The 57,671-nt window shown below is 36.7% G+C and carries 59 protein-coding genes (1 of these 59 running past the window's edge); 35 read left to right on the forward strand and 24 right to left on the reverse strand.

Annotated elements, in window-relative coordinates:
- The first annotated feature begins 331 nt into the window (after positions 1–331).
- From CLV96_RS17620 to CLV96_RS17660, 9 genes are all read left to right on the forward strand, one after another.
- Positions 332–3,295 (forward strand): type I restriction endonuclease subunit R, encoded by a 2,964-nt coding sequence (locus tag CLV96_RS17620; protein WP_004784635.1) that lies wholly within the window; start codon positions 332–334, stop codon positions 3,293–3,295.
- Positions 3,288–4,445, forward strand: coding sequence for an ImmA/IrrE family metallo-endopeptidase (locus CLV96_RS17625; protein WP_004784554.1), 1,158 nt, complete (start codon positions 3,288–3,290; stop codon positions 4,443–4,445). Before CLV96_RS17620 ends, CLV96_RS17625 begins: the two co-directional genes overlap by 8 nt.
- Positions 4,442–4,936 carry a DUF4411 family protein gene (locus CLV96_RS17630; protein ID WP_004786609.1) on the forward strand — a complete coding sequence of 165 codons (495 nt, stop codon included), beginning with the start codon at positions 4,442–4,444 and terminating at the stop codon, positions 4,934–4,936. Before CLV96_RS17625 ends, CLV96_RS17630 begins: the two co-directional genes overlap by 4 nt.
- Complete coding sequence (locus CLV96_RS17635; protein ID WP_004786404.1) at positions 4,933–6,135, forward strand: restriction endonuclease subunit S; 1,203 nt, start codon at positions 4,933–4,935, stop codon at positions 6,133–6,135. Before CLV96_RS17630 ends, CLV96_RS17635 begins: the two co-directional genes overlap by 4 nt.
- A gap of 107 nt (positions 6,136–6,242) precedes the next feature.
- Complete coding sequence (locus CLV96_RS17640) at positions 6,243–6,623, forward strand: GxxExxY protein (RefSeq protein ID WP_004785401.1); 381 nt, start codon at positions 6,243–6,245, stop codon at positions 6,621–6,623.
- Between the two features lie 95 nt (positions 6,624–6,718).
- Positions 6,719–8,332: a type I restriction-modification system subunit M gene (locus CLV96_RS17645; RefSeq protein ID WP_004786367.1), complete on the forward strand. Its 1,614-nt coding sequence runs from the start codon at positions 6,719–6,721 to the stop codon at positions 8,330–8,332.
- A 90-nt stretch (positions 8,333–8,422) separates the two neighbouring features.
- Entirely contained in the window at positions 8,423–8,722 is a 300-nt protein-coding gene (locus tag CLV96_RS17650) for a hypothetical protein (RefSeq protein ID WP_004785608.1), read from the forward strand.
- Positions 8,723–9,487, forward strand: a complete 765-nt coding sequence (locus CLV96_RS17655) for an ATPase (protein WP_004785073.1) — start codon at positions 8,723–8,725, stop codon at positions 9,485–9,487.
- A gap of 242 nt (positions 9,488–9,729) precedes the next feature.
- Positions 9,730–11,145 carry a DEAD/DEAH box helicase gene (locus CLV96_RS17660; protein ID WP_004786654.1) on the forward strand — a complete coding sequence of 472 codons (1,416 nt, stop codon included), beginning with the start codon at positions 9,730–9,732 and terminating at the stop codon, positions 11,143–11,145.
- A 269-nt stretch (positions 11,146–11,414) separates the two neighbouring features.
- Here the strand turns inward: CLV96_RS17660 and CLV96_RS17665 are convergent, their stop codons facing one another.
- A complete protein-coding gene (locus tag CLV96_RS17665) occupies positions 11,415–11,861 on the reverse strand; it encodes a DoxX family protein (protein WP_004787521.1) in 447 nt (148 codons plus the stop codon).
- 91 nt (positions 11,862–11,952) lie between these two features.
- On the opposite strand from CLV96_RS17665, the gene CLV96_RS17670 reads away from it, so the two are divergent.
- Positions 11,953–12,399: a MarR family winged helix-turn-helix transcriptional regulator gene (locus CLV96_RS17670; protein WP_004786733.1), complete on the forward strand. Its 447-nt coding sequence runs from the start codon at positions 11,953–11,955 to the stop codon at positions 12,397–12,399.
- Between the two features lie 106 nt (positions 12,400–12,505).
- A complete protein-coding gene (locus CLV96_RS17675; protein ID WP_081581538.1) occupies positions 12,506–12,679 on the forward strand; it encodes a (4Fe-4S)-binding protein in 174 nt (57 codons plus the stop codon).
- A gap of 408 nt (positions 12,680–13,087) precedes the next feature.
- Here the strand turns inward: CLV96_RS17675 and CLV96_RS17680 are convergent, their stop codons facing one another.
- The 4 genes from CLV96_RS17680 to CLV96_RS17695 all read right to left on the reverse strand — a co-directional run bounded on the left by CLV96_RS17680 (position 13,088) and on the right by CLV96_RS17695 (position 19,680).
- A complete protein-coding gene (locus CLV96_RS17680) occupies positions 13,088–15,631 on the reverse strand; it encodes an ATP-binding protein (RefSeq protein ID WP_004787118.1) in 2,544 nt (847 codons plus the stop codon).
- Positions 15,632–16,126: 495 nt separating this feature from the next.
- Positions 16,127–16,591: an AgmX/PglI C-terminal domain-containing protein gene (locus CLV96_RS17685; RefSeq protein WP_004787406.1), complete on the reverse strand. Its 465-nt coding sequence runs from the start codon at positions 16,589–16,591 to the stop codon at positions 16,127–16,129.
- On the reverse strand, positions 16,592–18,262 hold the full coding sequence (locus CLV96_RS17690) for an FG-GAP repeat protein (protein ID WP_004785672.1): 1,671 nt from the start codon (positions 18,260–18,262) through the stop codon (positions 16,592–16,594).
- Between the two features lie 119 nt (positions 18,263–18,381).
- Positions 18,382–19,680, reverse strand: coding sequence for a hypothetical protein (locus CLV96_RS17695; RefSeq protein WP_243836543.1), 1,299 nt, complete (start codon positions 19,678–19,680; stop codon positions 18,382–18,384).
- Positions 19,681–20,425: 745 nt separating this feature from the next.
- On the opposite strand from CLV96_RS17695, the gene CLV96_RS17700 reads away from it, so the two are divergent.
- Positions 20,426–21,037, forward strand: a complete 612-nt coding sequence (locus CLV96_RS17700) for a hypothetical protein (RefSeq protein WP_004786776.1) — start codon at positions 20,426–20,428, stop codon at positions 21,035–21,037.
- 125 nt (positions 21,038–21,162) lie between these two features.
- Here CLV96_RS17700 and CLV96_RS17705 read toward each other — a convergent pair whose 3' ends face one another.
- The 4 genes from CLV96_RS17705 to CLV96_RS17720 all read right to left on the reverse strand — a co-directional run bounded on the left by CLV96_RS17705 (position 21,163) and on the right by CLV96_RS17720 (position 24,989).
- Positions 21,163–21,561: a nuclear transport factor 2 family protein gene (locus CLV96_RS17705; RefSeq protein WP_004787055.1), complete on the reverse strand. Its 399-nt coding sequence runs from the start codon at positions 21,559–21,561 to the stop codon at positions 21,163–21,165.
- 587 nt (positions 21,562–22,148) lie between these two features.
- The gene (locus tag CLV96_RS17710) at positions 22,149–22,874 is read right to left on the reverse strand and encodes an SIP domain-containing protein (RefSeq protein WP_004786506.1); all 726 of its coding nucleotides are present in this window, start codon (positions 22,872–22,874) and stop codon (positions 22,149–22,151) included.
- A gap of 146 nt (positions 22,875–23,020) precedes the next feature.
- The gene (locus CLV96_RS17715; protein WP_020776644.1) at positions 23,021–24,061 is read right to left on the reverse strand and encodes an SH3 domain-containing protein; all 1,041 of its coding nucleotides are present in this window, start codon (positions 24,059–24,061) and stop codon (positions 23,021–23,023) included.
- Positions 24,062–24,314: 253 nt separating this feature from the next.
- Positions 24,315–24,989 carry a TMEM175 family protein gene (locus tag CLV96_RS17720; protein WP_004785717.1) on the reverse strand — a complete coding sequence of 225 codons (675 nt, stop codon included), beginning with the start codon at positions 24,987–24,989 and terminating at the stop codon, positions 24,315–24,317.
- A gap of 153 nt (positions 24,990–25,142) precedes the next feature.
- On the opposite strand from CLV96_RS17720, the gene CLV96_RS17725 reads away from it, so the two are divergent.
- Together CLV96_RS17725 and CLV96_RS17730 are read left to right on the forward strand one after the other, a co-directional pair.
- Complete coding sequence (locus CLV96_RS17725; protein WP_004786754.1) at positions 25,143–25,955, forward strand: hypothetical protein; 813 nt, start codon at positions 25,143–25,145, stop codon at positions 25,953–25,955.
- A gap of 44 nt (positions 25,956–25,999) precedes the next feature.
- Positions 26,000–27,298 (forward strand): glycoside hydrolase family 1 protein, encoded by a 1,299-nt coding sequence (locus CLV96_RS17730; protein WP_004787733.1) that lies wholly within the window; start codon positions 26,000–26,002, stop codon positions 27,296–27,298.
- A gap of 110 nt (positions 27,299–27,408) precedes the next feature.
- Here the strand turns inward: CLV96_RS17730 and CLV96_RS17735 are convergent, their stop codons facing one another.
- Positions 27,409–27,795, reverse strand: coding sequence for a hypothetical protein (locus CLV96_RS17735; protein ID WP_004785633.1), 387 nt, complete (start codon positions 27,793–27,795; stop codon positions 27,409–27,411).
- Between the two features lie 258 nt (positions 27,796–28,053).
- Here CLV96_RS17735 and CLV96_RS17740 point away from each other — a divergent pair, with 258 nt between their 5' ends.
- The 4 genes from CLV96_RS17740 (at position 28,054) to lsa20 (ending at position 31,908) form a co-directional block, all read left to right on the forward strand.
- Positions 28,054–28,722: a DUF2461 domain-containing protein gene (locus CLV96_RS17740; RefSeq protein ID WP_004784558.1), complete on the forward strand. Its 669-nt coding sequence runs from the start codon at positions 28,054–28,056 to the stop codon at positions 28,720–28,722.
- Between the two features lie 150 nt (positions 28,723–28,872).
- Positions 28,873–29,763 carry a thioredoxin domain-containing protein gene (locus tag CLV96_RS17745; protein WP_004786312.1) on the forward strand — a complete coding sequence of 297 codons (891 nt, stop codon included), beginning with the start codon at positions 28,873–28,875 and terminating at the stop codon, positions 29,761–29,763.
- Between the two features lie 62 nt (positions 29,764–29,825).
- On the forward strand, positions 29,826–31,295 hold the full coding sequence (locus tag CLV96_RS17750; RefSeq protein ID WP_040917114.1) for an NADase-type glycan-binding domain-containing protein: 1,470 nt from the start codon (positions 29,826–29,828) through the stop codon (positions 31,293–31,295).
- Position 31,296: 1 nt separating this feature from the next.
- Entirely contained in the window at positions 31,297–31,908 is a 612-nt protein-coding gene (gene lsa20 / locus CLV96_RS17755) for an LIC11469 family lipoprotein adhesin Lsa20 (protein ID WP_004786701.1), read from the forward strand.
- 191 nt (positions 31,909–32,099) lie between these two features.
- Here lsa20 and CLV96_RS17760 read toward each other — a convergent pair whose 3' ends face one another.
- A complete protein-coding gene (locus tag CLV96_RS17760; RefSeq protein ID WP_004785174.1) occupies positions 32,100–33,053 on the reverse strand; it encodes a hypothetical protein in 954 nt (317 codons plus the stop codon).
- A gap of 367 nt (positions 33,054–33,420) precedes the next feature.
- Here CLV96_RS17760 and CLV96_RS17765 point away from each other — a divergent pair, with 367 nt between their 5' ends.
- Both CLV96_RS17765 and CLV96_RS17770 read left to right on the forward strand, forming a co-directional pair.
- On the forward strand, positions 33,421–33,690 hold the full coding sequence (locus tag CLV96_RS17765) for a hypothetical protein (protein WP_004787014.1): 270 nt from the start codon (positions 33,421–33,423) through the stop codon (positions 33,688–33,690).
- Positions 33,691–33,712: 22 nt separating this feature from the next.
- Positions 33,713–34,045, forward strand: a complete 333-nt coding sequence (locus CLV96_RS17770; RefSeq protein ID WP_004786434.1) for a hypothetical protein — start codon at positions 33,713–33,715, stop codon at positions 34,043–34,045.
- A gap of 152 nt (positions 34,046–34,197) precedes the next feature.
- Here the strand turns inward: CLV96_RS17770 and CLV96_RS17775 are convergent, their stop codons facing one another.
- From CLV96_RS17775 to CLV96_RS17790, 4 genes are all read right to left on the reverse strand, one after another.
- A complete protein-coding gene (locus CLV96_RS17775; RefSeq protein ID WP_004785417.1) occupies positions 34,198–35,397 on the reverse strand; it encodes an EAL domain-containing response regulator in 1,200 nt (399 codons plus the stop codon).
- Positions 35,398–35,425: 28 nt separating this feature from the next.
- Positions 35,426–37,936, reverse strand: a complete 2,511-nt coding sequence (locus tag CLV96_RS17780; protein ID WP_004784514.1) for a PAS domain-containing sensor histidine kinase — start codon at positions 37,934–37,936, stop codon at positions 35,426–35,428.
- Positions 37,937–38,192: 256 nt separating this feature from the next.
- A complete protein-coding gene (locus CLV96_RS17785; RefSeq protein WP_004787113.1) occupies positions 38,193–39,458 on the reverse strand; it encodes a methyl-accepting chemotaxis protein in 1,266 nt (421 codons plus the stop codon).
- A 9-nt stretch (positions 39,459–39,467) separates the two neighbouring features.
- On the reverse strand, positions 39,468–39,860 hold the full coding sequence (locus CLV96_RS17790; protein WP_004786438.1) for an STAS/SEC14 domain-containing protein: 393 nt from the start codon (positions 39,858–39,860) through the stop codon (positions 39,468–39,470).
- Positions 39,861–40,132: 272 nt separating this feature from the next.
- On the opposite strand from CLV96_RS17790, the gene CLV96_RS17795 reads away from it, so the two are divergent.
- From CLV96_RS17795 to CLV96_RS17840, 10 genes are all read left to right on the forward strand, one after another.
- Entirely contained in the window at positions 40,133–40,372 is a 240-nt protein-coding gene (locus tag CLV96_RS17795) for a hypothetical protein (RefSeq protein WP_004785475.1), read from the forward strand.
- 7 nt (positions 40,373–40,379) lie between these two features.
- Positions 40,380–40,685, forward strand: a complete 306-nt coding sequence (locus tag CLV96_RS19880; RefSeq protein WP_004784499.1) for a hypothetical protein — start codon at positions 40,380–40,382, stop codon at positions 40,683–40,685.
- A gap of 167 nt (positions 40,686–40,852) precedes the next feature.
- On the forward strand, positions 40,853–42,310 hold the full coding sequence (locus CLV96_RS17805; protein ID WP_004787530.1) for an NAD(P)/FAD-dependent oxidoreductase: 1,458 nt from the start codon (positions 40,853–40,855) through the stop codon (positions 42,308–42,310).
- A 12-nt stretch (positions 42,311–42,322) separates the two neighbouring features.
- Positions 42,323–42,517: a hypothetical protein gene (locus CLV96_RS17810; protein WP_004786707.1), complete on the forward strand. Its 195-nt coding sequence runs from the start codon at positions 42,323–42,325 to the stop codon at positions 42,515–42,517.
- A 119-nt stretch (positions 42,518–42,636) separates the two neighbouring features.
- Positions 42,637–43,266: a DUF2306 domain-containing protein gene (locus CLV96_RS17815; RefSeq protein ID WP_004786766.1), complete on the forward strand. Its 630-nt coding sequence runs from the start codon at positions 42,637–42,639 to the stop codon at positions 43,264–43,266.
- Between the two features lie 111 nt (positions 43,267–43,377).
- Positions 43,378–43,845 (forward strand): MarR family winged helix-turn-helix transcriptional regulator, encoded by a 468-nt coding sequence (locus tag CLV96_RS17820; RefSeq protein WP_004785641.1) that lies wholly within the window; start codon positions 43,378–43,380, stop codon positions 43,843–43,845.
- A gap of 72 nt (positions 43,846–43,917) precedes the next feature.
- The gene (locus CLV96_RS17825; RefSeq protein WP_004787524.1) at positions 43,918–45,093 is read left to right on the forward strand and encodes a thiolase family protein; all 1,176 of its coding nucleotides are present in this window, start codon (positions 43,918–43,920) and stop codon (positions 45,091–45,093) included.
- Between the two features lie 227 nt (positions 45,094–45,320).
- Positions 45,321–46,520 carry a hypothetical protein gene (locus CLV96_RS17830; protein WP_004786680.1) on the forward strand — a complete coding sequence of 400 codons (1,200 nt, stop codon included), beginning with the start codon at positions 45,321–45,323 and terminating at the stop codon, positions 46,518–46,520.
- A gap of 122 nt (positions 46,521–46,642) precedes the next feature.
- Positions 46,643–47,263 carry a glycosyltransferase family protein gene (locus tag CLV96_RS17835; RefSeq protein WP_004786460.1) on the forward strand — a complete coding sequence of 207 codons (621 nt, stop codon included), beginning with the start codon at positions 46,643–46,645 and terminating at the stop codon, positions 47,261–47,263.
- A 203-nt stretch (positions 47,264–47,466) separates the two neighbouring features.
- Positions 47,467–47,826: a hypothetical protein gene (locus tag CLV96_RS17840; protein WP_004785389.1), complete on the forward strand. Its 360-nt coding sequence runs from the start codon at positions 47,467–47,469 to the stop codon at positions 47,824–47,826.
- A gap of 177 nt (positions 47,827–48,003) precedes the next feature.
- On the opposite strand, the gene rnk is transcribed toward CLV96_RS17840, so the two are convergent.
- Positions 48,004–48,420: a nucleoside diphosphate kinase regulator gene (rnk, locus tag CLV96_RS17845; RefSeq protein ID WP_004785559.1), complete on the reverse strand. Its 417-nt coding sequence runs from the start codon at positions 48,418–48,420 to the stop codon at positions 48,004–48,006.
- Positions 48,421–48,569: 149 nt separating this feature from the next.
- Between rnk and CLV96_RS17850 the strand changes: the two genes are divergently transcribed.
- Positions 48,570–49,007, forward strand: coding sequence for a MarR family winged helix-turn-helix transcriptional regulator (locus tag CLV96_RS17850; RefSeq protein WP_004784398.1), 438 nt, complete (start codon positions 48,570–48,572; stop codon positions 49,005–49,007).
- Positions 49,008–49,100: 93 nt separating this feature from the next.
- Complete coding sequence (locus CLV96_RS17855) at positions 49,101–49,487, forward strand: hypothetical protein (RefSeq protein ID WP_004787317.1); 387 nt, start codon at positions 49,101–49,103, stop codon at positions 49,485–49,487.
- A gap of 67 nt (positions 49,488–49,554) precedes the next feature.
- Here CLV96_RS17855 and CLV96_RS17860 read toward each other — a convergent pair whose 3' ends face one another.
- Positions 49,555–50,142, reverse strand: coding sequence for a DNA-3-methyladenine glycosylase I (locus CLV96_RS17860; RefSeq protein ID WP_004786942.1), 588 nt, complete (start codon positions 50,140–50,142; stop codon positions 49,555–49,557).
- A 269-nt stretch (positions 50,143–50,411) separates the two neighbouring features.
- A complete protein-coding gene (locus CLV96_RS17865; protein WP_004784783.1) occupies positions 50,412–51,386 on the reverse strand; it encodes an alpha/beta fold hydrolase in 975 nt (324 codons plus the stop codon).
- Positions 51,387–51,642: 256 nt separating this feature from the next.
- Between CLV96_RS17865 and CLV96_RS17870 the strand changes: the two genes are divergently transcribed.
- Positions 51,643–52,629 (forward strand): M14 family zinc carboxypeptidase, encoded by a 987-nt coding sequence (locus tag CLV96_RS17870; protein ID WP_004785891.1) that lies wholly within the window; start codon positions 51,643–51,645, stop codon positions 52,627–52,629.
- Between the two features lie 19 nt (positions 52,630–52,648).
- Here CLV96_RS17870 and CLV96_RS17875 read toward each other — a convergent pair whose 3' ends face one another.
- Complete coding sequence (locus CLV96_RS17875) at positions 52,649–53,155, reverse strand: YdeI/OmpD-associated family protein (RefSeq protein ID WP_004786381.1); 507 nt, start codon at positions 53,153–53,155, stop codon at positions 52,649–52,651.
- 180 nt (positions 53,156–53,335) lie between these two features.
- Between CLV96_RS17875 and CLV96_RS17880 the strand changes: the two genes are divergently transcribed.
- Together CLV96_RS17880 and CLV96_RS17885 are read left to right on the forward strand one after the other, a co-directional pair.
- Positions 53,336–53,599, forward strand: coding sequence for a hypothetical protein (locus tag CLV96_RS17880; RefSeq protein ID WP_004787109.1), 264 nt, complete (start codon positions 53,336–53,338; stop codon positions 53,597–53,599).
- Between the two features lies 1 nt (position 53,600).
- On the forward strand, positions 53,601–54,542 hold the full coding sequence (locus CLV96_RS17885) for a sensor histidine kinase (RefSeq protein WP_004784641.1): 942 nt from the start codon (positions 53,601–53,603) through the stop codon (positions 54,540–54,542).
- 22 nt (positions 54,543–54,564) lie between these two features.
- Here CLV96_RS17885 and CLV96_RS17890 read toward each other — a convergent pair whose 3' ends face one another.
- The 5 genes from CLV96_RS17890 to CLV96_RS17910 all read right to left on the reverse strand — a co-directional run.
- Positions 54,565–55,752, reverse strand: coding sequence for a hypothetical protein (locus tag CLV96_RS17890; protein WP_004785408.1), 1,188 nt, complete (start codon positions 55,750–55,752; stop codon positions 54,565–54,567).
- A gap of 197 nt (positions 55,753–55,949) precedes the next feature.
- On the reverse strand, positions 55,950–56,501 hold the full coding sequence (locus tag CLV96_RS17895; RefSeq protein ID WP_004785826.1) for an HAD family hydrolase: 552 nt from the start codon (positions 56,499–56,501) through the stop codon (positions 55,950–55,952).
- A 42-nt stretch (positions 56,502–56,543) separates the two neighbouring features.
- Complete coding sequence (locus CLV96_RS17900) at positions 56,544–57,197, reverse strand: molybdenum cofactor guanylyltransferase (protein ID WP_338092320.1); 654 nt, start codon at positions 57,195–57,197, stop codon at positions 56,544–56,546.
- On the reverse strand, positions 57,145–57,576 hold the full coding sequence (locus tag CLV96_RS17905; protein ID WP_004787209.1) for a molybdenum cofactor biosynthesis protein MoaE: 432 nt from the start codon (positions 57,574–57,576) through the stop codon (positions 57,145–57,147). The genes CLV96_RS17900 and CLV96_RS17905 overlap by 53 nt, the downstream gene beginning before the upstream one ends.
- A gap of 11 nt (positions 57,577–57,587) precedes the next feature.
- On the reverse strand, positions 57,588–57,671 hold the 3' end of the coding sequence (locus tag CLV96_RS17910; protein WP_004786085.1) for a MoaD/ThiS family protein. Its footprint extends 159 nt past the window's final position; the window shows 84 of its 243 coding nt (coding positions 160–243); its start codon lies off the right edge, out of view — the gene reads right to left on this strand; it ends in the stop codon at positions 57,588–57,590.

Here is a 57,671-nt window from a genome sequence, read left to right on the forward strand (position 1 = left end):
CGGAAAGATAGGACCTTTGTCGTATATAGTTGAAACAGAGTAAAAGAAAAGAGAAGCCTTACGTCGAAAGATGTGAGGCTTTTTTTATGTTTGGAGGAGGAGATATGTTCGAATTCTTCAGATTTGTCCTACCTGTATCATAAAATTAATGAACATTGAATGATAGGTTCTAGTTAATTTCTGGGTATTAAAACACTTTGTCTTGTAGGTTAAATGTATGTTTTATTATCATATGGTTTTTAATTTCAATTCTATTGACTTTTCAGTAAACTAAGGTAAGGTTAGACGGGAAAATTCGAAATTTTGAATATTTCCTGTTCGGGCAAATTAAATGGTCAACGAGTTAAATATCGAAACGAATCTAGTTAATAAACTTGAAGACCTAAAATATAAGTATCGAAAAGAAATTCGAAATCGGGAGGATCTTGAGAGAAACTTCCGAGAGCATTTTGAAGCGCTGAATAAAGTCAATTTGACAGACTCAGAATTTGCTCGGCTAAGGGATGAAATTGTAAATGCAGATATTTACCAATCTGCTAAATTGATCAGAAGTCGAAATACCTTTGAGAGAGAGGATGGAACACCTCTTCATTACACCCTTGTAAATTTGAATGATTGGTGTAAAAATAATTTTGAAGTAATCAATCAGTTTCGAATCAATACGCAGAAGAGTTTTCATCGATATGATGTGATCCTACTTTTAAACGGGATCCCAATTGTTCAAATAGAACTTAAAACATTAGAAATTAGCCCGAGAAAAGCCATGCAGCAGATCGTTGATTATAAAAACGATCCCGGGAATGGATATACGAATTCACTTCTGTGTTTTATTCAACTATTCATTGTTAGTAATCAAACCAACACATATTACTTTGCAAACAATCAGAACCAACATTTTAGCTTTGATGCAGATGAACGTTTTTTGCCAATATATCAGTTTGCGACGGAGGATAATAAAAAAGTAACTCATCTAGATGAATTTGCTGGGAAATTTCTGCCTAAGTGTACGCTTGCGCAACTGATCAGTCGGTATATGGTGCTTGTGGCAAGTGAACAGAAGTTAATGGTCATGCGTCCTTATCAAATTTATGCGGTTAAAGCAATTGTAGATTGCATCGAACAGAATCGAGGCAACGGATACATTTGGCATACAACCGGGAGTGGGAAAACACTTACATCTTTCAAAGCCTCTACATTGTTAAAGGACAATCCAAATATTGAAAAATGTTTGTTTGTCGTCGACCGGAAAGATTTAGATCGGCAGACGAGAGAAGAATTTAATAAATTTCAGGAAGGATGCGTAGAAGAGAATACAAATACGGAGGCACTTGTCAGGCGACTTCTTTCCACTGACTATGCGGATAAAGTCATTGTGACCACGATTCAAAAATTAGGTCTCGCACTGGATGGAACCCAAAAGAATCAATATAAAGAACGATTAGAATCTTTACGGGAAAAACGGATTGTCTTTATTTTTGACGAATGCCACCGCTCTCAGTTTGGCGAAAATCACAATGCGATTAAAAACTTTTTCCCAAAGGCGCAGCTCTTCGGTTTTACTGGCACTCCTATTTTTAGCGAAAACTCGAGTTATACTCGGGTGGAGGGAGAGCAAGCATCTTATATTACAACAGAAGATGTGTTTCAAAAAAGACTTCATGCCTATACCATCACTCATGCCATTGATGATCGAAATGTTTTACGTTTTCACGTAGATTACTTCAAGGAAGAATTGAAGGGACCAAAAGGGGCAAAAGTTAGTGATTTGGTTTCTCAGAGAGCGGTGGCCGAAGCGATCTTAGAAAAGCATGATATCGCCACTCATAATCGAAAGTTTAATGCGATCTTTGCTACTGCGTCCATCAATGAAGCGATTGCCTATTATGGAATTTTTAAAGAATTACAGGAAGAGAAGGTTAAAACGGATGAAAACTATCGTCCGCTTCTCATTTCTTGTGTTTTTTCTCCCCCTGCCGAAGGGAATCGGGATGTACAACAAATTCAGGAAGATTTGCCTCAGGAAAAAGAGGATAATAAGGAAGCACCCGAAGAAAAGAAGACAGCCTTACTTGCGATCATCGCTGATTATAACAAACAATACAATGCGAACCATAAGTTGAGTGAGTTTGATTTATACTATCAGGATGTGCAAAAAAGGATTAAGGACCAAAAGTATTCTAACGCTGATTATCCGAGAATAAATAAAATTGATATCGTGATTGTCGTGGATATGCTTTTAACGGGTTTTGATTCTCAATATTTGAATACATTGTATGTTGATAAAAACTTGAGATATCATGGTTTGATCCAAGCCTTTTCTCGTACCAATCGAGTGTTAAATGATACGAAACCGTATGGAAATGTATTGGATTTTAGAAACCAAAAGAATGCGGTAGATGATGCCATTGCGCTTTTTTCTGGGGAAGAGGCAAATCGTGCCAAAGAAATTTGGCTTGTGGATCCAGCTCCCGTCGTGATTACGAAGTATGAGGAAGCAGTTTCCAAACTGGGTGAGTTTATGAAATCACAAGGTTTGGAATTTGCACCGGAACAAGTCAATAATTTGCACGGAGATGAGGCAAGAAGTCAGTTTATCAATCTCTTTAAAGAAGTGCAAAGGATCAAAACACAACTCGATCAATACACCGATATTTCCCATGAGCAAACGGAAGCTATAGGAAAAGTGATATCGGAAGACGAACTAAGAAGCTTTCGAGGTGCTTACTTAGATACGGCACACAGGTTTAAGGTAGAAAATGCACCTAACGGAATGGAAACGATTGTCCACCAATTGGATTTTGAATTTGTTCTCTTTGCCTCTGCTGTGATCGACTATGATTACATCATGGGGCTCATCTCTAAATACACGCAAAAAACATCCAAACAAAAGATGAGCCGAGATCAACTTGTCGGGCTACTTTCTTCTAGTTCCAATATGATGGATGAGAAAGATGAAATCATTGCCTATATCGGAACATTGAAAGTGGGTGAACCTCTGAGTGAGGCTGAGATTAAGAGTGGATACATACAGTTCAAAGCAAACAAGTTTCAAAATGAATTGAAAGGCGTTGCTAAGAAACACGAACTCGCGCAAGAAGCCTTACAAAACTTTGTGAATTCGATTATGGACCGGTTGATTTTTGATGCGGATGATTTGAGTGAACTGATGGCGCCCTTCGATTTGAGTTGGAAGGAGAGAACCAAAAAGGAGCTCGCTCTCATGGAAGACCTGGTTCCCTTGCTCAGGAAACTCGCCCAAGGAAGAGAGATCTCGGGACTTGCTGTGTATGAGTAGAAATTCCGTTTCCATCAATCCAAATCTCATCATCTGGGCAAGAGAACGGGCACGCCTGAGTGCCGAGACTTTGTCCAAACGATTCCCAAAAATTAAGGAATGGGAGGGAGGTCGATTGCAACCGACACTTCGCCAATTGGAGGATTTTGCCACGGCGGTTCACGTTCCGATTGGTTATTTGTTTTTGCCAGAGCCAGTGCAAGAAGCACTTCCCGTTTCTGATTTTCGAACCATTGCCGATAGAGAACTTTCTAGGCCTAGTCCCAATCTACTCGATACATTGTATCTTTGCCAGGAGAGGCAAACTTGGTATCGGGAGTATATGCAACTGCACCGACTGGAATCTCTAAGCTTTGTTGGTAGTGCAAACCTTTCCGACTTTCCTATCACCATAGCAAGAAGAATCGAAACTCAACTAGGATTTACCATTGCCCAAAGGCGATCCTTTTCCAATTGGACGGAGGCTCTACGTTCTTTCGTTCAAAAGGTGGAGGAGGCAGGCGTTCTTGTGATGGCAAGTTCTATCGTCGGTAGCAATACGCATAGGCATTTGGATGTAGAAGAATTTAGAGGCTTTGCCCTTTCTGACACTTTCGCACCGCTTATCTTTATTAATACAAGCGACAGTAAGGCGGCGCAGATGTTTACACTCTTCCATGAGCTTGCCCATTTGTATTTAGGGGAAAGTGGAATTTCAAATGCCAGTGTGGGGCAGTTTTCCGAAAAGGAAATCGAAAGGTGGTGTAATGCGGTAGCCGCAGAGTTTTTGATGCCGATGGAGGAAACCCTTGCCGAATACAACGCGAATGTTCCCATCCAAGATGAGATCCAGAGGCTTGCCAAAATATTTAAGGTGAGTAGCCTTGTTGCCCTTCGTAGGCTATATGATGCCAAAAAAATCAACCAACGCGATTTTTGGAAATTTTTCCAAGAGGAAGTAGATCGGATCTCTGAAATCCAAATTTCTGGAAGTGGTGGGGGTGATTTCTATCGTACGTTAGGCGTGCGTGTGGGCAACCGATTTGCTAAAGCTGTGGTAACTAGCACACTCGAAGGCCAAACCCTCTTTCGGGATGCCTTTCGTATGTTAGGTTTCAAGAAAAATGAAACCTTTTATAAAGAGGCGAGGCAGTTGGGGCTCATCGCATGACTTACCTTTTGGATGCCAATATTTTTATCGAAGCCAAGAATCGATACTATGGGTTAGATTTTTGTCCCGCCTTTTGGAATTGGATTTTAGAAAAGAACCAAACAGGGCTTGTTCAAAGCATTGATAAAGTTGCTGATGAAATCGCTCCTGGGGATGATTCCTTGAGTGAATGGGCGAAGGAGAGGGCTCGACATATCTTTCGTAATACAGATACTTCGGTTCTTTCTCAGTTAGGACGAGTGAGCCTATGGGCAACGAGTCAGAACTATGAACCAGGTGCTATCAGCACATTTTATGAAAGTGCAGATTATTATCTAATTGGTCATGCAATGGCACAAAGCAGTGCGATTGTGACCCACGAAGTTCCCTCTACATCTACAAAGAGAATCAAGATCCCAAATGTATGTGCAGGTCTTGGAATTTCGTTCTTGAATCCGTTTGAAATGCTTCGCAGAGAAAGGGCAAACTTTGTGTTAGGTGGCACGGTATGAAACAAAAAGAAAAAGCTTCCCTAACACAAATGGTTCCAGACTTGCGATTCCCTGAGTTTTCCGATGCGGGAGATTGGGTAGAAAGAAAATTTGAGAATCTTTTCACCATTGGAGGCGGGCGGGATTATAAACATTTAAAGCCGGGTAGTGTGCCAATGTATGGATCTGGTGGTTATATGCTTTCAGTCAATGAATATTTACATGAAGGTGAAAGCGTTTGCATTGGACGAAAAGGTACGATTGATAAACCTTTTTTTCTTTCAGGTCGGTTTTGGACAGTGGATACACTTTTTTATACACATTCGTTTCGCGAATCGTTGCCTAAATTTATTCTATTTATCTTCCAGAAGATAAAATGGACTGATCATAATGAAACAGGCGGTATACCCAGTCTTTCCAAAACGACAATTGGAAAGATTAGTGTCCCCATCCCCTCCCTTCCCGAACAACAAAAGATTGCTGATTGCCTTTCTTCCTTAGATGAAGTCCTCTCTCTAGAGTCGCAGAAATTGCAGTCGCTTCAGTCGTATAAGAAGGGTTTGTTGCAAAACTTATTCCCTGCGGAAGGGGAGACGGTTCCCAAGTTGCGGTTTCCTGAGTTTGAAGGTGCGGGGGATTGGGAGGAGAGGAAGTTGGGGGATGTTTGTGAATTTTTTTCGGGAGGGACTCCCTCTAAAGAAAACCCAAAATTTTGGAATGGGACTATTCCTTGGATTAGTGCATCATCGATGCATGATACTTTTATCGAAACATCTGATCAAATGATATCAAATTTTGCGGTAAGTGCAGGAGCAAGAATCGTTCCTAAAAATTCAATTTTGATATTGATACGAGGAAGTATGCTATATAAAAGAGTCCCAATTTGCATTAACAATGTAGAGGTTGCGTTTAACCAAGATGTTAAAGCTCTAACTCCAATTTTGAGTATAAGTTTATTATTTATGTTATATCAATTGATTTCGAAAGAAATATCCCTTCTTTCGTTAGTTGGTTCTACAGGCATTGGGGCAGGAAAAATTGATACTGAAGATTTAAAAGCATTTACAGTTTATCTTCCCTCCCTTTCCGAACAACAAAATATTGCGGATTGTCTTTCTTCGGTAGATGCATTGATCCAAGAGCAGTCGGAGAGGATTGAGAGGTTAAAGTCGCATAAGAAGGGTTTGTTGCAAGGGTTGTTCCCGGTGATGGGGGAGTGACCACGGAAAGGAAAGATTTGGAACCACGGAAAGCACAGAATGGCACGGAAGTAAGAGAGAGGACGATTGTATTTTCCGTGATGTTCAGTGGTTAGGAGATTGTGTAAATGGAAGGTGAACTGATTTATGAAGAGGAAAGTTTTAAAATCAGAGGTGCTTTTTTCCAAGTTTATAAAGAGATGGGTTCAGGATTTCTTGAATCCGTATATCAGGAATGTTTGGAAATGGAATTGAAAAAAATCCAAATTCCTTTTCAAAGTCAACCAGAGCTTCAATTGCAGTATAAGGGCGAAAAGTTATTACGAAAGTTTGTGCCTGATCTCATAGCATTCGATAAGATAATTATAGAAATTAAGGCAGTTAAAAATTTGGCTCCGGAACATCGAGCCAAACTAATCAATTATTTGAAAGCTAGCAACCTTAAACTAGGCTTTCTTGTGAATTTTGGTCATTATCCTCAGGTAGAAATCGAGAGGGTAGTCACTTAATATGAAAACTACGAGTTTTGCCCATAGAAGCCGACAGATCTTTTCCGTGTGCTTCTGTGTCTTCCGTGGTTTTACTTTTTTTAAATAGGAAAATTATGACAGAACCACAACAAAACCAACTCGGTAAAACTCTCTGGAACATTGCAGACCAATTGCGTGGTTCCATGAACGCGGATGATTTCCGGGACTATATGCTTTCGTTTTTATTTTTACGTTATCTCTCGGATAACTATGAAGCGGCGGCAAAAAAAGAACTCGGAAAAGATTATCCGAAACTCGCAGATGCAGACAACCGCACTCCTTTGAATGTTTGGTATGAGGCCAATCCCAAAGATACAGTAGAATTTGAAAAACAGATGCGACGTAAACTCCATTATGTGGTGGAGCCGCAATTTCTATGGAGCCATATCGGGGAACTGGCTCGCACCCAAGACAAGGACCTATTAAAAACATTACAGAAGGGATTCAAATACATCGAAGAAGAATCCTTTGCCAGTACCTTCCAAGGTCTCTTTTCAGAAATCAATTTGAGCTCAGAAAAACTAGGCAAAAACTATGAAGAAAGGAATAAAAAACTCTGTGCCATTATTTCCAAAATTGCCGAAGGGATCAGACAGTTTTCCTCCGACTTAGATATCTTAGGTGATGCCTACGAATACTTGATTGGTCAGTTTGCCGCAGGATCGGGAAAAAAAGCAGGGGAGTTTTATACCCCCCAACAAATTTCAACGATCCTTTCTGCCATTGTAACACTCGATAGCCAAGACCCAAGCACGGGAAAAAAGAAAAAACTTGAAAAGGTTTTGGACTTTGCGTGTGGTTCAGGTTCCTTACTCCTCAACGTAAGAAATCAAATTTTGAAAGAAGGCGGAAGTATCGGAAAGATCTTCGGACAAGAAAAAAACATCACAACCTTTAACTTAGCCCGAATGAATATGCTCCTCCACGGGGTAAAAGATACCGAGTTTGAAATCCACCACGGAGATTCTTTGTTAAACGAGTGGGAACTCTTAAATAACCCGAACCCAGCAAAGAAAATGCATTTTGATGCCATCGTGGCAAATCCTCCTTTTAGTTTGCGTTGGGAACCTTCCGAAGCTTTGGGAGAAGATTTTCGTTTTAAAAGTTATGGTCTTGCGCCAAAATCAGCGGCAGATTTTTCTTTTTTACTCCATGGTTTTCATTTCCTAAGTGACGAAGGCACTATGGCCATCATCCTCCCGCATGGAGTTTTGTTTCGCGGAGGAGCCGAAGAAAGAATCCGAACCAAACTCATCCAAGACTCTCATATTGATACTGTTATTGGTCTACCATCTAACTTATTTTATTCGACAGGGATTCCTGTTTGTATTCTGGTTTTAAAAAAGTGTAAAAAATTTGATGATATACTTTTTATCAATGCGAGTGAATATTTTGAAAAAGGCAAACGACAAAACCAACTTTCGTTAGAACATATTGAAAAGATTATCTCCACCTACCAATTCCGAAAGGAAGAAGATAAGTATTCGCGTCGTGTGGGACTCAAAGAAATTGAAAAGAACGATTATAATTTAAATATTTCTCGTTATATCAGTACCGCGAAAGCAGACGAGGTCGTTGACTTGGAACAAGTGAATGCGGAGTTAGTTTCTTTGGAGAAGAAGATTTTGGAAGCGAAGAAGAAACACAATGGGTTTTTGAAGGAGTTGGGGCTAGCGGAGTTGCCGTGAAGGGGGAAGACATAGATTTCATCTTCGTAGAGCACAAGAATTTGCTCTCCTTTAGTTGACAACAACTCCAATTCTCAATACACTAGAGTCATGAATCGAGAGGACGAAAAAACCTTAAACAACCTCATCAAAGGTGGACTTTTGGGAGCAGGGATAACGGCACTTCTCAAAAGACAGGCAGACGGTGAAGATATAGCTGTTGGGGCTCTTCTTGGTGCTGCAATTTTGGCTTCATTGAAGGCTTCGGAAAGAGCGAAGGAAACCAAGATTCCAGTATTAATACAGGAAGGAGATTCTCTTTATTGGAAGCATCACGATGGTCACAAAGAATTCTTCAAAAATTTGCCAAACCACTCAGAAAGTTTACCTAAGAAGTTTAAACTTACTTAGATGAGTAAAAAACGCATTCGTATTTTTGCTGGTCCTAACGGCTCTGGAAAATCTACATTTATTAATGAATTTGAAAGTTCTGATCCGAGATATAAGCTCGGCGTTTATGTAAACGCAGATGAGATCGAAAAGAATCTAAAAAATGATCATTTTTTAGACATCAATCATTATAAGATACAATTTGCAACGGATGAAATTCAAAACTTCTTTCGCCTTTCCCAGTTTTCTCCCAAGAAAAGTGAAATTTTGGATCTTTGGAAATACTTTTCAGTCACGGATAGCAAGTTATGCATTGATGGAAACTTAGAAATAAATTCTTACATAGCAGCGGACTTAGCAGAATTTCTGAGACAAAAATTGCTCGAAGCAAACATCTCCTTTTCATTTGAAACAGTAATGAGTGATAAGCGGAAGCTTGATTTTTTGAAAAAAGCAAAAGAAGCAGATTATGTAATTTATCTTTATTTTTTTTGCACTGTCGATCCTGAAATCAATAAGAACAGAGTTGAAATCAGAGTGAAAGAAAATGGGCATAACGTTCCACCGGAAAAGATAGAAGAACGCTATTATCGTAGTCTAGATAATTTGAAAGAGGCAATTCGATTGTCGAATCGAGCATATCTTTTTGATACTTCAAGTGATACTTTTGAAACGTTATTATTTGCAGGAGTTACAAATGGTGTAGAAGTTGAAAAATTTACTCCAAACAAAGTTCCTTCTTGGTTTATCAATTATGTAGTAGAAAAAAAATCTCCCCCGCGTTAGGGATCTGCAGGGCTTGGTCCGAAGGACGGAAGCGATAGCGCACCCCGAATGAGCCCGACCCTTACACATTCCATTTTCAAAACTCCAACCAAATCGGGAACGCCCATGATATCAAAATTCATTCAGAGAACTTGAGATGATCCAAACCCATGTTCTCATTTCGAACATCCAAAAGAGAAATTTTTGACCTATCCAAATAGGGTGCTTTTCTTAATTTAGGAGGATAGACACGAAGGCATATTTTGCAAAAACACATTGAAACGTTTTCCGATCTGAAATTAGATCGATCCATCCAAAAAGCAGTCGTTGAGACTGGTTATACTAAACCTACACCCATCCAAATCCAAGCCATTCCCTTACTTCTAGACAATCACGATCTGTTAGGTTGTGCTCAAACAGGAACAGGTAAAACCGCTGCTTTTGCTTTGCCTATGATCCACAATTTAATTTCCACGAGGGCAAAACCAAATCCAAAACAACCACGATCTCTTGTGTTAGTTCCCACTCGTGAGCTTGCCATTCAGGTCCACGAAAGTTTTGTTTTATATGGAAAATATACTCAGATTCGAACGGCTGTCATTTTTGGTGGTGTGGGACAAAATCCCCAAGCAAAAGCCATTGCAAGCGGATTGGATGTGCTCATTGCCACGCCTGGTCGCCTGGTCGATTTGATGAACCAAAATTTGGTGTCTTTGAAAAATCTCGAAATATTTGTGTTAGATGAAGCAGATAGGATGTTGGATATGGGTTTTATCCATGACATTCGAAAAATCATTTCGTACTTGCCGAAGCGCAGACAGAATTTGTTTTTTTCTGCAACGATGCCATCTGAAATAGAAAAATTGGCAAACTCAATTTTGGTAGAGCCAATTCGTATCGATATAACACCTGTTTCGTCGACAGTAGAACTCATTTCACAATCTGTGATGTACACAGAACTTGCAGATAAAAAAAATCTTCTCCTTCATTTGTTTAAAGATAAAAATTTTAAAAAAACAATTATCTTTACCAAAACAAAACATGGAGCCAATAAAATTTCGGAACTCTTAAACAAAAGTGGAATCAAAACTGATGTAATTCACGGCAATAAAAGTCAATCAGCTAGACAAAAAGCCTTAGAAGATTTTCGTTCGGGAAAAAACAGAGCCCTTGTCGCAACCGATTTGGCTGCCCGAGGAATAGACATCGATGACATCACCCATGTAATTAATTATGAAATTCCTTATGTTCCCGAAACCTATGTACATCGAATTGGTCGTACGGCACGTGCAGGGAAAAATGGAATTGCCATTGCGATCGCAGAGGCAGACGAAAGGTCACTCATCAAAGACATTGAAAAAGTAATTGGAATTTCGATCCCAGTGGATCGGGACCATCCTTACCATGCAGCGCGGGTTGAATCGCATACAGGCAAAGCTCCCAAAATCCATGGATCTGGAGGTGGGGGCAATCGAGGGCAAAGACGTTCCTCGCGATCGGGAGATCTTTCTTCTGGCCGAAACGGAAACTCAAAGCAGAACTCCAAACAAAACTCAAATCGGAGTCAACGGCAATCGGAAAAAAGAAAGCCAAGTGATTCAGGCAATCGACCTGAGCCTAAAAAATCATCCCCTAGTGCGAAAAAAACGCCAAAAGCAAAAATCTCACGATTTAGATAGTGAGACATTCTATACTGGTAGTTACGCACGTTAGGTTTGGAATCTGCTTACGAAGTATCGATTGGATTCAAGTATAATTTGAAATCAAATCATTTCAAATAGTTTACGAATTGGTTCAAATACAAATAATGATGAATCCAAAGAAGAGCCACGTTTATTTTTAGTAGATGAAATTTAACTAAATAATATTCGATGGGTTTGTTATTGGAAGAGGGCCGGCTTCATTGATATCAGGCTCGGAACCCTCTTTCAAAAATATTTTTAACTTTTTATTTTGATATGAAAGAGTCCAATGAGTACTTACCACCACCATTCAGAATCAGAGTTAATGATATAGAAAGGAATAAAATGAAAAATTCAATCCCTTCGCCTTTCTGGTTACCAAACCAATTCATAAAGAAACCGTTTTCCCAATGAACAAGAAACATCGCAAACATTAGAATGGTTCCCGTATAAAGCGCAAAAAATCGAGTTCCTATACCGAACACTAAACCAATACCTCCGAAAAATTCACCCAGTATCACCAAGAGAGCTATGATCCAAGGAAGACCCATCGTCTTAGTGAAAAAATCCATCGTTCCCGAAAAACCATAACCACCAAAGATCCCAAGTAACTTCTGAGCCCCATGCATCCAAATAACGCTGCCTAAAGCAATTCTCAAAACTAGACTTGACCAACTCCCGTCCGTGCTTAAAATTCTTAAAATTGTTTCCATAGAAACCTCCATTTAGTTGACATGTCAACCAACTAGACATAGCTCCTCATTTATAGTTGACCTGTCAACTATTTTATAGGTTCATTTCATTATGGATGAAAAAAAAGAAAAGTCTGACGGTATCGAAATTTGGAGAAACTTTTTGGTTTTTCATAATGAAATCATCACACAAATCGAAAGTTCACTAAAGAATGCAGGTTGCATCTCACTTGCGTGGTATGACATACTGATTGTTCTCGAGAGATCGAAAGAAAAAAGCTTAACCATGAAAGATCTTATAAAGGAGACGGTGCTTACAAAAAGTGGAGTTTCAAAAATAGTAGATAGAATTGAAGAAGGTAAATTGCTTTCCAGAAAAAAATCTCCATTGGATGCGCGATCAGTTTCCATTCAGATTACGGACCAAGGAAGTGTTGAAGTCAGGCGAGCATGGACTATTTATAAACTAAATATCGAAAAATTCTTTTTAAGCCAACTTAACGCTTCGGAAAAGAATTTAATGGCGAGTATTTTTTCAAAGTTACGATCAAACTTATGAAAATTAAGGTGCCTTTTTTAAGTAAAAGGATTATGATCTAAGAGTTTAAACAATAGATTGTCGATCTGAAAAAAATATCCGGCGAAATTCAATTCGGAGAATAAAAATGGATAATGAAATAATTAAGAAATATTCAAATGAAGACATAACAGTTGTTTGGAAACCAAATGTTTGCATTCATTCCACCATCTGTTTTAAAGGATTGCCAGGAGTGTTCGATCGAAAAAGAAAACCACTGCCTTCTTTCGAAGGCAATTCATTCAGAAAAAAAACTCAATGATTATGTAAACACCTTGCCAATAAATATATTTTACCACTTAGGAATGTCCTTCGCCTATTGATAAGATCCAGGCTCCATATCCAGATGTGACTCCCTTTCCTCGAGACAGAATGCCCAATACCATAGGTAACCAAGCAACTGTACGGCGACGATATTTATCCTCGCATTTGGGATCGCCGTTACGGCTGACCGAGCGTCCTCGTTGAGGAAGAGCCCCACCATTAATTCGTTAATCAACAGTACTCCAATCCAATTGGGAACGCCCAGTGCCTTTGAGTTCCGGCAGACGAACCGGTGATAGATCGCAGGTATAAGTTCAGTAATGGATCATTCAAGCGATATGAATCGCATAATCCTTGTCATATTGCATTTTGCTTAAAGCCGACATAGCTTTTTAAGTAAAAGCATTTAAAGGCCTGTTTTTCTTTCAATCAGCCATTCATATAATGCTTGTTCTATTTCTCTTTTTTGGAACGGTTTCGGCAAAAACGAAGACATTCCGGCACGAATGCATTTGTCTTGATCATCCTGGAAGGCGTCAGCAGTAACTGCAATGATGATTGGTTTGGGAAAAATCCTTTCGTCTTTCAAAATCTCTTCGGAGGCCCCGATACCATCCAGATTGGGCATATTGATGTCCATAAAAATCAGATGGAATTCGTTTGTTTGGGCCTTTGTTACTGCTTCCCAGCCGTCTTTCGCCACATCATGACGAACTTTTAATTTTTTCAAAAAACTGGAAAGTAGAAACAGGTTGGTAGGATCATCTTCCGCAATCAGCACATTTGTGTTAGATGGTAATTTAGAAAGATCCACCGAATCTTCGGATCGTATGACTCTGGACATTTGGTTGGGAAGAAGTCTGAGTTCAATTTCAAAACAAGAACCGGTGGGAAAATTCTTTTTTACTTTCAATTCTCCGCCCATCACATCCATTATTTTTTTAGAGATGGCAAGACCGAGTCCAGTTCCACCGTATTTACGGGATATGCTTGAATCCAACTGTGTGAATCGTTGAAACAAAGAGCCTATTTTGTCTTCCGGGATTCCTATCCCCGTATCCCTTATCGAAACTATGTATTGAATCCAGTTTCCTACTTCTTCCTTTTTAGAAGAGAGAAGGATTTTGATTTCTCCAGATTCTGTAAATTTGACCGCATTGGAGATTAGATTAAATAACACTTGTTTGATTCTGTTTTCGTCGCCATGAGCTAAAAATATAAAATCAGGATCAAAGTGGACTTCAAATCGAACTTGTTTCTGTTCCGCTTGGTGCTTAAAAATCCCTTCCGCAAGTTCGAGTAGAATTTTCCAGGAAAAATCGGATTCTAATAATTCTATTTTCCCCGCTTCCAGTTTGGAATAATCCAAAATGTCGTTCAATATGGTCAAAAGAGATTGTCCGCTGTCCTGAATCATCTTTAGATATTGTGCTTGATCCTTTGAAACATTTGTCATTTTTAAAAGTTCCGTGATTCCCAAAATTCCGTTCATGGGAGTTCTGATTTCGTGACTCATTGTTGCTAAAAATTGAGACTTTGCCTTGTTCGCGGTTTCTGCTAGTTGTTTGGCGGTCTCGTATTCTTCCGTGCGGAGTTTTACCTGCAATTCCAATTCATATTTTTGGTATTCTTTTAGATTCAAGAGTTCTGTATGGGTTCTGTTTTTTTCTTCCAAAGTTTCACCGAGTTTTTGAACTAATTTTTCTTCCTCCTGCAATGCCTTTGTTATTTTTTTTGATAATAGAACCGCTTGGATGAAGATAAATAATAATACCCCCAAATGGGAGAGATAACCTGTATGAATCAATCCGTAATTGAATAAAATATCGTTCAGTAGGGTAACCGCAGAGATGGAATAGGCAATGAGCATAAGTCCCGCGCCATCTCTTTTTCTAAAAAAAGCTCTGATGAACAACGGTACATACAGTATGATTGCAATCATTGCAAAACCAAAGAGATACAATGCGTAATGTGTGAAAGTGGAAACCGGCAAAAACAAAGTTAGTAAAAAACTAAAGAAAACAAATTTGAGTATTTTTGTAATTATTTTGGGGATGTCCTTCGGAAATAATAGATCGTAGAGTGTTACCATAGAAACTCCGATCATATAAATCACTCCGAACAGCAGCCGGATATAAGAATCAAAATCCAGATTGGGAAATAGATAATAAAACGTATGAGTTTCAAAATTCAATTGTCGAATTCCCATAATCATACAGAAAAAACCGAACATCAGATATTCTTTGGAACGGAATCTTGAAAGATAAATTATCAGGTGGTAAAAGCCGATGAAGATGATTGCAGAAGAACTCGCAATGTCCCGTATAACAAGATTAATGTGTTGCCTTTCTATTGATTTCCATTCTCCAAAATATAGAGGTTCCCAAAATCCGTGATTTTCATGATTGAAGTTGGATACCCAAACGACGATTGTCACTTCATCGGAAAGATTCCCCAGATAGGCCGTGCCTGGTTTCAGGTCAGGTTTCATTGTTTCAAAACTGTCGCCTGTTTGTCCCACTTTTACCACAGAACGGGCGTTAACGAAAATTTCGAATGCGGACATGATTTCCGTCCAAAATAATCCGTAGGTTATTTCCCGTTTTGGAAGTTTGAGTTTGAGTCTATAGGTTCCCTTTCCGAAAATCGGTAGGTTTTTTCCGTTTATTTTGTAGAATTTCCAAAAAGAGGGAACTGGAAAATAACCCTGGCATTTTTTATTCCAGACGGACTCATCCGATTCGGGAGGAATCAATTCATCCCAACAAAATTCCCAATCTCCTTTCAAATTTATCACAGTTAGATTAGGTTCCCATGAGGAAAGATCCATTGATCCGGAATTTATATCGGGGAGGGGAGATGTTGCGACTTTACAAAAAGAAAAAAATATAAAAACTACAAGTAGCGGTGAAAAATAAATTTTTTTAAAAAAAGAAAGCGAATTTACCATAAAACTACCCATAGGCGAGAAAGTAATAGTGCGTTTGACTCAAATGAGAAAATTTGCTTGTACTGAAGCATCATATCTCTTATATAGAGTGCAATCTATTTATTTTATACTCTAAAAAGCAGATGAAATGGACAAAACGCTAACCGTAAATTGAGATTAAATTTGTTTCTTTCAAAAGCAAAACCAGTTTGCTTAAAGTCTATACAGCAAAAGCTCGTTACCATCTCCCGACTGTCTCGTATTCCTATTCGAATCGCTGTGCTCCGTTATCCATGTCTTCGCTTCCGATGAAAACAATCTTAACTCAAAGAAAAAAACATTCTAAAATTAACTCTTCCTAAAAGACTTCTGGCGGATCGGTTGATTATTTGAGGTAAAAATATCTGTCGATCAGATTGTATTTCTTTTTCAATGCCTTCTCTTTCTTTGAGAATTGAAAAAATGGAAGACATTTGAAGTCATTGCATTTAGCCACCTAGTAGGAGACCATATTTTCTATTTAGACAGAGTTTCTTCTTTTTTAAAATGAAAGGTATATTCAACATACGTGTTATTTGATCTTTCTGTTGGTGGTGGAAATTCCCAGGAACCAATTTCATTCTGAATGCATTCGGTTAGAATGTTTGAGGAGAAATCAGAATGAATGAGTTCTACTTTGGTTGGATCTCCGTCTGGTTCTATCTGCCAATCAAACTGAATTTTTCCTTCTTCTCGTTGAGGTTTTGATTTTAAATAGTCATTATAACAATTTTGAATCTTTTTTTTGTGTTTGGCGATGGTTAGATTCACTTCTCGTTTGTGATAAGGGGTGAGACCTCGTGCGTCTACTTGGTTTGATGTTCGAGAACGGGAATCATTATGTGAGATGGGACGGAGGAAAAGGAGATATACTACGATCCATAGAAGAGTTGTTACCATAACGAGAAGGATTTCTTTTTGGAATGGAATGGTTTTTTTCATTTATTTTCTAATAAAAACATAGGCGGCACCGGAAGATACAGCAGAGTTATCCGAACTGGCTGTAGGTCCATTCGTGATTGTATTTTCATTGCTATCTTCTTGGTTTGCTCCCGCAACAATCGTATCCCCAGAAAGTCCAATTGCAATTCCGAGTCGGTCATCTGGATCAGCATTTGGTGCTTTGAGATATGCATTCAAGGCCCAATTGGATCCTGTCCTACCATAAACAAAAATGGCACCAGACCGAGGTGAAGCGTTATCGATGCTGATCGTTGGTCCATTTGTCACTGTCCTCTGGCTACTATCTTCATAAAGGACACCGACAGCAATCGTATCCCCCTCGATGGCGAGTGAGGTGCCAAAATATTCGTCTGCTTTTGCGTTTGGTGCTTTGAGATAAGCTTCATGGGTCCAGGTAGATCCCGTCCTCTTGAAAACATATGCTGCACCTACATTGGTTGCGGAGTTATCGGAACTCGCAGTTTGCCCGTTTGTGATCGTGATCTGATTGCTAGCCTCGGCAAAAGCGGCGACAACAATTGTATCTTTATTAATGGCAACATCCTCGCCAAATTGATCGCCAGCATCTGCATTGGGAGCTTTGAGGTAGGCTTGTTCTACCCAAGTGGAACCAGTTCTTTGGTATACGTATGCGGCGCCAGCACTAGTCGCACCATTATTGCTACTTGCAGTTCCACCGTTGGTAATGGTTGTTTGGTTACTATCTTCTAGATTGGCACCTGCTACTATGGTGTCGCCTGAAATGGCTAATCCTTTTCCGAAAAAATCTTGGGTTTCTACATTGGAAGGTTTGATATAAGCCTCTTGGGACCAGGTGGAACCCGACCTATGGAATACATAGATGGCCCCAGAATCTGTAAACGAGTTGTTTCCACTTGCTGTAGGACCATTGGTAATGGATGTTTGGTTGCTATCCTCCAAATACGATCCCACGACAATGGTATCACCAGAGATCGCTACAGGAAATCCAAATTGATCACCTGCTTCTATGTTAGACGGTTTGATATAAGCTTCTTGGGCCCAAGTGGAACCAGTCCGTTTGAATACATAAACTGCCCCAGCATTTGATGCAGAATTGTCCCCACTTGCAGTAGGACCATTGGTAATGGTCGTTTGATTGCTATCTTCCAAATTGGCACCAACGACAATCGTGTCTCCATCAATAGCGACGCTGATACCAAATTGGTCACTTGCTTCGGCATTGGGTGCTTTGATATATGCTTGTTGGCTCCAAGTGGAACCAGTCCTTTGGAATACATAAACAGCACCCGCTAAACCCAGAGAGTTATCGCTACTGGCACCTTCTCCATTCGTAATTGTAGTTTCGTTACTTGCTTCTCCGACAGCTCCGACAACAATCGTATCTCCAGAAATGGCAACAGCATATCCAAATACGTCACTTGCTTCTGCATTCGGAGCTTTTAGATAGGCTTGGCTTTCCCAAAGTTTGATGGGAGTTTGGATGCGGAAGCCACAATACGGCACTGGACCTTGCGCAGAAGATGATAAAAGTAGGGTCGAGAGATAACTGTCAGATCCCGGATCACAGGGATTATTCAATGTTAATCGCTGGCAATTGATCGAAAAAAAGATTGTGAACAAAGCTAAGATGCTTGGAAGCGAAATCGAGTGAAGTTTGAATTCTGTCATTTTTGTTAATTGCTTTGCATTCATTTCAATAGGATTAAAATGATTAACATTTGTTACCAAAAGTCTTGAATTTGAACCAAGTCATGCAAGTATTTTTCCTAGTTTCTAGAAAATGGGTTCTAATTTTTTAGCATATATTTTAAATTTGCATAAATATGAAATATATCAACCGGAGAAAATTTATCAAACCGAATTGTTGCAATCGTATTTGCCTCTATTTCTAATTGCTCTTTGTTTAATTCTCCACCGGTAAAGTCTTTTAATGAACTTTTAAAAAGCCCAAATGACATTTTTGCAAAACTCTTTAAATCATTCACCTGGCTCAAATCAATGAACTCATGTGATTGGGACTTGAATTCGATATTCTCTTTATTGATTTGAATGCTTCGTTCCTTTTCACTCAGGTAATATTTGAAAAAGATATTTCTAATCTGCGAAGATGGTATTTTGATTTTATCCTTTGAATATATAAAGTGATTTTTGTTAAGAATGATTTTGTTTCGCTTCCATCTACTGGAGAACAGAACCAATAGATTGATCAAAAATAGTATTAACGAAATCATAAATGCAATGGAGACGAATGCCAAGGAATTTCCTAAGGTATCAAATAATGTTTCTAAATCGATTTGGTTAATGTTTTTGTTTAATGAACTAAATATGTTTTCCCAAGTTTGTCCTCCTTCTTTGGAAGAGATGGAAACTAAGATCGTTGCAGCAAATCCCAATATTAACATGAGAATGACAGAAATTGTGATCCATTTAACTTGTCTTATGGGAGAGTAATTTTTCCAATCGATAATTAATTCATTGCGATTATTTTCCAAATTCAATTGTCTACTCCTCAGTTTGTTTATGGGCATAGTATTTTTGGATATATTCATTAAGGATATGTAATTCCTTATGGTTTCAAGGTTCTCTTCTGCGTATCTTGAATCTTTGGAACCATCCGTTACCTCCCAAACAGTTCCATCTTTTAATCTCATGATTACAGAAGAAAATCGATCTTCAAATAAAGATTTACTTGAACTTGGAGCAACCTGATAATTTCTAATTGAAAATTCAGAAATTTCCTCGTATGGAACTGAAGCTTTTTTTGCGACTGAACTATTGTGATAAATTTCAACAACGGCCTCATGATTATTGAAAACTACCTTTTCGGGAAATTGTCTCAATACTCTCCCTATAAATAAACTCGCTATCAAAAATCCACCACCAATTAGTGAAGAAACAATCATTGTGAGCAAATAATTTTCAATTTCAGAGTCACTTTTTGGTTCAAAAAATTTAAGCCCAAAATAAGCAACCGTGGCAATCAATATGGCAATGGAACCAATACTCAGTAAGTACAATCTAGCCTTACCAACGCTTAACCTTTCAATGATTAGTCTGTCCTGTTGAAAATTTAATGTATATTTCATTTTATATAAAATTATTGATAGGTATGTTCAAAGATTATTTAGTCAATTGAATTAATTCCAATTAGTGGGGAATTTTTCTTTCAAATCAATGGTCATTCTGGCTTTATTCAAATGATTCGTTTTGAACGAGAACTTGGAATACTTTTGGACTTGTCTTCTCAGTCCCGGTTTTTTTAACCATTTGGAAATTTCCTAACTCTTTTTTTATTACCAATCACCAAGAACACAGTGGGATTAAACTTATAGAAGACATGGTATATGTTAGGTGAGATTAGCTTGAAGGAATGATCACGCCAATGGTAGTCTAAGTAAAAGATTTTATTTAAGATCACTGGTGTATGTCCAGTCGCGAAGTGCTGCTGGATCAGCCACGTGATACGAATCGCCAGAGCTTGATTATATTAAAATATTCAAGTTGTTAACGTGTATCTGTTGATTATAACGTTGTATCTTAACTTATTGTCGAATACAAATGTTTGGGAAAGCCTTATATCGAAAGATGTGAGGCATTTTTTAAATTTAATTTTTGGTCCGAATGGGAAACTGATTCACGATTTGTTGGAAACTATCTGAAATTATTTGACAATCAGCTCCGTTAATTTGAAATTCAAAAATAAAGAGTCAAGTTTTGAAATCGATTCCGCATTTTTAGTATTTCCAATCCAACAAGCAACCAATTGTCATCATAAAAGAAATCATCTGACTATTTAGAAATTTGTCCTAAGTTCGATATAAACTTTAGAGTATGAGAGTAGACCGCAAAATCACAATCAAAACGAAAGAAAAAGAATTGTTGCGTTTGGATAGAGAACTTTCCAAAATTCGAGATGAAATTAATTCTCTGCCTTCGATTGAATTGAAAAAACCTATCTTTCATTCTTATGGATTGGTTTGGTATTTGAAATTACAGACTTCCAAATACAGAGAGGCATATCTTTATATTATTGAAGCGTTTTCGAAAATCAAACGAGTGAAAAATTTAAAAAAAGTCCATCAAATGGAACCAGAGCCAATTATTTTAGATAAAGGGGAATACCGAACGCTAGTGGCAAAATACCCTGATGCGATTCGTTGGTTTCTCAAACGTAAAAACAAATTCAATGTAACCGAATATATCTTCAACAAAGTGGAAATTTTAGAAAAGAAATTTGTTAAAGTGATGATCACTCATAGGAAAGAGATCAACCCTAATTTAGAAAGCCGCAAACGTGAGATTGAAGATATTATTTATACAAATAGAGAAAATTTAGGTAAATTAGATAATTTATTCGGAAATCGTTATGAATATACTTCCAAATCTTATAAGCTAAAATTGCAGCTATATGATTTGATTTATCCGATCCAGATAGAAACTTAAAACCATTGATCGCTTCAATCAATCATGTATTTTGAATTTCTATCTTTCTTACAAATATCGTTTTATCTGGAAAATAAAAACGTAATTACCTAAACTTTAGTTTTACTTGGTTTAACTCGAGATCCTTAGTTCTCCGGACTTTCTACCCACAATGCATGGACTGTATCAAAAAACTCTTTTACCTTCCGTATCTTACCTTGGTGCAAAGTAAATAGAAAATGATATTGGTTGTTATAATGTTTCCCAGTAGACTTTCTAATTCCGTGTGATTCGGCAACTAGGCTCACTCGTTCCTCTTCTCCCGTCAGTTCTTTCAAAGTAAACTGGAAGTTCTCAAATGCACGGAAGATCATTTTAAAGCCAAATGTTATCTTTTTAAAGTCGTAATCGCCTGAAACAGGTATGGTTCCAACAATCCACCAATGTAAGTCATCATCTAATAATTCGAATGCCTCTTTCAAATTTCGTTCATTCAAGTGTCTAAAAAAATCGATAACGATTTTTTTGTTTTCATGTACATTCATATGGGGTTCCTTCGTAATGGGTATTTTTTGAAACCAGAACTAGAATGGTGATCCGATCGGTCTATTTTGGCGATAGTGCACCCTCTGTCGATCAAAAAGTTAAGTTAAAATATAGCATTCATTTTTGTGGCTTAGGTGATTCTTCATAGCACATTCCAATGAATGAGAACGAAAAAAACTTTTGGAAATATTCGAAGATGAAGCTCTTTTTCTAAACCTCTAAACAAACCACTTAATACACTGCGGTTGATATTCCTTTGACAAGGATTTGACCAATTTCCCGAATTTCGAACCAATCATTTAATGAATATTTGCCGACTACTTGTTTGAATAAAGTGCCAAATATAGTCTTGATTGCATCACCGTTAAACTTATCAATTGCGCCTTTGAAAATAACGTTCGTGATACGATAAGGACGATCATTTAGAAACTAAACAACTTCTTCAGCAGATCTCTGTTCTAAGAATTTCATAAAAGATGGGATATCTGAAAAAGAATGGTTATTTCGTTGTTTTCGTCACCATGTTCTAACTGGGCATTGTTTTTATAAAACTCACTGACCGACTGTGAAGGAAGATATCGCCCCACTAGTCCAGGCCGATCTTTCCATCTGCCCAGTAGGCACGAACTTTTATTTTGTTAGTTGGGATGCCGGAATTTTTCAAATAGTTTCTGACTTGTTGGATAGAACTTGCCCGTCCGGTTAAAAAAATCTTCGTATCGGAGATCTGTGAGATGTGGTCCGAAATTTCTTTTGCAATTTTTTGGAGATGTGAACTATCAGGGGATCGTTCTATCATTCTTTGTCCCGTAACTCCTAATTTTTCTAGAGTTTCTTTACTTGTTTCTACTGAAGTCAGCTCAAAAAATATATTAGATTTTTTTCCAACTTTGTTTTGCAGAACCTTCGCAATACCAAAAGAAGTTTCGTCGCCGAATAGGATGGCATCTCCCTCAAGATTTGAAAAATCCAATGACTCACGAGGGCCAAAAACTTCGCAAGGGTTACCAACTTTTAAGGCATTGATCCAATGGGAAGCTGGACTTTCATTACGATGATAACATAATAACGAAAGTTTGCCTTCGACTTTATCAACGTTAATGGGAGTGTAAGTACGGTATGTAAAATTTCCGACATCGATCTGCACTTTGCCACCAGGCACCCATTTTGATTCTTTTAATTTTTTTCCAGACATTTCGATGAGAACAAAAGTGTTCGTTAGCCGTTCTATTTTTGAAATTTTGGTTTGGGTTAAAAAAATACTGAAGACGGATTTTAGAATACGTTTGAATAATGAACTTTTTTTCGACATTTGATTCTCCATTGAAAAGAGCAAAGGTGTTAAGTGTTACCGATACATTCGATTGCTTATCAGAATACCATTTAATTCTGCCAGTATCAGTTTCCCGATGGAACTGGAATTATATCAAGTCAATAGCGTTTTTTGATCAATCGCATTTATTTATTTTTATCGATAAACTTCAGGAATTCAGGAGATTGATTCCATTCCTTATAAAATTGACCGTCCTCTTCGTTGTCATAAAGAATTCGAATATCATAATGTAGTTCTAATGCCTTTTTTAAGAATTCAAACGTTTTGGTTTTATCTTTTTTTGACATATAATGATAAATGGCAAGGTTGGCATAAGGATAGGGAGACCCTGGATCACAATCCTTTGATTTTTCTAATTCGATTTTTGCTTTTTCCCATTCTGATTTCAGTAAATACACCCAACCAAGATTGTTATAGGAAATACAACTTTGAGAATTTAGCTGGATGGATTTTTTGAGATCTTGTATCGCTAAATCGTGTTTTTTTAAGTTTGTGTATACGAGTGCTCTTTTGAAATAGGGGAGGTATTCGTTTGGGTTTAGTTGGATCGCTTTTTCAAGATCATGTATGCCTTTTTTTTCTTCACCTAGCAGATAGTATGCGTAACCTCTATTATTCAGCAAGTGATGGTTATTTGGATCTAAGTTTAAACCAGATGAAAAAGCTGTAGTGGCTTTTTTGTAATAACCTTCTTTTAATAATTGATAACCATGATTGGAAAAACAATATACTTTATCTTTTGAGTCTTTACAGAGATTAGGATCTAATGGTTCATAATGATCATCAGCTTTTGCATTGGAAGAACGAAATTGGTCGCTAATTCCATAGGTGAATGGTGAATTGGATAAAAATCCACTAAACATAAAGCCTCTAAAATCTTTATAATTAACTTCCACCCATTTTGCTCTAATGTTTTCGATCGTATCTTCTACATCAGTGTACTTCAGTATCGTAACTTCCTTTCCAAAAGGTACTAATGTGATTTTGGCATTGATCTTCCCTGGTTTTTCTCGGAGGAACAATCCAGATTTAGCAGTAACATAGGCAATACTTTCGTTATATTCTGATTTTTTAGAACTAAACGAAGCACAATTAATCAGTAGGGCGACAACGAAATAAAGAATAAGAAACAAAAACGATCGCATTGTGTTTGTTTTGCTTTTCATACTAGAATGTATTTTTTTGGCGGATCGAAATTGGTGTCAATAGGGAAATGCGAATATAAATTGATGAATTTGGAACGACTGATTAATTACATGGAAGTCCTAAATACTAAATAAGCAAAAATGAAATCAATAGAAACGGACGGCATCGGTAATGCATACTTGCCAAACGAAGCGCTCCCCGGAGTAACCCGACCCTTAAACTTCCAATTTCTGAAGCTCCTATCCCATTGGGAACGCCTGCATACCAACGTTCTTACTTCTTACGCAACAACCACGCCGTAGGGACAAGAAAAAATAAAATGAGAATTCCGAATCCAATGATGCTAAGCCATATATTCAGAAAAGATAATATGGTAACGAAGGCGTAAATATAAGGGCCTTTGATAAAATGTGAAGTGATTTTTTGGATTTCGATTGGGTTGGATTCTGGATTGAGTAGTTCTTTCTTTTTGACTCCATACCTCCAGACGAGGTTGAACGGGATCCCTCCGATGGCAATCCAAGCTCCATAAAGAAAGACTGCAAATTTAGCATTTGTATCGTTTTGTAACATGTATTCTCCGAGCATTTCAGAGCAGAATGGAATAAAAATTACGTTTAACAAAAGCAGGTTATTTAAGATCATTAGGTTATGATCTACGTATTTTACATGTCGGAAGATGGTATGGTGATTTGTCCAGACCACAGTGATGATCATAAAGCTAATAAAAAAACTTAAAAAACTTGGCCATCTTTCTAAAAGAGCAAAAAGTAAACTGCTTCCCCCAATTTCTTCGGGATGGGGGATTTTGATTTCTAAAGCCATGAGAGTGAGAGCAATAGAAAAAATAGCGTCGCTATAAGCCACCATCCTTCCTGATTCAGTGAGAACGGGAGCCGGATTTGTATTTTTTGAAGTAGTTTTCGAAACCTTTTTCTTTGTTGCCATAGACCACCTAAACGTTTATCTACGATGAAATTTTAAGGAAAGAAATTCAATTCATTCCCAGCTTTTCTCAAAAGATTTTGAAGAGAAAATTTGAATTGCAAAAAAAGAAAAACCAAGGCCAATCGGTGCAGTTTAGAGGAGAAGGAGAACTGTATGGAAAAACGATTTGGAACCTGGGCCGAGATACTTGATATAATGATTTTGATAGGTACTTTGGTTGTGTTAGGTGCTTGGATTTTAGGTGTTCCTTTGTTTTACAGAACCGATGGTCCAGTATTGTCTATTTTTACAGCAATTTCACTACTCGTGATTGTGGGTTTGCGACTCTCCACCAGGCATTTCCATCTCTGGCCTTTTACTGCCAATCTTGCCTTTTTAATGATTGTGGGTGGTGGCAATATTTCTTCTATTTTGATGTTGTTATCGGCTCCAGCGGTTCATATCAATCCTAAGTCTACTATGGTGATGACTTCTGTTTTTACTTCCATTGGTCTTGTGTTTTTTAGTATTTATGAAATCCTTTTGTATCTCCGCAAAACTCCCAAAAGCATTTGGATTCTGGATGATATTTTAATCCACCTAGCACTTGTTCCTGGAGGAATTAGTTTAATAGGACATATCTTCCAAAATCCAACTTATCTCAGTATGGCAATGGATCCACGAGTTGGAATTTCCCCACTCGAGATGGTGTTTATGGCAACTCTTGCTCTTTCTACAATTCTATCGAATCCCAATTTGTTCCTTTGGAAATTTTTAAAAGGGGGACTGACCAACCAATTGACCTTTGCCGCTTTGTTTATCAACCAATACATTGCTCCCGTCATCTATTTGTTAATTGTCGGAACCAATTGGGAATCAAAAAGTTTTGGACCAGAGTTGTTTATTTTTTTTGGAGGAGTCATTTCCACTTTAGGTTTTCTTTTGTTCCAAGCAAAGATGGAAGAGGTTATGGTAAAAAACACATAAAATGAATGATGGATTTAAAATTGAACATTGGAAAGGAGAAGGGAATGTCTAAAAGTTTTGAACTTCCAAAAGATTTTTTATTGGGTTCGGCAACTGCAGCGACACAGATTGAAGGAGGGGATACCAATAACAATTGGTATCATTGGTCTTTGGCTGGTAAAGTAGGGAAAGGTGAGTCCAGTTTTACTGGAGCAGATCATTACGCACGTTATGTGGAAGATGTAAACCTTCTTTCAAAACTCAATCAAGAATGTTATCGGATGAGTATTGAATGGAGTCGGATCCAACCTGCTGAAGGCGAATGGTCCAAGGATGCAGTGGAACATTATCGTGATGAGTTTCGACTACTTTTGGAAGTCGGGATCAAACCTCTTGTGACTCTGCATCATTTTTCTTGCCCCGAATGGTTTCAGAAAAAGGGCGGATGGTTAGGAAAAGATGCAGTGAAAGAATTTCTTGATTTTGTTGAATTTGCAGTAAAACAGTTTGGTGATCTTGTTTCTGAGTGGTGTACCATAAACGAACCAAATGTATTTGCTAATGATAGTTATGTGGATGGTAAATATCCTCCCGGAAGTTATGGAGATATCCCCGCATATTTAAAAGTCACTCGGAGACTAATCTTGGCTCACCTGAAATCCTATAAACTCATTCATAAAATCCGAACAGAATCTAATTTTATTGGACCAACGAAAGTTGGATTTGCGCACCATCTTGCCATTTTTTCACCTCTAACTTCTCATCCTTTGGCCCGTCTTGGTTGTTTTCTGAGCGATTATCTTTTTCACGAAATCCAAACAAAGGGATTTGTCGAAGGAAAGTTATCTTTCCCCATTGGATTCGGTTATCCGGAAGGTAAGGGTGTGTTTTGTGATTTCATTGGAATCAATTATTATTCCCGCCATCTTTTCAAAGTTAGTTACAATCCAGGAAATTTATTTGCCGTACCAATGGTTGATCCTCAGTGTCCTGATTCTCGAAAAAATGACTTGGGTTGGGAGATTTATCCGGAAGGTCTGTCATTCGTTTGTCATCGAATTTGGGATCAATACAAACTTCCGATTTACATTACTGAAAATGGGATTCCTGATGAAAAAGACGAAAAGAGAGAAAAATACATTTTTGATCATTTAGCAGAGATTCGTCGGCTTTTGGATGAAGGTGTGTCTGTTCAAAGGTATTATTACTGGTCATTTTTAGACAATCTTGAGTGGAATGATGGGTACGGACCAAAATTTGGACTTGTTGAAGTAGATTATAACAGTATGAAACGGAGAATTCGAAAAAGTGGGCTCCGTTATGCGGAAATATGCAAAACTAAAAAAGTGTCTTTCCATTCATAAAAATTTTTTAATCAAAATTTCTGACTTAGGTTGGCGTTGCTGAACGATGTAGGTATCCCACTTAAGTCAGAAAAAAAATTTGATCTTTATTATCCCGAATTCAATTCATTTTACTTTTTAGAATTTTGGCTCAGAAGATAAGAAACAAAAATAATCACAAGAATGGAATCAAATAAAAGAGCGATCCCTGATTTCATTATGTAGGATTGTCCATAAATCAAATTGAGCAAAACAAATGTGCTTTTGCTAATTGAGGAAACAATAAGAATTAAATTGCGATTTGGTTCGTTATAGGCACCATATACTAACATCCCTCCGGTAAGTGCGATGAGAGCTCCCCAGTTGCGAACAATGATATTCGCCAAATCTCCGTTTAATGTATCACCAAATGTTAACATGAGTCCGAGTGTTGGGTGTAATGCGGAAAGTATCATGGAACAGGTAATAATACCCGAACCTACCATAATCCATTTGATATTGGAAAAAATAAAATTCATCTTGATAACCTCGGAGATCAAAAAGAACAGAATTCGAGAAAAAATCCAGAGTTTTATTTGATTTCATTGAAATACATTGTCATTTTTCGTCTTACAAATATGAATATAACTACCATTTATTCTTTATTAGCAAGAACGGGTGGCTTTAAATTCACTGCCCGAAACCATAGTTTTTTTAACTAACCAGTTCTTTTATTTGAAATTTAATTCAATGGGTAGAATCGATGAATATAACAATCGCAAGGGAATTGATCTGACATGAAAATTAGCAAAACTGTTTTAAGTTTTTTAACTGAGTTAAAATTGAATAACAACAGAAACTGGTTTCTTGAAAACAAAGATCGTTATGTTGCCATTCAGAATGAATTAGTATTAATGACGGGATACCTTTTGGCAGGAATTGAAAAGTTCGACAAAAGTGTACAAGGAGTTGATCCAAAATCATGCATCTTTCGCATCTATAAAGACGTTCGGTTTTCGAAAGACAAAAGTCCTTATAAAACTCACATTGGGATATTTTTGAGAGGTGGGAATAAGAAAATTGATGGCACCGGTTATTATCTTCACATAGAACCAGATCATTCGTTAGTCGGTGGGGGTTGTTATGGACCTGATCCAAAATCACTACATAAAATAAGGGAACGAATGATCAGTGATACAAAAAGGTTCAAATCAATTTTAGATGATCGTAAATTTGTTCAGGATTTTGGCACGGAATTTTATGCAGAAAAATTAAAGACGGCACCCAAAGGATTTGCAAAAGATCATCCACTGATTGAGCTCTTAAAATACAAAGGATTTGCTGTTGCCAAAAAAATAAAAAATTCGGAATTAACTTCCGACCAATTTTTAAACGAAACTTTAAAATCGTACCGTAATATATATCCATTAAACCAGTTTTTGGAAAAGGCAATGGAACAAAAATAGGCTAAGTGAATTGAGATAGAAGTAAAAGAAATGTTGATGGACCGGGATCTTTGATACTTATTTTCGTAATGGAATGAAGAGGAAAGAATGAAAAAGTTTGTCTATCAATTCTTCGTTTCATGCTACTCTTTTGCGATATATTTCTTTTTTTTGTTATTCTTCGTTTCCTGCACCGAAAATTCTTCAGAGGTTTCCTATCTACCAGAAAAGCTACCTTCCGAAGAAACGATTAAAGAAACGTTGTCATCTAATTTGAATTTGGCGAAATTGAATGCTCAAACAAAATTATTGGGAAAATCTTTAGCAGTCTGGAAAGATGAGGAAAAAAAATTAGTATCAGAAAAGGAAATAAATCTGTATTGGCAAAAGGAAAAAAAATTAACACCGAAACTTATTGTTGATACAGATTTAATTGATAAACAAAGAGATTCAATACGGATCCGGATTGTTTGGAGCCGAATCTTCCACAAAACGGGGATTGCACTAAAACAAAAACCGATTCAGGCAACGAATTTAAATTTATTCAAACAACTTAATCTGAAATTTTCACCTAATTTTGGTTCATCGAATGCTAAATGGATTATTGTTGAATGGAGTGATTATTTGTGTAATTTCTGTCGTGATAGTTTTCCACACACAAAGAATCTTTTGTCAAAATACAAAACTCAAATTTTATATATTCACAAAGATTTTCCGTTAGATGGAGAATCGAAAGAGGGGTTACTTCCCTTGGCTTTAGGTCGTTGTTTATGGGAGAAAGATCCAAAATATTTCTTAGGGCATATGCAGTTGTTATATTCTAATTCCAAAAAGATATTGCGTGGTGATGATCTGCAAGTCAAGGAATGGGATGCGATAACGGATTGCCAACCCAAGACTCTCCCTGAAAAATATTTTTCTCAAGTGCGAAGTGAAATGAACGAAGCTATGAAATTTGGTGTAGGTTCTGTTCCTACATTTTGGGTCAACGGGCGTTGGGTGGTCGGAGCATTAGATTCTCAATCTTGGGAACGGGTTTTGGAAGACACCGTAAGTCATTAAAAAATATCTTGCCTTCTTTAAATAATAAGTTCTTCTTGATCCACGTTTGATAAGGACTGGCAATGAATCGTAGATCGTACATCTTTCCCATTTTGGTCTCATTTGTTCTTTTGACATTGAATTGTGGTAAAAGACTCCACTTTTCGATGGTGACTTCTACATCAATGGAAAATGGGCTCCCTTTTCTCGTGTTAGATGGAAAAGAGTGGAAAGCAGAAGGTGGTGCGGAGTTTGTCAAATTGCATTTTTATGCAGACAATTCTTTCCCTTTGAGCAAGGTTACAATAGAATCGTGTTCTGGACAATTCAAAGACCGAATAGCTGCCTATGTTAACTTTGATGAAGTTTATGCAAGTACAGATGTTCAAAAATCAAATTCAGAAGTCATATTTGATCCGATCGTACAAGCAAGATCTGTTACATTAAATTTTCAAAGAAACCAAAATATCTGCCTTAAGTCCGTTAAGTTTTACGATGAAAAAGGTGGGTCGTACAGAACGTACGCTCCTGAAATTGTCGCCGGGACTGTTCTCGCTTCTGAAACTGCTTCTCCAGAGCCAACTTATTCCGTTATGAATCTTTTTGATTCTAAATACGAAAATGGTTATTCATCGATTAAAGGTGGAGTTGGAGTTACATTCAATTTCGAATTTGCAGATAAGAAAAAAATATCGGTACTGAAAATCTGGAACGGATACCAACGATCTGATGTCCATTGTATAAAAAATGGTCGTGTAAAATCTTTTCTTTTGACAGGAGAAGATGGATACTCTGCAAAAATCAATGTAGAAGATACAATGGGTAGTCAAGAAATCCAGCTACCTACTCCTTTTAAAGGCAAAAAATTAACGATGAAAGTGGAGGAGATTTATCCTGGGCTAACGGAAAAAGGAATCGTCTTGTCTGAGTTACGTTTTGGTGATGACGGAGATTGGTTTGCAATGGACACTCTCCCTAAATCCAAGGATACAGCCGCTAAAAACTTTGATTCCTTTGCGAAAGCTTCCTTACGTAAGGTGTTAAATCGTGGTTTGACGGGAAGAGAAGTATCCTCCATGGTTTCTGAGGAGATCACTGATCTGCCGGCAGGAGCGGAGAACGAGGTTGCTGTGGAAGAAAATTTAGATCCACCCACTTCTTCTGATTGGACAATTCGACTCCGGTCAGATGGGACATTCTTTTTAGAAGGATCCACTGCTCGCACTAATTACGATGCTGGTGAAGAAAGTTCTCATCGTTTTTATGGAATGGGGAATTATGAAATTAAAGAAATCTCACCTGGTAAAATTTATATGCGGATATTTGGATTTCTTCGCAAACAAACTTTTACAAATTTCTTAGATTATGGTGGCGGAGATTGTAATGGATGTGGACGGGATTGTAACCTTGTCAAAAATCCCGATCCAAATAATACTGAAAAAATATTTCAAGAATTTGTGACACTACAAATGCGCGGAAAACAATTCTATTTAACCAACGCTAAAAAAACAGAGAACTTAGATTTTTCAGCTTTAGAATTAAGTTTGGAATAAAATGTATTTTTCAAAAATTGCCATTGTTAGCTGGTATATCATTATCTTGTTTTCCTTCTCCTGTAAGGGGGAAGGCGAAAAAAATGAACATACGAATGTTGAAAAGACCGTTTCCTCTCCTAAAAAATCCAATAAGGTTTCGATTCAAATCCAATGGGAGAACACAACGCTTCCTTTACAGATGGAAATTCGAGAGCCAAGTGGTGCGCAAACTCTTGCATTATGGACTACAGGAACCGTAAAAGACGGAAAACAAACTCCCTTTGGGGAATTGATTCCTGAAAGTACGTTAGTTCTTAAACCAGGAAACAAAAAACAATTTCTGCTTGTGATGAAAAACTCAACAGAAACTCCTATATACTTTTTTGCAGCACCTCATTCCGCCCTACCTGTTGAACATAGTTTTGGATTTAAATTCAAATGTTTGTGCGTTAATCATGTTTTTATGGTGCCTCCCAAGGAGGTTTGGTTTCGTGTAGTCGAAATTCGTCTCGCACCAGATTTTTTAGGAGACCGGTTGGCTTTGAAACACAATCTAATTGGAATTAGTCGAGAGAGAATGCTTCAATTTGAAAAGAGTGCAGGTAATTCGCTTCCCAGTGAAATGGATTAATAGAATTCAGACTTGTATCAGGAAAGTCATAAATCTAAAATCATTCAAGGGTCTGTAGTTTTTTGGCATAGAAGGAAGATTAATAAAAAGAGAAGAAATTCGATCCGTTTGTTTTTCATCGCGAACATCCGTATCGAATAGCACCTTCTGTAATGTAATTTTAGATACTAATTTTTTACCGGAGTTAAAAATTAGTTTGGGATAAAAATGGACTCCGCTTCATTTTGTGATCCGCCACCAGGATTCAAACAAGTGTTTTGTGCATATGCCGTATCGAATCCACCTTCAAAATAGTAGTTTCTTGTTGTTAGGCCTTGGTCACTCGGATAGGTGCAACGTCCGCTTCTTGTAGGCGAATAGACTGCCATTTGTGCATCACAATTATTTGCGGTTGCTGGTCCTGTACCCATTGTGTCGTAACAAAGATTAAATGTCCAACCTGAATAAGTCAATTTTGCTGAAGAACTTGCAACAACTCCGCTATTCGCAATTTGTAAATTATATGTTCCACCCAAACCTCCGACATGTTGAACCATCACATAGACAGTTCCTGCATTTAATGCTACTTTGTTGAATTCTGCGCCATTGACTCTTCTTGCCGCAAATGGGATTGGTGAGCCGTTAATGCTTGTGAAGTAAGAAATATCTAAATCAGCCAAACCATGACCGAATGTATTGAATACATGGGTTGCAGTAGTTGCAGTGATTTGAAAAAAACTTTTATTGTCTCTTCCATCGATGGGACGGTAGATATTGTGTGGTTGGTTGATATTCCAACTAACAAGAGGTCTGTATCGAACTTTTGTGCTGTAAACGGCACTTCCATCTTTTTCAACTATAAAATCAACCGCAGAGTTTTCAGTAATCCCTGGAACGGTCGGCATAGTGAACTGGATAGTATCCGAACTCGTTGCAGAAACTCCAGTTGCAGTCACACCTCCAATTTTTATTGTGATACCAGAAGTTTTTCCTACGAGTTCTGCATTCTGCAGTTGGTTTTGTGATCCCGGATAACCTCGTTCTAAGATTACATCATTGGGGGTGAGAAGGATCATACCAAGTAAAATTGTCTCCATATCCGAAGATTCGTTTTTTTTACAATGGAAGAGGCATAAAATAAGAAAAAATGAAATAATGAGTTTCATAATTTATACGAAGTTATGTGGTTATAAAAAATAGTAAATACGAAAATTCGAAATTGTGAATATAATGAATGTTTTATAAAAAATAAAAATTAAGCGAATTGTTGCATTTTTGGACATCGAGGCAATAGGATGAAGAATGGGTGGGGGCCACAAAAAGAATCTTTGGATTCTCAGATAGATGACGAACAAGATGTACTACTAAACTAGTTTTTTAGGCTATCCAAGAACTTAACGTTTGTTTACTTCTCTTCGCTGGTTCATTTGTTCGGCGGTCATAATTTTGGGAAATTAAAAGAAAAAACGCTTTTTTATTTTCTTTACACAATCCAGATTGTATCCCCATATAACCGAATTAAGGAGAACAAAAATGAAAAAAATATTCCTTTTAGGAATTATCGTTTTTCTGTCAAATTGTGTCACTGCAGGAAAAGTAGGATATTTAGTTCCGGCAGAAAATGATTCAGCAGAATTATCGGACACTGTTTTAGGTGAAAAATGTGGTACAATCATCATTGGAATTTATGATGATGTTTTTGCAGACGCAAAAGCGAGAGGGAATGTCAAAAACCAAAATGTTGGTTTCAAATGGGATACAAATGTTGGTTCCTCTTGTGCTCAAATGAGAAAGCTGAAATAATAGGTTAGGAAAAGATATGAATATGAAATGGTTGGCATTTTTCGCAATTGCATTTGCTGTAAGTTGCTCCTATAAAGTTGGTAATTTTAAAGAAGTTTCTTTGGAAGCTCCTGCAAATTTAGAAGTTGTTGGTACTGGAACAGTTGAAGGAAGTGAATGTGGATTCACTGTTTTGAATACTTGGTATGACCAAAGTATTGCAGCTGCTACTCGTGATGCACTCAGTAAAGCCCCTGGTGCAACTGGATTAAAAGACGTAACCATCAAAGGAAAACACGGTGTTTGGGTATTTTTAAATTGTGTTTATGTGGAAGGAACTCCTGTTGTTGAAAAAACAGCTGGAAAGAAAAAGTAATTTCACTTTTTTGCATAGGGAAAAATCCCTATGCAGTTTGCCTTACAAAAAGGCGTTTGTATCGTTTAAGTTAACAATAGGCTTTTGACCCACTTTCATCTTGAGGTGAACTCACTTGCGTTAGGTTCACAATCAAAGCGACCAAAATCTTATCAGGTTCCAATACTGTGTTTGCAAAAGTTTAGAAAATCATCGAAGTTCATTGGTTTGGCAATGTAGTAACCTTGCCCTAGATCACAATTCATACTTTGTAGTTGTTCCCAATCTTTTTTCGTTTCAATTCCTTCTGCAGTTGATTTCATTTGCAATTTTGTTGCCATATCAATACTTGAGTTGATTAGTACTTTGGATACATTGCTCGTTGCCATTTCGCGGACAAACGACTGGTCTATCTTTAATTCAGTAAATGCAATTCTTGCGATTTGTTGCATACTGGAATAACCTGTACCGTAATCATCGATGGACAGTCCAAATCCTTTCATTCGAAGACGTGCCAAATTTTCAAGAGCAGGAGCCATCTCTGTCATCGCAGCCGTTTCTGTGATTTCAAGAATTATATATTTGGGATCTATCCCTGAATCTAAGATGATGCGAGTGATTTTATCTGCAAGTTTTGTATCAGTTAAAGAACTGAGCGATAAATTGATGGAAATAGAAATGTTAAATCCTTGAGAATGGAGGATTTGACAAGCCTTTGCTGATTTTTCTAACATAACGAATGTAAGTATATCAATATTACCAGTTTTTTCTAATAAATCAATGAATGCATAAGGTGGAATGACACCATGTAGAGGATGTATCCATCTTGCTAATGCTTCCGCACCAATTAATTTTCCTGTTGCCAAATGTATTTTCGGCTGAAAGAAAGGTTCGAAGTTTCCATTCGTTAAACCTTCCAAGATTTCTCCAAGTGTAAAACGTGATCCTTGGTTTGATGTTTTTCCTTGTTTTGAGTCGCGAGCATTGTATAAAGACAATAAAGTTTCTACGTGAACCGGTGTGATTGGTTTTTCTATAGCTCCCAGTATATTGGCGCCATACGCACTAGCCATTCTTTGAACCGATTCAATTAGAGCCCCGTCGAGTGCGCTCATGATGATGGTTGCTATTGAAGAATGTGATGTTCCAATGTGACGAATAAATTCCATACCATCCATTTCCGGCATATTTAAGTCGCAAAGTATAATATCGATAGGAGTCGGGTTTATTTCGTTTAGAATTTTTAGCGCTTCGCTTCCTGTTCGAGCTTGGGTGACATGCATTGCACCCAAACGGATCAAAATGTCGACAATAACTTCTCTTTGAAAATCATCATCTTCAATTACTAAGAAATTTAAATCATTTGTAATCATAATAGCACCTTTTCAAAGTTAAATGAATTTATAACAAATCAATGAAAGATTCGATGCTTAAAACATCTTCTTTCATTACCTCAATTTCTTTTAAAGCTTTATCAATTTCGTTTTGTTTAATTAGGGACTCAACTTTTACATAACCTTTCACTAATTCTTTGGCCCCAGCAACTTGGCTTGAACCCTTTAAGCGATGGGCCAAATGAATGGCCTCTATAAAGTTTGAGTTTTTTAATTGATCAATCAGTTTTGTAAGATCGGTCCGGTGATGAGTTTTAAACTTTTTTAGAACTGAAATTTGTGCATTCTTGTCAGAGACAATATTAGAAAGTTCTATGAAATCAACCGGGGTTTCTGAGCCAATCAGTGTATCCGGTGCATTCTCCTGGATAGGAGTAATGACAGTAGGTATCCATTTCAGAAGAGTTTGCTTTAGATTGTTTAATCGAGCTGGTTTAATCAATACATCATCCATGCCAACGGATAGGCAATGTTCGTTTTCTTCGCTCAATACATTTGCCGTATAGGCAATGATTGGAATTCTTTTTTGAAAGTTCGAACTTTCTAGATTTCTGATTTCTTTTGTTAAAGTATAACCATCCTTAATTGGCATATGGCAATCGGTGATAATTAAATCGTATTTATTTTTAAGCCATAATTTAATTGCCTTTTCGCCATCTTCTGCCCCATCTGCTTGGAGTCCGAATGATTCTAATTGGCGAATTAAAAGTTCTAAATTTACAGAATGATCGTCGACTGCTAGAATTCTTGGTATATATGAATCTTTGTGTAAAATTGATATAGATGGGTTTTCTTCTGCGTTAAATGATTCTAGATCGTTCAAATCGATTTTGAGTGTAGGAAGTGAAAGTATGATGCTGAAGGTGGAGCCAACATTTGGGGTACTTTCGATATTGATTTCTCCATCTAACAAGTCAGCCAATCGTCTGGATATTGCAAGGCCAAGTCCCGTACCACCGTACAATCTTGCTGTATCAGCTGTTGCTTGTGTGTAAGTTTGAAATAACCTAGACTGGTCTTTTTTGCTGAGACCAATCCCTGTATCAGTGACTGAGAACCTAATTTGCTGTGCATGAGATAGATTTTTCAACAAGACGGCTGAAACTTGTATTGAGCCTTTTGGGGTAAATTTAATTCCATTGCTAACAAAATTATTCAAGATTTGTGATAATCGTAAAGGATCTACTAAGTGGGCATTGGAGATATTTTCATCAATCGTATATGACAATTTTAAGCCTTTGGAACTAGCAATATGTGAATACGTTCTAACTACTTCCGAAAGTAATCGACTAATCGATGTTGGCTGTAGTGATAATTCTAACTTCCCATCTTCAATTTTTGACCAATCCAGAATATCACTTAAAATACGAAGTAAGCTGGTTCCGGACTCAAGTGCACTTTGAACCATTCGTTTTTGGTCTTTACTTAATGTAGTGTGAGAGAGTAACTCTAACATTCCAATGAGTCCGCTGAGGGGAGTGCGTATTTCATGGCTCATTGTGGCAAGAAATGAGTCTTTTGCTTTATTGGCTAACTCGGCCTTTTCTTTTGCTTTCTCCAAAAAAGTTTTTGCAGCTACTTCTTCCGTAATATCACGAAATACTAATATGGATCCGATGATTTTTCCTTTTTTATTGCGTATGGGGGAACAATTATTGGAAATGTTAATTTTTCTTCCATCCCGGTGAATTAAAATTGAATCTTGGTTATCTCCTTTTGGTTTCCCTGTTGATAGAACTTCGAAGATGGGAATTTCTTTTGATAATTGTGTTTGAGCATGAATCATTTTTAAAATTTCACTAAGAAGGTGACCAATTACTTCATTTTCTTTCCATCCCGTTAAATCCTCTGCAACTGGATTCAAACGATTCACAATGCCATGTTCGTCAGTTGTAATGACAGCATCACCAATCGAACTTAAGGTGATTGATAAGTTCTGTTCGCTAATTAATAGTGCTTCATTCTTTTCAATTACTTCTTTCGCTCGGATTAATACTTCAGATTCCATTTTGACAATTTGATCTTGCATGTCCTCGGTGATTTCAGATTGTTCCCTTTTTTGTTGTTTTAAATTAACAAATTCAGTGACATCTTCTGCTCGATGGACTATACAAAGTAAGTTGCCTTCTTCGTCTAAGACCGGAAAATTTCTTGGACTCCAATATCTTTCTTCAAATCCACTACCATCTGGTTTACGAATATCATACTTTTGTAATGTCATTGTGCTTGCGACTTTGTAGTTGATCACTTGCATCAAAGAAAATTTAAGCTGCCTGACACCGTCTGCGGTTTCATCATTCGGATTGTCAGGGAATACCTCAAAAATATTATGTCCGATTACATTCTCTCTTTTAATGAGAGTTGCTTTCGCATAGGCATCACTGATGTCAATGATGCGGAAATCTAGGTCTAAGAGCATATACAGTTCAGGCAGGGATTTAAAAATACAGTGAAAATCAAATCCATGCATTGAGCTATTCTTTGGATGAATATTGGGATTTTGCTCTTCTGTATCCATCTCTCTTTCCGTTATGGCGACAAAAATGTAAAAGAGAAGAGAAACATTAAATTAGAATATAAGCAACTAGAAAATATATCTTTAGTGAAGTGGTAATTATACTAAAAATTATGATAATATTTAGTACAATTGAAGTCTCAATTACTGCGGTTTTTGACAGAGAATAAAAATATTTTTCAAAATTCGAAAATTTTTGAATTAAGATGCAATAAATTTAAATGTAGTTTTGCAAACTAAGTTCGGAGATGAATGTTTTTTACTTAAATAAAAGGATGACACCACCAATATCATCTGTGGTGGATCTGATTTTTTCTAAAAGTTTTGAGAGATTTTCACCTTCCGAAAAAGTTGCTTTGACACTTGAATCCATTGCTTGGGCAACGTCGGAAATGAGTTTCTGAGAGTTGTTTTGGTCAGCAATGTTTTCTTTGATCTCTGCTAACATCTGTGAAAGTTGTTCGGACTCGAAAATCAATTTTTCTTTGATCTGCATTTGGTTGTTGGCCGATTCTGAGATGAAATCAATCTTTTCAAAAATCTGTTTTACTTCTCCAATAATCTCTTTGTATAATTGATTTGTTTCGTTAATTTTTTGACGATTGAGTGTAACTTCTTCTTTGTTTCTTTTAACATTGTTGTCAATTTCTTTGATGCTATTGGATGTTTGTGTTGCTAGTTTTGATACTTCTTGGGCGACAACAGCGAAACCACTGCCGTATTCACCTGCTCTTGCGGCTTCAATCGATGCATTTAATGCCAATAGATTGACTCTTTCAGAAATTTCTTTTATGACAATCACCATCCCTTCAATTTTGCCCGAACTGATTGCAATGTTCTCTATGACCTTAGCCATTTCTTCCATTGCTTTGTTGCCTTTTTGGATTTTTTCAGAGATACCGAAGGTTAAATTTTTTGAAAGGTTACTATTTTTTTCCGATTCATTGATATGTTCTGACAGCACTCTGATGCTTTCTGAAACGCTAATTAAGGTTGCGTAATTGTTTGTGGAAGCATTTTCGATGTTTGTCATATTGTCCGTCATTTTACGGACCGTTAAATCTAAGTTTTGTGAATAATCTTTTTGTCGAATCAAACTGGAGTGAAATGAATCATCTGCTAACTTTGCATTATCCACAGATGCAGATAGTCCTCCGGTAGCTTCTTTTAGAAGGGTGATGATATCTTGGAAAATATGCAATAATTCAAATAAAGAAAGTAATATTGAATCAACTTCGTTGGTCTTTTTTAATTTTGATTTAACAGAAGGATCAATGTTGAGATTCCCTTTTATCGCATTGATCAAAATGCGTTTGATGGAAGAAAATTGTTGTTTGTACTGGTTTAATTGCCTCAGTACAAAAAATAACATGATAACTGAAAAAACAAATCCTACCGATTGCAGGATCAATAATGTCCAACTAAAATCCGTTTGGCCAAAGAGAGCATACAAAACGGATAAAAGCTGGATGGTTACCAAAACAATTGATAAAACTGTGTATTGAGTCGTTTTATTAAATTTCATTTTTGGAATCTAAACTGACTCCAACCATTTGAATCCTTCTTCTGGAGTTTCAAAGATCTTAACTTCAATTCCATTAGAAGCAAAAAAATCGACTAGGTTTTTTTCGGACATAGCTGATAAGGCGGACTGCGGTTGTACCAGTGCCCATTTTTTCCAACCAGCTTTGATGGCACGTGGAGTCCAATCGTTGTTTAACCATTCCACGTCTTCTGCGGTATGTGTCCCCATGTTACGATTGTCTGATAGCCATTTAACAGCTTTGTTTTGGATGAGAGCCTCAACACCTTTGTCTAAACTGTCTTTTAAATTGGCCCCAGTATTTTTCCCAGTTTGTGTAAGAACAACGATCTTTTTATCTTCTAGGTATTCTGTAACTGCGGTGGGGCATTGAAATATAATCATCCGGTTTTGTCCTTCTTGTTGTGGTGATTGATATTTTTAGAGACGAAAATTGCAAGGTAATTCTCTTCTATAGGATCGCTTTTTTTAAATTTTACAGCTGAATTATGAGAACAACAAGATCCTTGATCACTTAGATTTTTTTCTTTTTTGCTCTGCAATCTATATTGAACTTCATTAGATTGTATTTGTTTCGATTGTTCAGTTACAATCATGGACAAATGATATATAATTTTTCATTGAGCTCAATCAAATCGAAAGGAACCAGAAAATTTATGACTGAAAAAAGATATTGGCAAAATTCTGAACCTTACCACCTAGTTGAAGTTATAGTAGAAAATAATGAAGTCATCTTTAAGGATTGGTTTGATTCTGGGAAAGATCCAAATCGTTATGATTGGAGTTTTAAAGATTTCATCACGGGACAGGGTAGACCAGAGATTGAATACCAATTGGGACTAGTAGCGTATCAGGAAATTTTGGATGAGGTGAAGTCAAGGTTGGAGGAAAAATAAATTTCTGATGGCATTGCAGTTTAAAAAATATTGGATCATTTTTTTCATTTTTCTTTGTCTTATGATTAGTATATTGTTTACCGTTCTTTGGTTCTATGTTTGGCCAGAAGGATTGGGAAATGGAAAACAAGGTTTTCTTTTTTTTCTCGTTAGATATGGTCATTCTTTCGTATGGTTCTTAATTTCTATCGCAACGGCAATAGTTTGGGTAAGGTTGGTTCTGACTGGTCAACTCGTTGTGACGAGGAATGCGAAACTAATTTACCAACTAGCAGGTTGCATCTACGCTCTGTTTGTTTTTTTTCTTTTGTAAAATAGAATCATTCTATTTTTAATTCATTTTTCCCCTTTTATCTTTCATTTGTTGGTTCAATTGGCTAAACTGCGTTCAGTAAAAATTAATACTCACAACCAAAAAAACAAAGATAAGATTGCTTTTTGAGTTTGGCTGTATACATATAGGGGTATTGGTATATAGTTATGAGAATAGTGATTTTAGGTGCAGGGATTTCTGGGCATACAGCGGCAACTTTACTCAAAAAGAGTCTTGGAAAAAAACATGAAGTCGTGGTGATTTCGCCTAACGCTAACTGGAACTGGATTCCTTCCAATATTTGGGTAGGTGTAGGTGCAATGATTCCCAAGGAAGTGACTTTTGCATTAAAACCAATTTATCATAAGATGAAGATTCAGTTCATCCAAGCCAAAGCACTCAATCTTTTTCCTGAAGGTTCTTCGGATTCAAAAGAAGCATTTATCGAATACGAATCAACGGGCCCGGAAACAAAGGGACAAAAAGAACGTATTTCTTATGATTATTGCATCAATGCCACTGGTCCGAAACTTAATTTTTCTGCAACACCCGGTCTTGGACCAGAAGAAGGAAAAACGGTTTCCGTCTGTACTTATTCACATGCGGAAGAAGCGAATAAAAAACTACAAACACTCATCCAAAGAATGAAGAAAGGAGAAAAGTTTAATTTTGTATTTGGGACTGGGCACGGAATGTGTACCTGCCAAGGTGCTGCATTTGAATATCTTTTTAATGTAGACCATGAACTAAGGAAGGCAGGTGTGCGTGAGAATGCAAAGATCTTGTGGATTTCCAATGAATATGAGTTAGGTGACTTTGGGATGGGCGGATTGCATCTAGAACAAGGCGGATATGTGACGAGTAGTAAAATATTCGCAGAATCATTGTTTACCGAAAGGGGAATTCAATGGAAAACAAGAGCTCATGTAACAAAAATTGAATCAAATAAAATATATTATACCACTTTGGATGGGGAAAATGGTTTTGTACATTTTGATTTTTCGATGTTAATTCCGCCTTTTAGTGGTGTGGGATTAAAGGCCTATGGAAATTCAGGAGAGGATATAACTTCGAAATTGTTTGTCGCTAACGGAATGATGAAGGTAGATGCAAACTACGAATCAAAACCCTATGAGAAATGGGATGCAAAAGATTGGCCAAATACGTATCAGTCTCCATTTTATTCGAACCTTTTTGGAATCGGCATTGCTTTTGCGCCACCACACCCAATTTCAAAAGTAATGAAAAATGAAGAAGGAATTCAAATTTCGCCAACTCCTCCAAGAACGGGAATGCCATCAGCAATCATGGGTAAAGTTGTAGCACAAAACATCAGCCATCAAATCAAAACCAAAACAAAAGAATTAAAACACCAAGCTTCTATGGCTCAGATGGGCGCGGCTTGTATTGCTTCTGCAGGGAATGGTATATTTTCAGGAACAGCAGTTTCAATGACAGTGTATCCGATCGTACCGAATTATAAAGAATATCCTAAGTGGGGTAGGTCACTCACATACACAACTGGTGAGATTGGTCTTGCGGGCCATTGGATCAAAATGATTTTGCATTATATGTTTATGTACAAAGCAAAGTGTAAACCAGGTTGGTGGTTGATCCCTGAATGATTGGAGTTAAATATGAAAACAAATGATATGGTAGAATTGGTATTATTAGAAAAACAGGAACTACACTCATCTTACGAACAAGGTGATTTCACTGCCGTTCCCAATGAAAAAACGAAATTCTTTCGAACATTTTTACTCTGGCAAATGGTTCGTTTTTTCTGGATTAATGTACGGATGATGGTAATGATTATTAAATCCCATCATTAGTGGAACGGATATTTGATTTTATTAGAACGCTAGGCGGATCTGCCCATAAAGGGTAATTTCGTTAATACTTTTTTAGTTGCGTACTATTGTTTTATCTAGGAAATAAGTTTACGTACACTATGGCATCTTATTCCAAAAAAGATTATTTCATCATCGGTTCGCTTCTTTTTTTAAGTTTGGTTCCTACTCTCGCTGGGATTTTTCGGTTACTGCAATTAACCACCGGAGGAAATATAACCACCGATAACCAAAGATTCTTCAATGACCCAATTCCTGTTTTCGTTCATATAGTTGGTGTTATATTTTTTGGTGTTCTCGGTGCCTTTCAGTTTTCACCTGGGTTTCGGAAACAACATATCCAATGGCATCGAATTTCTGGAAGGTTTTTGGTGTTCATGGGACTTATCTCTGCACTGTCAGGTTTGTGGCTAACACTGGTGTACCCTCGTGTCCCGACGGATGGTGATTGGTTGTACGGAATTCGTTTGGTCGTAGGCATTTGGATGACCGTCAGTATCTCCATTGGGTTTCTTTTTATTATAAAAAGAAACTTTTTAAAACATAGCCATTGGATGATTCGCGGTTATGCGATTGGTATGGGAGCAGGAACACAAGTGTTCACCCACTTACCATGGTTTATTTTTATGAGTGGAGAACCTTCAGGGGTACCTCGCGACTTAATGATGGGTGCCGGTTGGTTTATTAATTTTGCTTTCGCAGAATGGTTGATTCGAAAAAAGAATTTGTGAAGGATTAAAAAGACGCTTTTATTCTTTTACACCAGTGGATGAAAAAGAAATCATTTGATTCGCTTGACAATATAGTGTATATGCACTTTTTTGTTATTTAGGTGCCTTGGAATGAAATATTCTCACGAAGATTTAAAACAAATTGGATTGTCTTGTTTGAATTTAAGCCTCCGAAGGACAAGCCGACTCGTTACCAGTTATTATGATTCAATGTTAAAACCTTCTGGACTTCGGATCACACAATTTACGGTACTTGCCGGAATCGCTTATGAAAAAGATCCCAGTATCACCGATCTTTCTCGTCTAACTGACATTGATCGAACTACTTTGCAAAGAAGTTTGGAAATTTTGAATCGAGATGGTCTTATCAACATAGAAAAAAAAGAAATTGGCAATGTGAGGAGTCTCACTTTAACGAAAAAGGGGGAAGCCAAATTGGCTCAGGCTATGGAGTTTTGGAGGTTGGCGCAAAAAACAATGACGGATGAGTTAGGAAAACCTGCGTTCAAACAAACCTTGAATATTCTTACCGAATTAAGAGACCTTCCTGTTTTGCAGATTGATTTTGAAAAGGAATAAATAATCGAAAAGTTTGAATTTAAATAAAATATATGAATTTATAGTGTATATACACTGTAAAAGGAGCAAACTATGGTAGTTATACTGGATGGAGTCAGAACTCCGTTTGGAAAATTTGGTGGTGGTTTAAAGGATTATAGCTCTTCTGAGCTTGGGGTCATTTCAGCAAAAGAAACGATCCGTAAAACTGGTCTAGATCCAGAAGAAATCGAAGAATCCATTTATGGAAATGTAATCCAGGATGATAAGGATTCTGCGTATTTGGCAAGGCATATTGGACTAAGATCTGGACTAAAAGAAAACTCAAGTGCACTCACAGTCAACCGCCTTTGCGGATCTGGAATGGAAAGTGTCATTATTGGCGCCCGTAAAATTCTTTCCCTCGAAAATGAACTTCTACTTGTTGGTGGAACCGAGTCCATGAGTAATGCCCCCTTTGTTATAAAAAATGTTAGGTGGGGAAATAAGTATGGAGATACAGTATTAGAAGATCGCTTAGCACAAAGTTTAACTGATTGTTTTGTAGATTTAACGATGGGACAGACTGCTGAGAACATTGCTAAACAGTTTCATATTTCTAGATTGGATCAAGATGATTGGGCGGGTATTTCTCAAGTTCGTGCAGAAAAGGCAACAGAGTCTGGAATTTTTTTTGAAGAGATGGTTCCCGTTGTTAGTAAAGGGAAAAATACAAGTATCATCCAAAGGGATGAACAGATCCGGGGAGTGTCTTGTGTTGACCAACTTAAGAAACTGGCCACTGCTTTTTTAAAAGAAGGGAGTGTCACTGCAGGGAACTCATCAGGGATCAACGATGGAGCAGCTTCTCTTCTCATCGCTTCAGAAAAATGGACTCAAAAAAAGAAATTAAAACCATTATCTAAAATATTAGGATATTCTAATGTTGGCTGTGATCCTAAGATGATGGGCCTTGGTCCAGTTTTTGCTATTCCAAAAGCATTACAAAATGCAGGGATTCAGATGGATGAAGTAGGTTTGTTTGAAATCAACGAAGCTTATGCAGCTCAAACATTGGCTGTTATGCGAGAGTTGAAATTAAGTCCCGAAAAAACAAATGTCAATGGGGGAGCAATCGCCATTGGACATCCGCTCGGTGCCAGCGGAACACGTGTCATACTTACTCTTGCCTATGAGTTAAGAAGGAAAAATCTTCGTTATGGAGTCGCTTCTCTTTGTATCGGTGGAGGGCAGGGGATAGCGATCGTATTGGAGAATTCTGATTTTTGAAATTGGGGAATCCTATAAGACCAAGTTTTTTTCGTTATTTCATAAAGAGATTCTTGGTCGATCTTACCGAGAACGTTCATTCTGGTTTTTGAGCCGTTTTAAAACGTTTTTAGCGGTATTTTTGAAATAAATTGCCTTCCTGGTTCAGAAAATCGTTGTTTTCTGATTTCAAAAGTACACATTGCAACTGTTAAATTAAAATTATGCTAAAAACTGGTGAAACCTTAATGAAAGTAGTTCTATTGTTATTCTTTTTACTACTGAATACATTGTTTTGTAGTCCTTCAAAAAAAAATGAGCTTACTGATGTTTTCATTTTAGGTTCATTGTTTCTTTCCCAAAAGAATATTTCCTTTCGGATTGTGGACTCCCAAAATCCGCAGTTTTTATTGCAAAACGCAAAGTCCGGACTTGGAAATCAATCATTACCAAATCGTTTTTTAAACGATGGTAAATTAAATCATTCCGTTGGTTGTACTAAGGCAAGGATTAATGTTCATTCTATTTTTTTATGGGAAAAAGGAATTGTTTCTCCAGGTCAAGAACGTACCGCAAATGCTACAACCGTTGTTTATGACGGAGGCTGGATTGACAACCAAAGTGGTGGTCGGATGAAAGTTTCGTATCCACTTGATTCTGGAAAGACGATCTTTGGAATAGGAGGCCCTGAAAATGGAAATGCTTATGCTTGGAAAGATGGAAAATATGATCGAATTGGACTACGCATTGGTTCAATAAAATGTGAATTAGATGAAGCAAAATTGGAAAATCAACATAACAAGTATTTGATTTATAATATGTGGAATGAATCGGAAATGGGAAAAGCTGATCCTCAATTTGGGAAAAGAAATTTAGTCATGGCTTATCCTTTTGATAATGGCATTGAAAAAGTTAATACTATCGATTACCCAATTTCAGCAACAACAGGTTATTTAGCTTTAGATGCTCTTAAAAATTATCATCCTCGGATTCATCGAAATTCCAGCACGGAAGCCGCTGAACTAGCGGATCCCATAGGAAATACCTTTTGGGATCATTTAAATGCACCCTATACAGATCGGCTCGACTTCGAGTATTTAGACAATGAATACTCAATGGATCGATATACAGAGGATGGAATTATTGTTTTGAATTTACCAGAAGGGAATCGAGAAACTTTGGTTTTAAATATGTCTGCTTTGAATAATTTTGTTTATCAAACAGAACAAGGATTGTCATCAGCTAAGTTTTCCCCCATTGATTTTATCAAGTTTGATTATAAGCCGAACGAATATTCTGAATATTACTTAAATACAAACTTTATTGCAACCAATGGAAAATATCTAGAACAATGGGTTCTTCCTACACCTGGACCAAACCAACCAGATCCTTCAAATGGCAGGGACATTGGTTTTTTCCTCCCAACTTTTTCCATTAGTAAAGAATAAAACAAATTTTTAAATTCCTACGAAACCTTCGGAATGAAGGTTTTATGGAGATTTAGCTTTTTACTTTTTGCTTTTCTTTTTAATAGTTCTTAAACTTAATAGAACCAAAAAAGAAAATTCCAATGCTCAGTATCATCATTCCAACGGACAATGGCGAAAATTATTTATTTCAATTTTCTTTACTTGGTTTTGTCAATCATCCAGAAATAGAAATCATTCAAATCAATACAACTGAGGCTTTTACAAGGGCAGAGAGATTAAACATTGGGTTTCACAAATCGAAAGGTGAAATCGTTTTGTTCCATCACCCTAGGACAAAACTACCAAGAGAAGCAATCGATCACCTAATTCAGTTAAGTGGACAAAAAGATAAAAAAATTATTTGGGGTGGGTTTTTACATCATTTTGATAAAGAACATTTTTTATTACAGTTAATTTCTTGGTATTCTAATTGGATTCGGGTCAAGTGTAAGGGAATTGTTTATTTAGATCATTGTATTTTTTTCGATCGTAATCTTTGGAAGTCGGATCTTAGTTTGGACTTCATCTTTGAAGACACTGAGCTCAGCCAAAAATTTAGAAAGACTATATGGCCAGTTTTACTCCCCTTTACAGCCATCACGTCTGCTCATCGATTTGAAAAAAATGGTATCATTAAACAATCGTTACTCAATTTGTTTTTAAAGTTTGGACATTTTCTACGTTTGCCATCATCACTTCTTTTTTCTTTTTATCAAAGATAAAGACATAATGTTTTTCTTAAATTCAATTGCTTTCTTTTAGTAGGATGAAATATCATTTTTCTATATCAAAAATGTATGATTTTGTACAATGAAAGATTCAAATTTTGCAATATACTGGACTTGTTTTTTGATTTGTAGAACTTAAAATGTTAGTGAAAAATTGATCTTATAACCAAACTAAATAAAATAAAGGACGTTACACAATGAATCGATTTTTACTTATTTTCTTTGTTTGTTTTAATATAAGTTTATTTGCAGAAACAAAACCCATTTATGAAATCTGTAAACCGGAAATTGCCAGTTTTTGTTTGGGAGTCAAACCAACCAAAGCTCGGATTTTACAATGTTTGAAAGAACGTGGAAAAAATTTGTCAGAAGCCTGCGAAGTCGGCCAAAACGCATTATCAGAATCGATGAAGGAGAAGTCCCAAGGGTTTTGTAAAGAAGATGTGAGTGAATACTGTCGGTGGGTCATTCCTGGAGGAGGTCGTATTTTAAAATGTTTATTTCAAAATGAAGCAAAAATTTCAAATCAATGTAGAGTTGTGTTAAACGAAACATGACGAGCGTTAGGGATACGCAGGGCTTGGTCGCCTGCGATGCAGGTGACGGGAGCGAAGCGGACCCCGAAGGAGCCCGGCCCATTTATTGGAGAAATATTGGTACGGACTCGAATTGGGAACGCACACAAGAAGGAATTTCATTTCCCCTCTTGTGATTGGGTTATTTTTAGTAAGCAATTATAGATGATAATCGCCGTTTGCTTCTGGTTGGTATTTGACATTCGTGATTTGGAAGAGGTTTTCACCTCCAGGGAATTTCCATTGGATGACGTCGCCGGTTTTATAACCCAAAACGGCAGTTCCGATTGGTGCTAAAACTGAAATTTTGTTTTCTTCAGAATTTGCCTCTTCAGGAAATACTAATTGAAATTCTTGAAACTCTAATTCCTCTAGGTTTTTAAGTTCGATGATTGAGTTCATCGTGACGAAGTTAGGTGGAATAATACTTGAGTCCACTTTTTGTGCTCTTTCAATTTCACCGAGTAGATCTTTGATATTATTATCTACTTTGTTTTTTTTGGTATGATCCGAAATCATAAGTTTTAGTCGGTCATAATCAAAATGTGTTAGACATATTTTGTTTTGTGTATTCATTAAAATACTCCTTTAAATTTGTGCAAAACTTTATACTATAATGAACGGGAAAGATCTGTCAAGGATGATTGGCTGGCAGATCATCTCTCTGCGATCGGATATTTCCTTGACAAACCTTTGGTTTCTTTTATTGTTGCTATAGCAACAATATGTCTGATTCGTTTGATTTAGAGAATTCCTATGCTTATTTGATTTATCGGACGGTTCGTGCCTTACGACGCCAGTTTATGAGGTTGGCCTCGACAAATGGGTTGGAACTTTTTCCAGAGCAGTGGTTTGTTCTCGTTCGTTTGGTGAAGCAACCTGGTTGTAGCCAGGCTGATTTAGGAAGGGATTTTGATGATCGCCCTTCTATGGCACGTGCACTTCGCAATATGGAAGAGAAGGGTTGGATCAAGATTCAAGCTGATCCGGAAGATCGAAGAAAAAATCAGGTTTATCCAACAAAAAAAGGGATAGAGATCTATCAATTGATGGCTTCTGTTGTGGCAGAAGAGAGAAAACGAATGTTTAAAAAACTTTCGACACAAGATTTTAAAACATTCAAACGGATCATTGATCAAATTTATGAGGAATCATTAGATTGATTTTTTTTGTGTATATTGTTGCTATAGCAACTAATTTGATTTTTTTCATTGTTAAGTTGTTTTGGAAGAATGTAGGTAATTTTAGGAGGAATCATGGTAACAGATCAAATGAATATTGAAGGAAAGAAAAAATCTTTGGAAAAAGAATTTTTATCAATTATGAAGAACATCGACGAAAGAAACATATCTGAAGTTGAGTCGAAGTTTCATAATGAATATGCGGACAGTGTGTATATTAAAGGCAGTGAATCGGTATTTAGTTCCAACAATTCCAATTATATTCAATCTTTGAGAGATGGAAAAATTGGTGGTGTGAGGAGAGATGTACAAATTCATTCGGTAGATTTTTTGGATCGATTTGGCTTTGTGCTAGCAGCTTTGGAAAGTAATGTAATGAAATTTCAGTCTATGTATACATTTTATTTGGATCAAGCAGATTGGAAGTTGATTAAGGCTGTAGTTGTTGCTGAAAAGAAATAAATTTTCTTTTATCAACATCTAGGATACTTAAAAAACGAACTTCGGGAAGGATTCTCCACCCGAAGTTTTATGATTGGTTTGTTAACTGCTTATATCGAAAACAACTTTCTATATGGTCATTCACTAATCCGCAAGCTTGCATATGAGCGTAAATAACAGTACTACCAACAAATTTGAATCCTCTTTTGATTAAATCTTTGCTTAAATTGTCTGATTCCACTGATGTTGCAGGAACTTCGCTTAAACTCTTTCTTTTTTTGTTGATGGTTTGATGGCCAACAAAACTCCAAATATATTTGTCGAAAGAACCAAACTCTTTTTGGATTTCTAAAAAACGTTTTGCATTGTTCACTGCTGCTTGGACTTTCAATCGATTGCGAATGATTGCGGGGTTAAGGAGAATTGCTTCAATTTTTTTCTCACTAAACTTTGCTACTTTTACTGGATCAAAATTAGCAAATACCTTTCGATAGCCTTCACGTTTCTTTAAAATTGTCGACCAACTAAGCCCTGCTTGTGCACCTTCTAAAATCAGAAATTCAAAATGGGTTTGATCATCATGAACTGGAACTCCCCATTCGTCGTCGTGATATTTGATGTATTGATCAAATTTGAGACACCAGGAACATCGTTCCGTTTCTGTATGAGTTTTCATTCCATTGAGATCCTTTAGTCAAACCAACAAGATAGATATTGGAATTGATTTGGTATCTAACCATAAGTTATGAATTATACGGAAGTAGTCAATGCAATTGCAAAGATTCTAGGAATGGCGAATTCTGATCATTCTAACTAGAGTCACTAGGGAAAATAGGAAAAAAATTATTGCCTTAAGATTCTTTACCTTGGTATATTACCCTCTATGAAATTGGGAAAGTGTAAGGGGAAAGGACATCCATAGAGAAACATCTAGCAGGGGATTCGTTAAAAGGAATTCCCTTTTTGATTAAGGCCGGAGAGAAAGTTTTCGATGGCATCATCTCTTTCTTTTAGTTTGTCAAAAAGAATTCCATAATGATTTGTTTTCACTTCTTTTCCATTCGAGTTAGGAATTCGTTCCAACATAAATTCAAATGATTCTTTTGGCAATAAATCGTCATTGGGAAATAAATTCATCTCAGTGGCGCGAAGGATGAGAGTAGGAGAGCCAATTTTTTCAAACTCTAAAAATTTGTTTTCTTTGATTTTAGAAATCACACGTCTAGGTTCTTGGATTAAATATTTGAATATTTTAGAAAAATACATAGAACCACCCATCTCTTTCAATTCTTCTTCCATCACAAAACCTGGCATATGGCAGATGTAACCCTGCTTCGTTTTCTCTAATTCCAATCGGAAGTATTCTTCTATTTCTTTGGACCAGTGTGGCACAAGGGGAGAATTTCTGATTAGTTTTAAATATTCCGAAACAGTAGAAAAAGTAACATCCAATCTTTCAAAAGATTGTTTTAATACTTTTAAGACTTGGATTCTTTTGGGTAAAGAGAGAAGTCCACCTCCATCCATAAGGATCATTGCTTTTACGATTTCCGGATAAGCAATCGCATAACGGATAGCAATCATACATCCAAATGAGTGGGCAAAAAAAACGGGGTTTTTGATTTTATAATGAGAGATGATCCCTCTAAGGTCTTTGATATGGTTTTGGAATCCATATCCAGATTTTGGTTTATCGGATTTTCCCCGACCACGTAAATCGTAAGACAAAACTCGATATCCTAAGCGATTCAATCGCTCGGCAAGAGGCTTCATAGAATATAAATTTCCCGATAAGCCATGTAAACAAATAATGGATTGTTTCTTACCCGGCCAAATACCGACGCGGATTTTAACACCATTGGTTGTGATGAATTCTTCCTTGTATTCTTTTGATTTGGTTTTCTGCGTTGGTTGACCCATGGGATCAACTTTTAAAAAAAACAATTCTGTCGTAAATGAAATTCAGTGATTATTTTTTTGGGCTTTGGTTCCGTCTCTTATGATTTTCTTTTAGCTTTCTCTTCTAGTCTCTTTTCGTAATCAAATTGTAACATAAATCAATTAAATAGAATTTCTCTAAACGGATTCTTCCTGAGAAAGTGAATTTGTTCGGCCCTGTCCAAATTGGATTAAATTTCTTGTGGTCAAATAATTAAGGTTTGTTGGTGAGTCATTGATGCTTAGAGGAATGAAACGTCTCAATCGATATGAAAATAGAATTTTAAAAATAGTTAAGTTAGGTGGTAAATTAGTTCGCTTCAAACAGTTTGGCTTTTCAACAAAAACGGAAGCTGGGTTTCGTTTTCCGATTTATGTTTTGGAAATTGGAAAAGAAAATGCCATTAAACAGAATGTAGCTGGTCTTGTCGCAGGTGTACACGGGCTTGAAACTATTGGTATACGCGTTTTGTTGGATTTTCTGGATGATCTATTTGCCCGCAAAACTTCGACATTGTATCACGAAATTAAAGATGGTGAATTAGGAATTGTTTGTATTCCCATCTTAAATCCTGGTGGGGTTGCAATGAAACGTAGATCAAATCCGAATGGCGTTGATTTGATGCGGAATTCTGGCGTAGAAGCGGTGAAAGCTCCATTCTTTTTTGGCGGTCATAAGATTTCGAATGTATTTCCTTATTATAGAGGAAATATCTTACAAGCTGAGTCTAGGGTTTTAGATCGTTTTTATAGTGAATATTTTTTGCAGGCAAAAAATACAATGATTCCCGTGATAGACATTCACTCAGGATTTGGGGCAGTGGATCACGTTTGGTGGCCTTATGCTGGTACACATGATCAATGTGTAGATGAACCTCTGTTTCAAAAAATAGCAAATTATCTAACTAGCAATTTAAATCATATTTTATATCGTTTTGGACCCCAGAGCGAGACTTATACAACACATGGGGATCTTTGGGATCGTTTGTATAACGAATTTCAAAAGACAAAAAAACTTCCTCATGCAAGTCCTTCACGATTTCTACCGCTAACACTTGAGATTGGAACTTGGTCAGACATCAAAATAGATCCGTGGAAAGTGTTTAGAAAACGTGGGATTTTTAATCCAGCAAGAGAGTTGAAAAAAGAATCGATCATAAGTCATCGAAAATTTCTAACGGATGTATTGCGGTTAGCAAAAATGAAACAAGAAGAATTGTTATAATCAATTTCGGAATTATAATTCAAAATTTTTTAACAATTTCTCTGCCTAAAAATTTTCCTTTTCCCAATAAATAAAGGATAACTCGCTCAACGTTATCCTTTTTGATTTTTTCAGATTTGATTTTATAGATATAGCGCATGATTTCATTTTGAAGGGATGGGCTTAAACTTTGAAATCTATTTTTCGCTTCTTTGTTTTTGCCGAGGGCAGTTTGCAGTTCTGGCGAAACTGGGTGTTCCATTGATTTTGGATTGAATTTTATTTCAAACTGTGCCTTATCACCTACCTCTTTTTTAGCTGCTTTTCTCATGGGAGTATTGAGATAAAGTCGCCATTCTCCTTTGTATTTAACAAGAGTTTGGGTGAATTCGAATCCTTCCATTTTGAGAATCACTCTAATTTTACCTTTATCTGTTTGTGCTTGTTCCATTAGGGAAGTTAATATGGATTTTGGTAAAAAAACAAAGGGGTTGATCCCTATGATTTCTATTTTGGCAGTAAATGGTAAAAATTGGGAATCGGTCATTTAGTTTTTGTATGAAACATATTTCGGCCTCAACAATCAATTTTTTTTCAAAGGATTTGACTCAATTTATTTCAGATGCGTTATGTTCCTTTTTTTGGGAAATTATCACTTTACCATAAACAAAACCCTGTTATAGTATATCCTCTGGGAAAAGTAGAATCACTCGGATTTTAACAAAACATGTATCAAATTAGTGAAGTATTGAATCTTATTTTTGACACCATTGGTTTACTCATCACCGTACGTTTGCTTTGGTCAGGACTAATTCCAAAATTCTATTTTTTAATTTTAGGATTTGTTTGTGTTTGGCTTAGTAATATTTTTACAGTTGTTGAAGGGTTTATTTTCCCTGATTTTTTTAATGTATTAGAACATTCATTTTACTTTATTTCATCATTATTTTTTTTAGTGAGCTTGAAAAAAGAAATTCTGGTGGCGCACTAATATGGGTATGATAGCGATACTCAATCTCTTGAGTTTATTGGTTTATTTTATAACAATTGTCATTATCATAAAAAATTTAATTCGCAGGCCGACTTATCGAGGGGAAGGTGCATTCGTTTTGATTTTAGCGATAATTCCATGTTATGTGAGTATTTCTAATGTTTTTGAACATGGTTTTTCATTTGATTATTTTGACGAATATGAAGGTTTTTTTAAGGACCTTTACGCAATGTTTTTTTTGATTTTTCTTTATGTCCATTCACTTAAGAAGGAGCAGACCCAGCGAATTGAGCATGAGAGGCAGATAAAATCAGATTTTAAGTTAAAAACAAAGTTATTAACAGAGATTCATCATAGGGTGAATAATAATTTGCAGATAATATCTGGGCTTTTGGCAATGCAGGTGGAGTCTGAAAACGATTTAAAATTAACTACCTCCTTAGGTTTGATTCAGAATCGTATTATGGCGATTGCTTCTGTTCATAAGATTATTTATGGTTCACCAAATCTATTGTATGTTGATTTGAACCTTATTTTTGATTCTATTTTAGGGAATTTAAAAAATACATATATAAACGACAAAAATAAAATAGAGCTACATGATTCCATTGAGAATGGATTGGAGATGGATTTAGATAGGGCTATTCCTATGGGTTTAATTTTAAATGAGTTGGTTTCTAATTCTTTTCGCCATGCTTTTATGAGTCGGGATTTTGGAAAGATCGATGTTTATCTCGGAAGGATCGAAAATCAATTTTTACTGATAGTGAAAGATGATGGTCCCGGAATTGATAATACAGTTTTAGATGGAAGAGGAATGGGTTTGACACTAGTAAAAAATCTAGTAAAACAATTGCGAGGAACCATCGTATTCGAAAAACAAATTGGCGCCATCATTGAAATAAGATTTCCTATTTTAAATCAAAACCCAATTCATATTTAGTATAAATGGTATAACTTTGATACTACGGAACGTTGACTTTTCCGGTGATATAATGATCCACAAACCCATTTGGACCGTCTTTTACAAGATAAGATGAAAGGACAATGCAAGAGTGAGCATATGTAGTGACATCGAAAGTTCTATTTTCGGTTTGGTATTCTCCTGCTCCGATGGGGGAGAAATGTTCGATCCATGATAGGTTGACTGGGCCTGTACCGCCACTGGGGGTGGTACTATCAGCATCTAAAGATAGGTATTCTTCTAAGTTAGAATCAAGATTTGTTTTTGCAATATAATTCATTTGGTTACCTACTAAATCGACAGACAAACAATGTGTACTACAGTTCCCTATGATAGCCGGCGCATTGACGCTACCTGTACAAGGCGAAGGTGGTGGAGGTGGGGGGACTGTATCAATACTTCGGTTTCCTTTTACATTTGCGTTGGAACCTACAACAATGATTTTGTATGAGGCATTTAGTTCAGGGGTTAAAAATAAAAAATTTTGTGAGGAACTATCGTAATATGTTGCTGATATATAATTAATTACGTTGTAATTGTCTGCGGCGAGTGCAATGATACTTGGCCTACCAATATATGCGTCTAATTTAGTGAATTGACTTAAGTCTGCTCCTGCTTGGAACTTTACACGAATGACTTGGTATTCAGTTCCACCGATTAAAGAACGTTTTGTCTCGTAGGTTATCGCTGGCAAGGTTATTGAATTTGGTGGAATTGTTGGAGGACTTGGAGGAGTAGTTGTCACTTCTCGGTATGATATAACTTTTCCTTCTTGTTTAATGGTCAATATGACTTTGAATCTTCTTGAGTAGTCCGAATAAGAAAAAGGAATAGAATTTGTTTGGTATTTATCTTCTTTTTGATTCAAATATCCAGTAATTTGTCTGGTTTGAGTATTAAAATAAATCTCACTAGGGTTCCCTAAAAAAGCTTCAACAGTCTCTGTATCCCCTTTCGATTCTTTTAATTTGTATTCAATGAGAATGTCTTGGAATTGAATGTTTCCGTCTTTTCTGTAAAAAGTTTTTGCTTCTGCAGATTGGAATTTTTCTTCTAATGATGGAGTTGCGGACGGTCCAATGAAACCCAGAAGTGCCATAGTTGAGAGATCTTCACTTGTTGATCCTTGGTCGCAGGAAAGTAGGAAAAAAAAAGGTAAGACGATTAGGAAAAAAGAAAGCGATCTCATCTATTATTATAACAATTGTTAATTAGTTTTTAGTCAAATTTTCTTTATATTGCTCAATTTTTAAATACAAATTGGTCTAGTCATACATTAGAATATATGAAAATTTATATTGTCATAGGATTACGGATTCCTCAGTATTCTTTAATAAGATACGCTACAAAGACGGTTCTGTTAGTTGGGGGATTCCCTGAATATGACTAGAGATAGAGTAAATCATCTAATTTTCTGATACAATGCGTTGCAGATTCCCTAAATGGAAACTTTCCTTCTGGATCTATGTAGACTGTTTCGACACCCGCAGCATTACCTGCTTCAAGATCATAAACATAATCACCGATCATCACTGTCTCATGTGGCTTTGCATTCCAAAGATCCATCAAACGTAAAATACCTTCTGGATTTGGTTTTGGTAAGGCACGTTCGCGACAGAAAATATAATCTTTTTGAAAATAATCTAAGAGACCCGTTGCTTTCAATGTTTCTATCGAGTTATTAAAACTATTTCTTGTGAGTATACCTAAATGATTTGAACTTAGATTGATTTTTTGTAGCAGAGTAAAACATCCTGGCGAAGGATTTGCCATTTTTGCTATTTCTAATTCGATGATATCCAATTGTTTTCGTTTCTCCAAAGATTCCATCGGCGGCAATTGAGAAAGTGATGTAAGTATATCGTTGTCTAGCGGAAGACCTAACTGTCGTTTAATTTCTGAAAAATCATGAATTGCAATTGTCAAAGTGCCATCCATATCGAAGATCCAATTTTTTTTTGTTTGATGGAAGTCCAATATTTATAAATCCTTTTTAGTATTTATGTTTCTGAAGTTATATTCTTCGTTTGAGGGCAGGTTCATTATGATTGGTTCAGGATTCATGTTTTTGATTCGTTTTTGTAAAGATAATTCAGGTATTTTATCGAGAAAAATGTTTTTGATCCATTCGGATAAAATTGCAGATGAATAAATCCCGCATAATGGCTCCAGTCCAGAGTTCGATTTATAAAAAATTCCTTGAATTGGTTTGGTTTGAGTATTATAAACGTCAAATAATCTTTTGATTGTTCTTAATTTGAAGAAGGGAATATCAATCGGTAAAAAATAAATAAAATCATTAGATAATTTGTTTTCTTTTAGATAAAGATAAGAGGAAAGAATCCCTTTTAAGGGACCATCTACCGGAAGATCTTTGTCTGGGATTAAAGAAGTTTTCGGGATGTAATTTGTATAAAGTTCGGTTTGTTCTTCACGAATCGAAACAAAAATGGATTTACTAAAAATATTTAGTTTTTTGAAAGCTTTAGTTAGAAAATTAGAGTTTTGGTGAATCGAAATCAAACCTTTGTCTTCTCCCATTCGTACGCTCTTCCCTCCGGCTAATAGAACAAAAGTTATTTTAGTGTTCGTGTGATTCATCCACGCAGCCTTTGGACCATTCCGAACTACCATTGATATAAAACTCTTTTTTCCAAATTGGTACCTCATGTTTCACTCGATCAATGATGTATCGATTTGCCTTATAGGCTTCGTCTCTATGGATGGATCCAGTACTGACAATGACTGCCACCTCACCTAAATTTAATTTTCCTAACCGATGAATACAGTCTGCATGTTGTAGCTCCCATTTTTGGCATGCATCAGAAATGATGTTTGCAATCATCTGATTTGCCATTTCAGAATAGGCTTCATACTCTAAATGTGTTACTTGTTTTCCATCATTGATGTTTCTAACAATTCCTGCAAATAGGACGAATCCACCCATACTCGGTAGGGCCGGAAACTCAGTGGGTAATAATAATTTTTCTTCTGTAATGTGTTTGAAAATCATTCCTTTTTCACCTAACCACCACTTGATGGAGGAAGGATTGCCACCGTAGAACCTTCGGTAATGGAATCTGAATCATTGGCAATGGTTTGGTTGAT

This window comes from Leptospira meyeri, from assembly GCF_004368965.1.
GTDB lineage: Bacteria > Spirochaetota > Leptospiria > Leptospirales > Leptospiraceae > Leptospira_A > Leptospira_A meyeri.

Excerpts from the sequence above, each read along its gene's own strand:
- CLV96_RS17620 (WP_004784635.1), top strand. The coding sequence starts at position 332 with ATGGTCAACGAGTTAAATATCGAAACGAATCTAGTTAATAAACTTGAA.
- CLV96_RS17625 (WP_004784554.1), top strand. The coding sequence starts at position 3,288 with ATGAGTAGAAATTCCGTTTCCATCAATCCAAATCTCATCATCTGGGCA.
- CLV96_RS17630 (WP_004786609.1), top strand. The coding sequence starts at position 4,442 with ATGACTTACCTTTTGGATGCCAATATTTTTATCGAAGCCAAGAATCGA.
- CLV96_RS17635 (WP_004786404.1), top strand. The coding sequence starts at position 4,933 with ATGAAACAAAAAGAAAAAGCTTCCCTAACACAAATGGTTCCAGACTTG.
- CLV96_RS17640 (WP_004785401.1), top strand. The coding sequence starts at position 6,243 with ATGGAAGGTGAACTGATTTATGAAGAGGAAAGTTTTAAAATCAGAGGT.
- CLV96_RS17645 (WP_004786367.1), top strand. The coding sequence starts at position 6,719 with ATGACAGAACCACAACAAAACCAACTCGGTAAAACTCTCTGGAACATT.
- CLV96_RS17650 (WP_004785608.1), top strand. The coding sequence starts at position 8,423 with ATGAATCGAGAGGACGAAAAAACCTTAAACAACCTCATCAAAGGTGGA.
- CLV96_RS17655 (WP_004785073.1), top strand. The coding sequence starts at position 8,723 with ATGAGTAAAAAACGCATTCGTATTTTTGCTGGTCCTAACGGCTCTGGA.
- CLV96_RS17665 (WP_004787521.1), bottom strand. The coding sequence starts at position 11,861 with ATGGAAACAATTTTAAGAATTTTAAGCACGGACGGGAGTTGGTCAAGT.
- CLV96_RS17670 (WP_004786733.1), top strand. The coding sequence starts at position 11,953 with ATGGATGAAAAAAAAGAAAAGTCTGACGGTATCGAAATTTGGAGAAAC.
- CLV96_RS17675 (WP_081581538.1), top strand. The coding sequence starts at position 12,506 with ATGGATAATGAAATAATTAAGAAATATTCAAATGAAGACATAACAGTT.
- CLV96_RS17680 (WP_004787118.1), bottom strand. The coding sequence starts at position 15,631 with ATGGTAAATTCGCTTTCTTTTTTTAAAAAAATTTATTTTTCACCGCTA.
- CLV96_RS17685 (WP_004787406.1), bottom strand. The coding sequence starts at position 16,591 with ATGAAAAAAACCATTCCATTCCAAAAAGAAATCCTTCTCGTTATGGTA.
- CLV96_RS17690 (WP_004785672.1), bottom strand. The coding sequence starts at position 18,262 with ATGACAGAATTCAAACTTCACTCGATTTCGCTTCCAAGCATCTTAGCT.
- CLV96_RS17695 (WP_243836543.1), bottom strand. The coding sequence starts at position 19,680 with ATGAAATATACATTAAATTTTCAACAGGACAGACTAATCATTGAAAGG.
- CLV96_RS17700 (WP_004786776.1), top strand. The coding sequence starts at position 20,426 with ATGAGAGTAGACCGCAAAATCACAATCAAAACGAAAGAAAAAGAATTG.
- CLV96_RS17705 (WP_004787055.1), bottom strand. The coding sequence starts at position 21,561 with ATGAATGTACATGAAAACAAAAAAATCGTTATCGATTTTTTTAGACAC.
- CLV96_RS17710 (WP_004786506.1), bottom strand. The coding sequence starts at position 22,874 with ATGTCGAAAAAAAGTTCATTATTCAAACGTATTCTAAAATCCGTCTTC.
- CLV96_RS17715 (WP_020776644.1), bottom strand. The coding sequence starts at position 24,061 with ATGAAAAGCAAAACAAACACAATGCGATCGTTTTTGTTTCTTATTCTT.
- CLV96_RS17720 (WP_004785717.1), bottom strand. The coding sequence starts at position 24,989 with ATGGCAACAAAGAAAAAGGTTTCGAAAACTACTTCAAAAAATACAAAT.
- CLV96_RS17725 (WP_004786754.1), top strand. The coding sequence starts at position 25,143 with ATGGAAAAACGATTTGGAACCTGGGCCGAGATACTTGATATAATGATT.
- CLV96_RS17730 (WP_004787733.1), top strand. The coding sequence starts at position 26,000 with ATGTCTAAAAGTTTTGAACTTCCAAAAGATTTTTTATTGGGTTCGGCA.
- CLV96_RS17735 (WP_004785633.1), bottom strand. The coding sequence starts at position 27,795 with ATGAATTTTATTTTTTCCAATATCAAATGGATTATGGTAGGTTCGGGT.
- CLV96_RS17740 (WP_004784558.1), top strand. The coding sequence starts at position 28,054 with ATGAAAATTAGCAAAACTGTTTTAAGTTTTTTAACTGAGTTAAAATTG.
- CLV96_RS17750 (WP_040917114.1), top strand. The coding sequence starts at position 29,826 with ATGAATCGTAGATCGTACATCTTTCCCATTTTGGTCTCATTTGTTCTT.
- lsa20 (WP_004786701.1), top strand. The coding sequence starts at position 31,297 with ATGTATTTTTCAAAAATTGCCATTGTTAGCTGGTATATCATTATCTTG.
- CLV96_RS17760 (WP_004785174.1), bottom strand. The coding sequence starts at position 33,053 with ATGAAACTCATTATTTCATTTTTTCTTATTTTATGCCTCTTCCATTGT.
- CLV96_RS17765 (WP_004787014.1), top strand. The coding sequence starts at position 33,421 with ATGAAAAAAATATTCCTTTTAGGAATTATCGTTTTTCTGTCAAATTGT.
- CLV96_RS17770 (WP_004786434.1), top strand. The coding sequence starts at position 33,713 with ATGAAATGGTTGGCATTTTTCGCAATTGCATTTGCTGTAAGTTGCTCC.
- CLV96_RS17775 (WP_004785417.1), bottom strand. The coding sequence starts at position 35,397 with ATGATTACAAATGATTTAAATTTCTTAGTAATTGAAGATGATGATTTT.
- CLV96_RS17780 (WP_004784514.1), bottom strand. The coding sequence starts at position 37,936 with ATGGATACAGAAGAGCAAAATCCCAATATTCATCCAAAGAATAGCTCA.
- CLV96_RS17785 (WP_004787113.1), bottom strand. The coding sequence starts at position 39,458 with ATGAAATTTAATAAAACGACTCAATACACAGTTTTATCAATTGTTTTG.
- CLV96_RS17790 (WP_004786438.1), bottom strand. The coding sequence starts at position 39,860 with ATGATTATATTTCAATGCCCCACCGCAGTTACAGAATACCTAGAAGAT.
- CLV96_RS17795 (WP_004785475.1), top strand. The coding sequence starts at position 40,133 with ATGACTGAAAAAAGATATTGGCAAAATTCTGAACCTTACCACCTAGTT.
- CLV96_RS19880 (WP_004784499.1), top strand. The coding sequence starts at position 40,380 with ATGGCATTGCAGTTTAAAAAATATTGGATCATTTTTTTCATTTTTCTT.
- CLV96_RS17805 (WP_004787530.1), top strand. The coding sequence starts at position 40,853 with ATGAGAATAGTGATTTTAGGTGCAGGGATTTCTGGGCATACAGCGGCA.
- CLV96_RS17810 (WP_004786707.1), top strand. The coding sequence starts at position 42,323 with ATGAAAACAAATGATATGGTAGAATTGGTATTATTAGAAAAACAGGAA.
- CLV96_RS17815 (WP_004786766.1), top strand. The coding sequence starts at position 42,637 with ATGGCATCTTATTCCAAAAAAGATTATTTCATCATCGGTTCGCTTCTT.
- CLV96_RS17820 (WP_004785641.1), top strand. The coding sequence starts at position 43,378 with ATGAAATATTCTCACGAAGATTTAAAACAAATTGGATTGTCTTGTTTG.
- CLV96_RS17825 (WP_004787524.1), top strand. The coding sequence starts at position 43,918 with ATGGTAGTTATACTGGATGGAGTCAGAACTCCGTTTGGAAAATTTGGT.
- CLV96_RS17830 (WP_004786680.1), top strand. The coding sequence starts at position 45,321 with ATGAAAGTAGTTCTATTGTTATTCTTTTTACTACTGAATACATTGTTT.
- CLV96_RS17835 (WP_004786460.1), top strand. The coding sequence starts at position 46,643 with ATGCTCAGTATCATCATTCCAACGGACAATGGCGAAAATTATTTATTT.
- CLV96_RS17840 (WP_004785389.1), top strand. The coding sequence starts at position 47,467 with ATGAATCGATTTTTACTTATTTTCTTTGTTTGTTTTAATATAAGTTTA.
- rnk (WP_004785559.1), bottom strand. The coding sequence starts at position 48,420 with ATGAATACACAAAACAAAATATGTCTAACACATTTTGATTATGACCGA.
- CLV96_RS17850 (WP_004784398.1), top strand. The coding sequence starts at position 48,570 with ATGTCTGATTCGTTTGATTTAGAGAATTCCTATGCTTATTTGATTTAT.
- CLV96_RS17855 (WP_004787317.1), top strand. The coding sequence starts at position 49,101 with ATGGTAACAGATCAAATGAATATTGAAGGAAAGAAAAAATCTTTGGAA.
- CLV96_RS17860 (WP_004786942.1), bottom strand. The coding sequence starts at position 50,142 with ATGAAAACTCATACAGAAACGGAACGATGTTCCTGGTGTCTCAAATTT.
- CLV96_RS17865 (WP_004784783.1), bottom strand. The coding sequence starts at position 51,386 with ATGGGTCAACCAACGCAGAAAACCAAATCAAAAGAATACAAGGAAGAA.
- CLV96_RS17870 (WP_004785891.1), top strand. The coding sequence starts at position 51,643 with ATGCTTAGAGGAATGAAACGTCTCAATCGATATGAAAATAGAATTTTA.
- CLV96_RS17875 (WP_004786381.1), bottom strand. The coding sequence starts at position 53,155 with ATGACCGATTCCCAATTTTTACCATTTACTGCCAAAATAGAAATCATA.
- CLV96_RS17880 (WP_004787109.1), top strand. The coding sequence starts at position 53,336 with ATGTATCAAATTAGTGAAGTATTGAATCTTATTTTTGACACCATTGGT.
- CLV96_RS17885 (WP_004784641.1), top strand. The coding sequence starts at position 53,601 with ATGGGTATGATAGCGATACTCAATCTCTTGAGTTTATTGGTTTATTTT.
- CLV96_RS17890 (WP_004785408.1), bottom strand. The coding sequence starts at position 55,752 with ATGAGATCGCTTTCTTTTTTCCTAATCGTCTTACCTTTTTTTTTCCTA.
- CLV96_RS17895 (WP_004785826.1), bottom strand. The coding sequence starts at position 56,501 with ATGGATGGCACTTTGACAATTGCAATTCATGATTTTTCAGAAATTAAA.
- CLV96_RS17900 (WP_338092320.1), bottom strand. The coding sequence starts at position 57,197 with ATGGTAGTTCGGAATGGTCCAAAGGCTGCGTGGATGAATCACACGAAC.
- CLV96_RS17905 (WP_004787209.1), bottom strand. The coding sequence starts at position 57,576 with ATGATTTTCAAACACATTACAGAAGAAAAATTATTATTACCCACTGAG.